This is a genomic window from Pseudomonas pudica (assembly GCF_015680405.1).
In the GTDB taxonomy this organism is placed as follows: Bacteria; Pseudomonadota; Gammaproteobacteria; order Pseudomonadales; family Pseudomonadaceae; genus Aquipseudomonas; species Aquipseudomonas pudica.
Map to the genome: position 1 here is coordinate 57,672 of NZ_JADLJS010000016.1, position 53,008 is coordinate 110,679.

The window sequence follows — 53,008 nt, forward strand, 5'->3', positions numbered from 1 at the left end:
TGCAAGGGGGCAGCATGACGTCCCTGGGCTTGGGCCTTGAAGGCCCGCAGCGCGGCGAGCCATATCGCGTAGGTCTTGCCGGCACCGGTACTGGCATGCAGCAAGCCGGATTCGCCTCGTTCCACGGCAGCCCAGACACGGCGCTGGAAAGCGAAAGGCTTCCAGCCACGCTTGGCGAACCAGGCCTTGGCGAGGTCGGTGGCGGCGGGCATGGGGCATAGGGTCCTTCGGTGGCTGTGTTGCTACAGACAACCAGGCTGGTGCAATGGTTTTACCGGATCAGTTGGCAAGCAGGTAGCCGCTGCGGCACACCTGCTCGCCTGCGACATGGGCGATGACCATGCCTGCGGTAGCCATGCGCCGTACGTTTCGTGCATAAAGCAGGCCGGGCTGGCTGTTGCGGATGGCAGTGACCCGGTCGCTGAGCGGGTCGATTACTTCAGCGATCAGCTGGCCCGCCTCCAGGTGCTGGCCTGGCCGGGCGTGGTACACCAGCAGCCCGCCCAGTGGCGTTATCACCGGTTCGACGGCGGCCAGCGGCGTGGCCGGGCAGCGCAAGGCGGGCAGGGCGGCTGCAGCTCCTTCGATGACCCCCGCATGGGTCAGGAAGTCGAGGATCGCCTGACAGTCCTTGCTGGCCAGGTCGTGGCTTACATCGGCCTGGCCGCGCAGCTCGACGGTGACCGAGCAGCAGCCCAGCGGAATCGGGAACCGTTTGCCAAAGCGTTGCTGCAACTGCCACCAGACCAGGCTGAAGCACTCATCGAACGACTGCCCGCCTGAGTCGGTAGCCAGCAGGCTGGCCTGGGCACCCAGGTAGCGGGCCAGCGGCTCGATCTGCGGCCAGGCGTCTGGCGTGGTGTACAGGTGCTCGACCGCCTCGAAGTCGCAGTGCAGGTCCAGCACCATGTCGGCATCGCAGGCAAGGCGCTGCAGTATCAGGCGTTGGGCTTGCAGCGGTGTGCGCGCCGGGTGTGCGTCCAGCCCGCGGCGCAGGTATTCGCGGATCAGCGCAAGGTTGTGCGCCGGGTCTTCGGTAAGGTGCTCTTCGATCTGGTCGCCGATGCTGTCCGAAAGGTCGACGAAGTTACGGTTGAAGTTCTCACCACTTTGCAGTTCGAAGCGCCCCAGCGGCGCATCCAGCAGCACTTGTTCCAGACCGACCGGGTTGGCCACCGGCACCAGGATGATTTCGCGTTGCAGGCGGCCTTGCTGTTCCAGTTCACCCAGGCGGCGCTTGAGGTGCCAGGCCACCAGCATGCCGGGCAGCTCGTCGGCATGCAGCGAGGCCTGGATATAGACTTTGCCGCCACCGCGAGGTCCGAAGTGGAAGCTGTGCAACTGGCGGGTGATACCCGGAACGGGCGAGAGCAGGTCGTGAGTTGAATGGTGCATGGTGGTCCTGGGTGCGTGGCGAAAACGGTCTGCGACACGGGGCGGCACACAGATAGAAGCACAGTTTTTGGCCTTGCGCCTGCATCGGTGCCCTCCCGGTCACCGCGCTGGCTTCTTTGCGGGTTTAGCCGCGAAGAAGCCAGCACGGTCCAGAAATGTTATCAGGCCAACAGCGCCTGCAATGTGGCCAGGTCATCCGCTTCTTCCACTGGCTTGTCCAGCCGCCAGCGCAGCATCCGCGGAAAACGCACGGCAATGCCGCTCTTGTGCCTCCTGGACAGGGCGATGCCCTCGAACCCAAGCTCGAACACCAGCGTTGGCGTCACGCTGCGTACCGGCCCGAAAGTTTCAACCGTGGTCTTGCGGATGATGGCGTCGACCTTGCGCATTTCTTCGTCACTGAGCCCTGAATAGGCCTTGGCAAAGGGAACCAATGCCCGCCCCGGCGTACCGGCTGGCGCGTCCCACACGGCGAAGGTGTAGTCGCTGTACAAGCTGGCCCGCCGGCCATGACCGCGCTGGGCATAGATCAGCACGGCATCGACGCTGAACGGGTCGATCTTCCACTTCCACCACGTGCCCATGTCCTTGGTGCGCCCCACGCCATACAAGGCCTCGCGCTGCTTAAGCATCAGCCCTTCCACCCCCAGGCTGCGGGATTGTTCGCGCTGGCGGGCAAGGTCGGCCCAGTCCTGGCCTTCGAGCAGAGGCGAGAGCAACACCGGGGCCAATGGATGCTGCTCAAGCACGTGTTCCAGCTGTTGGCGGCGTGCATGCTGCGGCCGGCTGCGCCAGTCCTCGCCTTGCCATTCCAGCAGGTCGTAGGCCTGCAGCACGACCGGTGCGTCGCTCAACAGCTTCTTGCCCAAGGTCTTGCGCCCCAGGCGCTGCTGCAACATGGCAAAGGGTTGTACAGCCAGTTCATCTGCTGAACCACCGGGTTTCCATACCAGGATCTCGCCATCGAGCACGACACCGTCGGGTAGCGTCTGCGCCAGGCTGTGCAATTCGGGGAAGCGTTCGGTGACCAGTTCCTCACCGCGCGACCAGACCCACAGCTGGCCTTCGCGCTTGACCACCTGGGCGCGAATGCCGTCCCATTTCCATTCGATCTGCCATTCGCTCGGCGGCCCGAGCAGTGCATCGAGCTGGTCGGTTGGTACCTGAAGGGGGTGGGCCAGAAAAAACGGGTAGGGCTGGCCGCCACGCTGGCTATGTTCATCGTCTGACTCCGGGGCTATCAGCCGTTGATAGCTGGCTGGCGTCGGGCGGTGGCTGATGTCGGTGTAGCCAACCAGACGCTGGGCCACGCGTTTGGCATCCAGCCCGGCCAGTTGCGCGAGGGCGCGAGTGACCAGCAGCTTCGATACGCCCACTCGAAAGCTGCCAGTGATGAGTTTCAGGCAGAGCATCAGGCTGGGTCGGTCCAGTTGGGCCCAAAGAGGCGGCAGGCGTTCCTGGATCTCCTCTACCGGCAACCCGCGCAATGGCAGTAGATGGGCTTCGACCCAGCGGGCGAGGCCGTCGTCGCCAGGGTGATGGCTTTCCGGTATCAGCAGGGAAATGGTTTCGGCCAGGTCGCCAACGGCCTGGTAGCATTCCTCGAACAGCCAGTCAGGCAGCCCCGCCAACCTGCCGGCCAGCTCCCGCAGCACGCGTGTAGGTACCAGTTGACGAGGGCGGCCGCCTGCCAGGAAGTACACCGCCCAGGCGGCATCCCCAGCCGGGGCGGTGCTGAAGTAGTCGCGCAGCGCCGTGAGCTTGGCAGTGCTGGAGGTGGTCGCATCCAGCCTCAGGTACAGCTCGGCGAATGCTTTCATGCGTCTGGCTCCGCGGCTACCACGTCATCTTCCTCGCCATACTCGGTCACGAAGGCGCGGGCATCGAGGCCTTGTTCGATGAGGTATCGCACCAGCACATTGACCGAGCCGTGGGTGACCATCACGCGTTCTGCGCCAGTCTGGCCGATGGCCCAGAGCAACCCCGGCCAATCGGCATGGTCCGAGAGCACGAAACCTCGGTCTACCCCGCGCCGGCGACGGGTGCCGCGCAACAGCATCCAGCCACTGGCAAAGGCATCGCTGTAGTCGCCGAAACGGCGCATCCAGCTGCTGCCACCCGCCGAAGGCGGTGCCAGGACCAGTGCCTGGCGCAGCAGCGGGTCGTTGCGTGGGATATCGCCGACATAGCGGGTTTGCGGAAGGTAGACGCCAGCGTCCCGGTACACCCGGTTGAGTGGTTCGACAGCGCCATGCACGAGGACAGGACCAATGTCGGCGTCCAGCCCGTGGAGGATTCTCTGGGCCTTGCCGAAGGCGTAGCAGAACAGCACGCTGGCTTTCCCCTGTTCGCTATTGGCGCGCCACCAGGTATTGATGCTGCTGAAGATCTCGCCCTGGCTGGGCCAACGGTAGATGGGCAGGCCAAAGGTCGATTCAGTGATGAACGTGTGGCAGCGCACCGGTTCGAACGGCGTGCAGGTGCCGTCGGGTTCCACCTTGTAGTCGCCGGACGCGACCCAGACCTCACCCTGATATTCCAGGCGCACTTGCGCCGAGCCCAGTACATGCCCGGCTGGGTGCAGGCTCAGGGTTACGCCATGGTGCAGCAGGCGTTCGCCGTAAGGCAGGGTTTGCAGGTCGATGTCCTGGCCCAGGCGGCTGCGCAGGATGCCGGCGCCTGGGGCGGCGGTGAGGTAGTGGCGGTTGCCGACGCGGGCATGGTCGCCGTGGCCGTGGGTGATGACGGCACGTTCCACTGGCCGCCAGGGATCGATGTAAAAATCACCTGGCGGACAGTACAGGCCTTCGGGGCGGGCGATGACGAGGTCCATGGCATGGGTGCTGGCTTGGAGTTACCAGTTAGGAACCATGGTAGGGGCGGGAAGTTCGACTGGGAATGGTTGGGGCACAAGTTGGCCCCAACACAGATGCTACTGCTTACTTCCCGGGTACCAACGTCAAACGCTGGTTGCCATATGCCCGCGCGAAGTTCTGCTGTTGCAGTGGCAGGCTCATGAAGCGCCCTTTGAACCAGGCGTCCAGCCCATCGCTGTAATGCTTGCTGGCCGGGTTGCCGGACTGCCCGCTGCTGGTCAGCACCTGCAATGGCTCGGCCTGGCCGAAGTCGACGATCATCCGCGCCGAGGCCGGCAGGCGGGTGTCGAAATCCCTGCCCCAGGCGTATGGCGTCAAGGCCAGGGTGGTGAAGTCTCCACCGGCAGCCAGCGGCGAGCGGCCGAGGGCGTCGCCCAGGCCATGGTAGGCCGGTGCAGGCCAGCGGTACTGGTGCAGCTTGCCCCACTGCCAGGTGCGGCGGTCGGCGCCCAGTTGCGCGGTGCCAGCATCCACCGCGCCCGCCAGGCTGCGCGCTAGAATGGCCGGCTTGTCTTCTTTCTGCGGGGTGCTGCGGTCATCCCAGAATGGGCTGTCGTCGCGGCCCAGCAGGTGGTCGGCCTGTGCCGAGAACGACAACCGTGCATTGCTGACGAAAGCCTGCCATGCCGGGCCGGATTCCGGGCCCAGGTCGTCGAGGAAGGTTTGCCGGGCGACTTCCTGGAGGAACAGTTCGTACAGCGCGGCATCGGCCGATACAGGGCTCAGACGGCCATCAAAGGCCTTGAGTCGGGCCAGAGCGTCGCTGGCCTTGTCGCGCTGTGCGGCGGGCAGCGCATCGATCGCCTGCTTGAGCGGCTGGGCCATGCCTGGGGCATCAAACATCTGCTTGAGCTTGTCGGCCAGCAGGGTGGTGTGATCGTTCTGCAGGGCCATCAGGCTGCGGCTGTCGTGGCGGCCATTGCCGGCCAGCTGGGCCAGGCGTTCGGCGCGTTCGGGGTAGTACCAGGTGCTGGACAGCTGCATGCCATAGCCACGCGGAAGGCTGCGCTGGTTGGCGTGGCCGATCCAGCCGGCGGGCGGGTCCTGGTCGTAAGGGTGCAGCATCGGGTCGGCATAGCCGTCCCAGTCGTAGCGCCCGTCCCAGCCCGGCGAGGGCAGAAGGCCCTGGCCTTCACGGCGGTTGGGGTAGCGGCCACTGACTTGCCAGCCGATGTGTTCGGGTTCGGCGAAGACGAAGTTGAGCGCGGCGGCGCTCACCTCACGGGTGCTGTCGAAGGCATGTTCCACGTTCTTGGCGCGGGTCAGGTCGAACAAAGCATCCAGGCTGCGGTCGCCCTTGAACTGTGGCAGGTTCAGCGCCAGGCCCAGGCTGGCATTGCCTGGCTGGGCCAGCAGGGTGCCGTGACGGGTGTCGTACATCACCTCGCGCAGCGGGCGCTGGCCGCGGACGAAGAAGGTTTCGCTGCGGGCGCGGGCCGGCAGCCATTTGCCGTCGGCCAGATAGCTCAGCTGGCTGCCCTGGTGGCGCAGTTGCTCCAGGTACAGGTCCTGGTTATCGGCCATGACCGCGCTGCTGCTCCAGGCCAGCTTGCCGTTGTAGCCGGCCAGCACGATCGGCAAACCAGGCAGCGACAGGCCGGCGACCTGGTACTTGCCGGTGTGGATCTGCACCGGGCTAAGGGCCCAGGCGGCTCGGCTGTCGCTGGCCAGCAGGCTCTTGCCGCTGCGGCTGCGCTGCGGCGCCAGGGCCAGGTTGGCCGAGCCCGGGCTGCCCAGAAGGTCGAGGTCGGCCAGCTTCTGGCTGGCAGCCGCCAGGGCCGGCAGCCCCGGCAACTGGTTGGCCAGGTTCAGGCCCTTGAGCTTGTCCACTTCGGCTTCGGCCAACGGCTCGTCCGGTGCACCAGGCAGCAGCCAGGCCAGCTTGTCGCTGCCGGCTTTCTGCGCCAGGGTCAGGGCGCTCAGTTCTTCCTGAAGGTTCACCGACTGGCTGAAGGCATACAGGCTGAAGATCAGCGCCGAGTCTTCGGGCTTCCAGTATTCGGGGCGGTAGCCACTGCTGGCCAGGCCGGCGGGCAGTTTGTCGCGGTAGCGGAACAGGTAGGCGTTGACGCCGCGCGCATACACTTCGAAGAAGCGCTTGAGCCGTGGCGAGGCGTCAGCATACTGCTGGGCGGCGCTCTGCTTGAGGTTGGCCGCACGCATCAGGCGGTCGATGTCCAGCGCGTCGCTGCCGGCCAGTTCTGCCAGGCGGCCCTGGGCCAGCAGGCGCATGGCGACCATCTGCTCGATGCGGTCGCCGGCATGCACATAGCCCAAGCTGAACAGCGCGTCATGGAAGCTGCTGCTTTCGATCAATGGTGCGCCCATTGCGTTGCGCCGAACCGACACGTTCTGCGCCAGACCCTTGAGCGGCTGCACACCGCTGGCCGGTGGCACGCTGTCCTGATAGCCGCCCGTCTGGCAGCCTGCCAGCCCGAGCATGCCGAGCAGCGTGGCAGCGGTTGCGAACCGCGGGCGGAATGGAGGAAAGGCGGAGGCGGCCATGACGAGGGCTCCTGCAAGGCGTGGCGGGTTTCGAAAGGCGCTAAGGTAGTGAGCGCGCAGGCGCCATGCAAGGTCCCTGGGCGGTTTATTTTTTGTGCTTGGCGTGGGGGGTGTGGTGCCTGTGAGATCGAGCGCCACCTCAAAAATCAAGACATGCACTCAAACCTTGAAATGTTCGGCCACGGCGTCGGAAAAGTGCGTGCAATTGATGCGTGCATGGCGTTGAAAGTCGCGGCTGACAGCGAAGGCCGAGCCTGGCATCAATAGCACCTGGTGCAGTTCCAGGCGACGCATGAAAGGCTGCAGGTCGGCCAGTTCGGGGTGGTAGACCCACAGGAACATGCCACCTTGAGGCGTTATGTCGAACTGCCAGCCACGCGCCCGCAACAACTGCTGCGTCTGTGCCTGCTGCCGGATCAGGCGCTGCTGCAGGTCTTGCATGTGCCGGGCATAGGTGCCGTCGGACAAGATGGTGTTGACGAAGCGTTCGCAAAACGCCGGCACCGCCACGCAGGTCAGCAGCTTCAGGCGCGTCAGCGGCTCCATCAGCTCTGCCGAGCAGGCGATGTAGCCCACGCGCAATGAAGCGGACAGGCATTTCGAGAAGCTGCCGATGTAGATGACCCGCTCAAGGTTGTCCAGTTCGGCAAAGGTCTGGCGTACACCCGGGCTGAAGTCGCCGTAGACATCGTCCTCGACCACGAAGAAGTCGTGTTCCACCGCCAGTCGCAGGACGCTGAAGGCATTGTGCGGGCTGATGTTGCCACCGGTCGGGTTGTGGAAGGTGCTGTTGCAGAAGAATGCCTTCACCTTGTGCCTGGCCAGGTGCTCCTTCATGTCTTGCACGTTTGGTCCGTCCTGGGTTCGGCGCACCCCGACCACGTGGCCGCCGGCCAATTGGATCAGCTTGATCAGGTTGCCGTTGCCGGGCTCGTCGACGAACACGTGATCCCCTGGCTTGATCAACAACCGCGCCACCAGGTCCAGCGCTTGTGTGGCGCCCAGCGTAGTCAGCAACTGGCTTGGCCGGGCATCGACACGGGTCAGGCGTTGCAGGTGCACGCACAACTGCTTGCGCATGGGCAGGTAGCCCTGGATATCGCCATATTCCGCGAGCGAACTCTGCTCCAACCGCGCCGTGCGGCGAATCGCCTTGGCCAGCAGCTCGGTGTCACGCCAGGCGGGTGGCAGCCAGCCGCTGCCCAGTTTGATGTTGTGCTGGCCCCCCTGCAGCAGCTTGAACAGCGGGTCGCCGGCCATGCCTGCGGGCGCATCCAATGCGCCGGTTTGCCGTGAGTGGCTGGCGACGAAGTAGCCGCGCCCAGGAATGGCGGTCAACACACCTTCGCTGACCAGCCGGGCATAGCTGGAGACGACATCGTGGTAGCTGCAGCCAACCGCCGCCGTCAGCTTGCGGATGGAGGGCATGCGCTGGCCGGGCAGCCATTCGCCGGCTGCGAGGCGCTGTTTCAACTGGTCATGAAGGCTGTGCGGGCGCATGGCGGGTCCAGCAGCTGTTAGAAAAAACAGCCTAACAGTTAACCGGAAAACGAGTCGACTGTGCGAATTTCAGGGCGCGGCAGATGCGACCATGGACCTGTCGGCATCTTTCCCAATTCCGAAATCGACCCGTCCACCAACCGTGAGCACACGCTATGTCGAGCACACTCCCGCGGCGCACGTACCTGTATTTCACCGCGCAATCGATCAACCTGACGACTGCGGTCATGTCCGTGACCATGGCGGCCATTGTCGGGGCGGCGCTGGCGCCTGCCGCCACGTGGTCCACCGTGCCCTATGGTTTCCAGTTCCTCTGCCTGATGCTGGCCACCTATCCGGTCTCCAGGCTGATGAGCCGTATCGGCCGCAAGCGCGCCTTCATGCTGGGCTCGATCCCTTTGGCGGTGTCTGGCATCAGTGGCTACCTGGCGGTGCAGTACCAGCACTTCCCGACGCTGGTGATCAGCCATTCGGCATTGGGCATCTACATTGCGTTTGCCAACTTCAATCGCTTCGCGGCCACCGACAACCTGGCCCAGAACCTGAAACCCAAGGCGCTTTCCCTGGTAGTGGCCGGTGGGGTAATCGCTGCCGTGGTCGGGCCGGCCTTCACCGAGTGGCTGAGGGATGTTCGCGGGTATCCGCTGTTTTCTCTCTGCTACGCCGCTTTTGTCGTCCTGGCGGTGATGTCGTTGCTGACAGCGGCCTGCCTGCCCGGCGATACCGGCACCGCCAGTAAAGACCGTGCAGCGAAACCGGCTGATACGACCGCCGAGCCACTGAGCCCGGTGGTTGCCGTGGCCATGGCAGTGGCCGCGCTGGGCTACGGGATCATGAATTTGCTGATGATCCAGGCATCCATGTACATGAAACACATGCATGAGGACTTTTCCGACGTTCGCCTGGCGATTCAATGGCATGTGATTGCCATGTTCGCCCCATCGTTCTTCACTGGCGCCATCATCCACAAGCTCGGTATCAGGGCCACCATCTGTCTCGGCCTGGGCCTGCTGATCGGTTGCACGGCCATGAACATGTGGTCGCACAGCTACGCGATGATGACCTTGTCACTGATAGCCCTGGGCCTGGGCTGGAACCTGACCTACATGGGCGGTGGGGCGCTGTTGGCGCAGATGCTGCAACACAGCCCGGCAGCGATGCAGATGCAGGGGAAGAACGATCTGGCCATCGCGGTGTTCGCGACCATTGGCGCATTCAGCCCGTCGCTGTTGCTGGGCACGGTCGGTTGGGATGGTACCAATGCCATTTGCATGGCCCTGTGCATCGTGCTGCTGATGGCCACCTCAGTGGTGCTGCAGCGCAATGTTTCAGGGCCTGCCAGGGTCAGCTAGGCCCCGGCTACCCACTGCGCGGCCCGCGGCTGGGACGCGCAAGTGCTGTTCAGGTCAGGCGCCGTGGCACTTCTTGAACTTTTTCTGGCTACCGCACGGGCACGGGTCGTTACGGCCAACGTCCTTCAGGGCGTTGCGTACCGGCTCCTGGTGGCCGTGGTTGCAGTGCGGGCCGTGTACATGGCCATGATCGTGGTGGTGATCATGATCGTGGTTGCAGTCAGGGCCATGAACGTGGGGTTGCTGGGACATTGCAGGGTTACTCCGGGTTGTAGTCGCCGGGGATTATCTCACCACTGCGCGACAAGTGCAGGTCCCGATGGATGAGCAACCCGGTCGCCAGCTCGCCCTGCAGGCTGTAGTGCAGCGGTTGTTCGCTTTTCAGCAGCTTGGCCAGTGGTTTCAGGTGCTGCCACAGGTTGGTTCGCGCGGTGATCTTGAAAGTACGCTGGGCGTGCCCGCCGACACTGCGCCACACGCTGGTTTCATCCTGCACCAGCAACAGGTCGTTGAGGCGTATGGCATACGACAGGTTGCGGATGAACAGTCGGCTGTCATTGGGGTTGTCGACTCGCAGGTGCAGCACGAACTCCTGCTCCAGCAACCTGGCCTTGACTGTCTCCACCTCGACCAGTTGCACCTCGGGTTCGCGCCACTCGTCACCGCCCCAACTGGCGCAGCCCGCCAGCAGTGCCAGCCATGCCATCAGGGGGGCGAGCAGCAGCGGGCGGGTGCGGGCGACCATGTTCAGCTACCCACGTAACTGGCGCAGCATTTCTTGAACTTCTGCCCGCTGGCGCAGGGGCAGGGGTCGTTACGCCCGGCCTTGAGCCCGACCGTGGGGTCGATGAAGTACCAGCGCCCGGCATGCTGGACGAATGCCGAGCGCTCGCGGTGCTGATGGTCACCCTCCTGGTCGTGCCAGCGTGCAGTGAAGGTGACAAAACCGTGTTCTGGCTGGCCGCCGAGCACCTCCGCACTTTCTACCTCCAGGCCCAACCAGGTGCTCTGGGCGCTCCAGGCAGCCATGGCAGCGCGATCCAGGCCAGCTTGCTGGGCTGGCAGAGTGGTGGCCACCAGATAGTCGACCAGGCCCAGCACGTAGGCACTGTAGCGTGAGCGCATCAGCGCCTGGGCATCCGGTGCCGGGGTGCCAGCATGGTAATGCCCGCAGCAGGCGTCGAGCAGGTTGCCACTGCCACAAGGGCAGACCGAGACACTCATCATCACCACCAGTACTTGCCGAAGTTTTCAGGGTTGGCCCAGAACTTGGCATTCAGCCAGTCCGGTACCTGCTTGTAGTCATGTAGATCATAGGTGAACAGGCTCAATACCTGCTGGTCACGGCGGAATTTCTCGCTGGCCGACAGGGCCAGGGCAAAGAAATCGGTGTCTTGCCAGCCACAGGCGCCCAGGTCGGCAAGCACCGCGACCCGGCTGGCATTGAGGTTGCGAATGCCGCCGAGCAACTCCAGGCCGGTGCGTTTGGGTAGGTGCTCCAGGCAGTCCACCAGTACCGCCAGGTCAAAGCGCTGGGCTGCCAGTTCGGCCGGCAGCGGGCCTGGGGCGGCTGTGGCGATGGTTACCTGTGGGTGCGCCTGGGCGAAGGCGTCCAGCGCCGGGAAACGCGTGCCCACCAGCAGCAGGCGTTGCGGGGTGAAGCGCTCGAGCAGGGCCGCCAGGGCCTGCTGCGGGGTGCGCTGGGAAAAACCGTCGGTCATTGGCAATCCTCGTTGAAGTCGTCCAAGACTAGCGGGCCGCAGCGTGCGGGCAAAGAGGCATGTGGCTGTGTCGTGGCTTATTGGTGGCAGGGATCAGATGCTCGGTCTTTACTCCCTGAAATCGGCCTTATGCCGATTCCCCCTAGGAGAAGCAATGAAATGAGCATAGTACGCACAGCGATACCCCTGGTTCTGCTCACCAGTGTGTTGACTGGTTGTGCAGGTTTGCAAAAGACCGACTGGCCGAAATGTGCCGCCGTCGGGGGTGTAAGCGGCGCTGCCCTGGGCGCCATCGAGAGCTCCAGCTGGGCTGGTTGGGGCGCGTTGCTGGGTGGTGGCCTGGCGGCAGGCTATTGCTGGGCCCATGGCGATGGCGACGAGGATGGCGACGGTGTGCCGGACAGCCGTGACAAGTGCCCAGGTACCCCGCGCGGTGTGCAGGTCGATGCCAACGGCTGCCCACCGGAGCCGGCCGCAGTGGTCGAGGAAGTGGTGGTGCAGAAGGAAGAAGTCATCGTCATCCGCGATGTGCACTTCGAGTTCGACTCTGCGCGCCTGACCGCCAGCGACAAGGAGCGCCTCAACACCATTGCCACGCGCCTGAAACAGGAGGCGCCGTCCGCCCGCCTGAGCGTCAGCGGCCATACCGACAGCGTCGGCTCCGACAGCTACAACCAGAAACTGTCCGAGCGCCGCGCCCACTCGGTGACCGACTACCTGGTCGAGAGCGGAGTACCGCGCAGCAGCTTCGTGTCGGTGGTAGGGGCTGGTGAAACCCAGCCGGTGGCAGACAACGCCACGGCCGAGGGGCGCGCCATGAACCGCCGTACCGAGATCAAGATCCAGCGGTAGAGCGACTTGCGCCCGTGCCTTGAGCAGTGGCACGGGCGTGTCTTCAACGGCAGTCAGCCGTCCGTGGCCAATGACACAGGAGCATTCAGCATGAGTGTGACGTCGAAAGCGGCGCTGCCGCTGTTGGTGGCTGCCAGCCTGCTCGCGGGCTGCGCCACCCAAAGCGATGGTAGCGCGCCGCTCAACCAGAAGACCTGGCCCATCTGCAGCCTGCTCGGCGGCCTGGTCGGTGGTGGCCTGGGCGCCATCGAAAGCTCGAGTTGGGCGGCTGGTGGCGGTGCCCTTGGTGCCATTGCCGGGGGGCTGATCTGTTACGTCCAGGATGGTGACGAAGATGGCGATGGCATTTTCGACCGCCGCGATCGTTGCCCCGATACCCCGGCAAACACTGCGGTCGACCATATGGGGTGCCCGTTGAAGGTGTACCCCGTATCGCCGCCTGCCACTGAACCCGAACCCTCGCCGGAGGTGATCATCTTGGATGACAACGGCGCGGTGATGTTCGCCTTCGATTCCGCCGAGCTGACCCCGGCGGCCCAGCAGCGCCTGCAAGGCCTGGTGGCAAAACTCGATTCACCGACGGTGGCCAAAGTCAGCGTGATCGGACATACGGATAACGTAGGCTCCGACAGCTACAACCAGGCACTTTCCGAACGCCGCGCCAGCAGCGTGGCCGTTTACCTGATCAGCCAGGGGCTGGAGGCGGGCAAGGTCACCAGCCAGGGGCGCGGTGAGAGTGAGCCGCTCAGCGACAACGAAAGCGAGGAGGGCCGCGCCCGCAACCGACGGGTGGAACTGCACCTCAACTGAGTGGTGCTGGCGCCTGTCTTGACATTGCGGTTAATGTTGGCCGCACGGCCCGCTCGAACGGGCCGGCTCGACATAACAACAATCCATGGGGGCGGGATATGAAGTTCATCCTGGGCTTGGGCAAGGTCCTGACTGTCGCTTTCTGGGGTGTGGTGCTGTTCAATCAGTTGATGCCACAACCCTTGCCCTTCAACCTGCTGATCAACGCCGCCGGCATCACCTTGCTCGGCCTGCACCTGCTCGAAGTGTTGTTCTTCAATGGCAGCCTGCGCGGGCGCAGCCACCGCTGGTTCGATCGTCTGCAGATCCTGTTGACGGGTATCTTCCATGTCATGTCCATTCCCCGTGTGCAGGAGGCGCCGCGAAATGCGTAATTTGATGTTGCTGGCCATGATGGCCGCTCCCCTGGCCCAGGCCGAAAGCCTGGAGGTCGCTGCCAATTCCATGCTTCGCCTGCCCGACAAGTCGGCTAGCGTGCACCTGGCACAGTTGCGTGTCGCCGATGCCGCAACCCTGCTGCTGCCTGCCACGCTCGCGGAATTGAAGGTCGACCAGCTGGAACTGGGGCGTGATGCGCGTATCGCCATTGCTCCATCCGATAGCCCGTTGCTGATCGAGGCGCGCAGCGCACGGCTGGGTGAGGGTAGTGAATTCAGTGCGCCGGGGGCGGCGGGCACCTACCAGCGGGGAGCCCGGTCTGGCCGCAGCCTGGACCTGAAACTGGCTGAAGTGGATGCCGAGCGCCTGGCTATCGATGCCCGTGGCGGTGCCGGTGCGCCAGGGTACGTGGGACTCGATGGCGCTAACGGCCAGGCCGGTGGCTGCACCTGGGGCCAGGCCAGCCGCGGTGCCAATGGCGATGACGGCGGCAACGGGCACGATGGTGCGCCGGGTGGGCGCATCCGCTTGAGCGTGCCGCAGGGCTTCCCGCAGGAGCGCATCGTGGTGCGCCTGGACGGCGGCGCACCGGGCAAGGCCGGGGCTGCAGGCAAGGCCGGCAAGGGCGGGGCTAGCAAGGGGTGCCTGGTGTACCGCACAGACGCCGGCGCAAATGGCCGACCGGGGCAGCCGGGCCAGCCTGGGTTGGCCGGCGCTGCAGGTGAGCTGATTCTGCAGCGCCTCTGAAGCCTTGCTGCGCCTCCTGTAGGAGCGGCCTTGTGTCGCGATGGGCTGCTCCTACACGGGCTGCGCAGATCCTGTCAGAGCATCAGCCGCGAACTGGCCACGGCTACCACCGCCAGGCCCAGCAGCAGGTTGATCCCTACCATCCGCCGAATCCGCCCCAGCACTGCCGCACCCGCCGGCCAGTCCTCGGCCTGCACCGCCGCCCTCAGCTCCGGCAGCAGCAACGCCTGGATGCGCATGAACAGGGCAAACATGGCGATGCCCCCACCGATCATCACCTGCACATACTTCGGTGCAGTCTCGAAGCTGCTGAAGCGCATGTGCAACATGCCGATACCACTTATCGCCAAAATCGCCACGGCCAGCCAGACCCAACCGAAGAAGCGTCGGAAAACTTCTACCCACAAGCGCAGCCGGGCAGGCCCCTCAAGGGCTGCAACCGTTGCCGGGCGCAGCACCAGCCAGGCGAAGAACATGCCGCCGACCCACACCAGGGCGGCAATGACATGCAGTGTGTAGGGCAAGGCAAAGGCAAGCATCTGGATCTCCATGCGGCATAAAGGGCAATAGCGGGGTATGATAGCCGCCCCATGCGAAACACTGAAAATATATCCAGCCCTCCGGGCGCCTGCAGACCATGATCAGCAACGAACTCAAAGCCACCATCCAGGGCGCCTATACGCGTTTTCTCGAAGCCAAGAGCCTCAAGCCGCGCTATGGCCAGCGCCTGATGATCGCCGAAGTGGCCAAGGTGCTCGGCGACATCGCCTGCGACGAGGAAGGCCGCCGTGCCGGCGAGCCTGCCGTGGTGGCAGTGGAGGCGGGTACTGGTACCGGCAAGACCGTGGCCTACAGCCTGGCTGCCATTCCGGCCGCCAAGGCCGCCGGCAAGCGCCTGGTGATCGCCACCGCCACCGTGGCGCTGCAGGAGCAGATCGTCTTCAAGGACCTGCCCGACCTCATGCGCAGCAGCGGGCTGAACTTCAGCTTCGCCCTGGCCAAGGGCCGTGGCCGCTACCTGTGCCTGTCCAAGCTCGACATCCTGCTGCAGGAAGGCCACGCCCAATCGGCTACCGCCCAGCTGTTCGAGGAAGAAGGCTTCCACATCGAAGTCGACGAGCGCAGCCAGAAGCTGTTCAACAGCATGATCGAGAAGCTTGCCGGCAACCGCTGGGACGGTGACCGCGACAGCTGGCCAGAAGCCCTGGAAGACCAGGACTGGGCACGCCTGACCACCGACCACAGCCAGTGTACCGGCCGTCATTGCCCGAACTTCCAGCAGTGCGTGTTCTACAAGGCCCGCGAAGGCATGGGCAAGGTCGACGTGATCGTCACCAACCACGATATGGTGCTGGCCGACCTGGCCCTGGGCGGCGGCGCGGTATTGCCCGACCCGCGCGACACCATGTACGTGTTCGACGAAGGCCACCACCTGCCGGACAAGGCCATCGGCCATTTCGCCCACTATTCGCGCCTGCGCTCCACTGCCGACTGGCTGGAACAGACCGCCAAGAACCTGACCAAGCTGCTGGCCCAGCACCCGCTGCCCGGTGACCTTGGCAAGTACATCGAGCAGGTGCCAGAGCTTGCGCGGGAAGTGCGCACCCAGCAGCAGTTCATGTTCACCCTGTGCGAGCAGGTTGCCGACTTCCGCCCCAGCGAGGACAACGAAGGCCGTGAGCGCCCGCGCTACCGCTTCGAAGGTGGTGTGGTGCCGGAGCAGATTCGCGAAGTGGGCATCGAGCTGAAAAAGGGCTTTGCTCGCCTCAACGACCTGTTCACTCGCCTGGCCGACCTGCTCAAGGAAGGCATGGACGGTGAGGTCAACATCGGCATCGCCAGCCACCAGGCCGAGGAGTGGTACCCGCTGTTCGGAAGCCTGGTCACCCGTGCCCAGGGCAACTGGGAGCTGTGGACGGCCTTTACCGCCGAAGACCCGGAAGACAGCCCGCCCATGGCCCGCTGGCTGACCCTGGCCGAGAGCGGTGCGCTGTTCGATATCGAAGTCAACGCCAGCCCCATCCTGGCCGCCGAAATGCTCCGCCGCAGTCTGTGGAGCGTGGCCCATGGCGCGCTGGTGACCTCGGCGACGCTGACCGCGCTCGGCAAGTTCGACCGTTTCCGCATGCGCTCGGGGTTGCCGCGTGACGCGGTCACCTGCGTGGTGCCCAGTCCGTTCGTGCATGGCGATGCCGGCCTGCTGCGGGTCCCCGACCTCAAGGCCGACCCGCGCGATGCAGCGGCGCATACCGCGGCAATCATCCGCGAACTGCCGAGTATCGTGGAAGAGGCCCGTGGCGCGCTGGTGCTGTTCTCCTCGCGCAAGCAGATGCAGGACGTGTTCGATGGCCTGGACCGTGACTGGCGCAAGCTGGTGCTGATCCAGGGCAACCTGTCCAAACAGGAAACCCTGAACAAGCACAAGGCGCGGGTAGATGATGGCCAGCACAGCGTGCTGTTCGGCCTGGCCAGCTTTGCCGAGGGTGTCGACCTACCGGGTGCCTACTGCGAGCACGTGGTGATCGCCAAGATTCCCTTTGCCGTGCCAGACGACCCGGTCGAAGCGGCGCTGGCCGAGTGGATCGAGGCTCGCGGCGGCAACCCGTTCATGGAAATTGCCGTACCCGACGCGTCGCTTCGGCTGATCCAGGCCTGCGGCCGCCTGCTGCGAACCGAGCAGGACCGCGGTGTCATCACCTTGCTTGACCGGCGTCTGGTCACCCAACGCTATGGCAAGGCTATTCTCAATGCGCTGCCGCCGTTCCGGCGGGAGATTTCCTGACCGCCGGAGCACTTGCTCTGGCGCGTTGTCCATACTCAGTCGTGGGCCATGAAGGCCCTGAAGGAGAGCCCCAGCCTTATGGTCCGCCGTACCCTGCCCGCCGTTTTCGCCCTGTTGTTCAGCTCGCCTTTGCTGGCTGGGCAGCAGACGCTGTTCAGCTTCGTGCGCCCGGCCTCGGTGGTCAACGTGGTGACCGAGGATGCCGGTATGCCGCAGTACAACGCGGAGCAGACGGCCGAAGGCGAAGTGTTGCGGCGCGTGGTGTTCAACCCTGCCCAGCGGCCGACTTTGCGCCTGAGCCCGCAAAGCGGTGTGTGGGACTGGTCCGGCGGTCAGTTCCTGACCTTGCGACTGCAAAGCGCGATGGATTGGGCGCTGACCGTGGACGTCATGGTACAGAGCAGTGATGGCCGCACGTTGACCAGCCGCATCGACCTACCGGCCGGGCCTGCACAAACCGTGATGGTACCGCTGACGGCCAGTTCGCCGCTGAGCCAGGGCATGCGCGCCGGCCCGCCCATGCCCTGGAACCATGGCGGCCAGCGCCTGCTGCTGACCAGCAGCGCCGGCGCGCTCGACCTCAAGCAGGTGGTGTCGGTCAGCCTGAGTATCCCCAACCCCAAGGTGGCGCAGAACCTGTTGATCGAGCGGGTCGGCATCCAGGATGACGACCAGGCCTACAAGGCGGCCTACCAGGAGCTGATCGATGCCTATGGCCAGTCCACCCGCGGCCATTGGCCTGAAAAGGTTGCCAATGACGAGCAGCTCAAGGCGGCCGATATGCGCGAGCAGCAACAGCTCAAAGGCTGGTTGGCAGAGCGTGGCAAGCAGCAGTTGGACGCGTACGGTGGCCTGCTGGCCGGGCCGGCGTTCGAGGCCAAAGGCTTTTTCCGCACCGAAAAGCGTGACGGCCGCTGGTACCTGGTAACGCCCGAGGGGCATCCGTTCTACTCCCTGGGGGTGAATGCCGTGGCCGCGGATGGCGGGCGTACCTACATCGCCGGGCGTGAGGGAATGTTCAAGGCGTTGCCGGGCGAGGGGGATGCACTGGCCGCATTCTATGGCGACGGCAACAACGACGACGGCAACCCCTCGTCGCAGGGGCGCAACTTCAAACAGGGGCGCTGGTTCGATTTTTATGCCGCCAACCTGCAGCGCACCTATGGCAAACCCTGTTCGCCCGCGGTAGAAGGGCAGCCGGCCAACTGCCCTCCATTGGCGCTTGATACCGCCCGTTGGCAGGTGCATGCGCTCGATCGCCTGCAGGCCTGGGGTTTCAACACGGTCGGCAACTGGAGCGAACCGGCCCTGGGCCAGGCCAGGCGCATGCCGTACACCTTGCCGCTATCGATCGTCGGGGATTACGCCAGCATCAGCACTGGCATGGACTGGTGGGGCCGAATGCCCGACCCGTTCGACCCGCGTTTTGCCATGGCCACCGAACGCGCCGTGGCCATTGCCGCCCGCGATCACCGTGACGACCCCTGGCTGATCGGCTATTTCGCTGACAACGAACTGGCCTGGGCCGCCCCCGGTAGTGACGCGAAGGCGCGTTACGGCCTGGCCTACGGAACCTTGCGCCTGACCACCGATGTACCAGCCAAGCGCGCTTTCCTCAAGCAGCTGCGTGACAAATACCGCAACCAGGAAGGCTTGTCCAAGGCATGGGGCATCGAGCTGACCGCCTGGGAACTGATGGAAGACCCAGGCTTCGAGGCACCGTTACCCAACCCGGAGCACCCGGAAATCGAGCGTGACTACCAGCACTTTCAGCAAGTGTTCGCCGAAACCTACTTCAAGACCATTGCCGACTCGTTGAAGTGGCATGCGCCCAATCACCTGCTGCTGGGTGGCCGCTATGCCGTCAGCACGCCGGAGGCGGTCAAGGCCTGCGCCGAGTTCTGCGATGTGCTCAGCTTCAACTTCTATACCCTCAAACCGCAGGACGGCTACGACTTTGCCCGCCTGGCCGAGCTGGACAAGCCGGTGCTGGTGTCCGAGTTCCAGTTCGGCTCGCGCGATCGCGGGCCGTTCTGGCCGGGGCCGCTGGAAGTAGCGCGGGAAGAAGACCGCGGCCCGGCCTACGGCAACTTCCTCAAGGCAGCCCTGGCGCAGCCGATGATCGTTGGCGCGCACTGGTTCCAGTACCTTGACCAGCCGGCCAGCGGCCGCCTGCTAGATGGCGAGAACGGCCACCTTGGGTTGGTGGCGATCACCGATGTGCCTTACCCGGGGTTTGTCGATGCCGTGCGCAAGAGCAACTTGCAGGCAATGAGCCAGCTGCGAGCCCAACTGGAAAAACCGGCGCCCTAGCCCAGGTCGACGCGGTCTTTTTGTGGGAGCGGCCTTGCGTCGCGAAAGGACTGCGGAGCAGTCCCCTCATTTCAGCGGCGCTGTATAAATTGCCGGGGCTGCTGCTCAGCCCATCGCGACACAAGGCCGCTCCCACAGTGACCACCCAGCCCAAGCCAGTTTGCAAAACGCCAAACTACTGAAACAATGCACACCATTTTCGGAATTGGTCGTACGGAGAACAGCGGGTGCAGATCCAGGGTCACTATGAGCTGAAGTTCGAAGCAGTGCGCGAAGCCTTTGCCGCGCTGTTCGATGATCCCCAGGAGCGTGGCGCCGCGCTGTGCATCCAGGTCGGTGGCGAAACCGTGGTCGACCTGTGGGCTGGCTGTGCCGACAAGGACGGCCAGCAGGCTTGGCACAGCGATACCATCGCCAACCTGTTCTCCTGCACCAAGACCTTCACCGCTGTCACCGCCCTGCAACTGGTCGGCGAGGGCAAGCTGGCGCTCGATGCGCCGGTGGCCAACTATTGGCCCGAGTTCGCCCAGGCAGGCAAACAGGCGATCACCCTGCGCCAGTTGCTCAGCCACCGTGCCGGTCTGCCGGCCATCCGTGAGCTGCTGCCGGCCGAGGCGCTGTATGACTGGCAGGCCATGGTCGATGCGCTGGCAGCCGAAACGCCCTGGTGGAAACCCGGCACCGAGCACGGCTACGCCGCCATTACTTATGGCTGGCTGATCGGCGAGCTGATCCGCCGTGCCGACGGCCGTGGCCCCGGCGACTCGATCGTGGCCCGTACCGCTCGGCCGTTGGGGCTGGATTTTCATGTCGGCCTGGCGGACGATGAGTTCCATCGCGTAGCGCATATCGCCCGTGGCAAGGGCAACGCCGGGGACGCCGCGGCGCAGCGCCTGCTGCAGGTGACCATGCGCGAGCCCGAGGCCCTGTCGACCCGTGCCTTCACCAACCCGCCGGCGATACTGACCAGTACCAACAAGCCTGAGTGGCGGCGCATGCAGCAGCCAGCGGCCAATGGTCATGGGAATGCGCGTAGCCTGGCGGGTTTCTATGCCGGGTTGCTGGACGGTAGCCTGCTCGAATCCGAACTGCTCGACGAACTGACCCGTGAGCACAGCATCGGGCAGGATCGCACCCTGCTCACCCAGACGCGTTTTGGCCTGGGCTGCATGCTCGACCAGCCCGATGTAGCCAATGCCACCTTCGGCCTCGGGGCCCGCGCCTTCGGCCATCCAGGCGCTGGCGGCTCGGTCGGTTTCGCTGACCCGGAACACGATGTGGCCTTCGGTTTCGTGGTCAATACCCTCGGCCCTTATGTGCTCATGGACCCGCGAGCCCAGAAACTGGTACGTGTCCTTGCCAGTTGCCTTTGATCGGGTAATGCGGGTGTTGCCCCACCCCTTTGACTATCCTCAATGCCAACGCCTGAAGCGTGTAGGCAAAATTTCTTTCTATTTCATGGTGTATCGCTGATGTCTTCACACAAAACCTTAGCACTCGCCCTGTGCCTGACCGCCGTTACAGGCTGCGCCAGTCACCCCCAGGACGGCTCGAAGGACAGCGCCTCGAGCTGGTGGCCCTTTGGTTCGGAAAAGGTTGCCGAGCAGGAAGTGAAGGAAGCCGTCACTGAAAACGTGGCCAAGGCCGACGCCAAGTCCGACAACGCCAGCCGTTGGTGGTGGCCGTTTGGCGGTGAAGAAAAGCAGGCAAAGGGGCCGGTGGTACCGAAGATCGACCAGAAGGCCACCCAGGCCTGGCTGGACGAGTACGAGCCCAAGCTGCGTGAGGCGATCAAGGGCAGCAAGCTGGAGCTGGAGCGCCGTGACAACGTGCTGGCCGTAACCATCCCGGTGGACAGCTCGTACAACCCCGATCGTCCGAACATGCTGCTGCCGATGACCCTGGGCCCGATCACCCGTGTGGCCAAGACCGTCGAAGGCGATGCCAAGACTGCCGTGCTGGTGCTTGGCCATGCCGACAGCAGCGGTGTCGCTGCTGCCAATCAGAAGCTCAGCCTGGAGCGCGCCGCTTCGGTGTCGGCCATTTTCCGCCTCAGCGGCCTGCAGCGTGATCGCCTGAACCTCAAGGGCATGGGCTCGGAAATGCCGCGCGCCGCCAACGACAGCGCCGAGGGCCGTGCCCTGAACCGCCGTGTGGAAATGCTGTTGACCCCGCAGAACACCATGGTCGCCCTGCTGGCCAAGTACCAGCAAGCCGCTCCGGCGCGGGCCCCGATGGTGGCGGTGCAGGACGTCAAGGCGCCTGCTGCCAAGCCTGCCGACAGCAAGCCGGCCACCAAGGCTGCGGCGAAGAAACCTGTCACCAAAGCCAAGGCCAAGGCGCCTGCCAAGACAACGGCCAAGAAAAAAGCCGCGCCGGCCAAGCCCGTCGCCAAGAAAGCTACCGCTGACAAGAAAGTAGCTGCAAACAGCCCTGCGAAGACCAACTGATCGTCAAGGAACGCAGCAATGACCCAATCCCTGGCTGATATGCGCCGCGACTACACCCGCGATGGCCTGGCTGAAGCCCAGGCCCCGGGGGAGCCGTTCGCCCTGTTCCACCAGTGGTTCGCCGACGCGGTGAAAACCGAGCAGGTACCGGTGGAAGCCAACGCCATGACCCTGGCCACTGTCGATGGTGAAGGCCGTCCTCACTGTCGTATCTTGTTGCTGAAGGGGCTCGATGAGCGTGGTTTCACCTTCTTCACGAACTACGATAGCGCCAAGGGCCAGCAACTGCTGTTCAACCCTTTCGCCGCCATGACCTTCTTCTGGCCTGCACTGGAGCGCCAGGTGCGCATCGAAGGGCGTGTGGAAAAGGTCACGCCTGAGGAATCTGACGCCTACTACCAGGTGCGCCCGCTGGGCAGCCGCCTGGGGGCATGGGCTTCGCCGCAGAGCCAGGTAATCGCCAGCCGTGAGGAGCTGGAGCTGCTGGTCAAGGCCACCGAGGCGCGCTTCTGCGACACTCAGCCGCATTGTCCGGAACATTGGGGTGGGTATCGTTTGCTGCCTGAACGCATCGAATTCTGGCAGGGGCGGGCCAGTCGCCTGCATGACCGACTGAACTACCGGCTGGTGGATGGGCAATGGCTGCGGGAGCGGTTGGCGCCCTGAAATTGTGGGGCCGCTTTGCGGCCCTTTCGCGACACAAGGCTATCCCGGAAACCCGGCAGCCTCCCGCTCCAACCACCCCGCCAACTGCTTGCGCCCCACCTTCTCCACGCGCGCCTGCTCCAGCCTTTGCAGCATATACGCGCGCTTTTCTGGGGCCGACCCAGCCAGCGACAATGCCAGGTCACGGTCCATCCAGCGGCGCATGCGCACATACAGCCACCAGTGGAAGTAAAGCCCCGCGACGGTGGTGACCACGACGATGAAGTAATCCATGGCTATCCTTGGTCTCACTTGAAATGGCCTCGACACAGCCATGCAGGCTGTACCCTGGCTGAATGAAAACAATTTTATTACGTTTGTACCGTGACAGCGGTCAACCTGCAGCGTCTAATGGACACCTGACTTATGGAGACTTTACCCATGCGTAAATCCGCTTTGCTGGTGGCGACCTTTACCACCATGTCGTTGTTGCTGGGTGGCTGTGCCTCGAGCCTGACCGGTGACAGCTACTCCCGTGATGAAGCCCGCCGCGTGCAAACCGTGCGCATGGGCACCATCGAGTCCCTGCGTCCGGTCAAGATCGAGGGCACCAAGACCCCGATCGGTGGTGGTGCTGGCGCCATCGTCGGTGGTGTGGCCGGCAGCGCCGTGGGTGGTGGTCGTGGCAGCATCGTTGCCGCCGTGATCGGTGCCGTAGCCGGTGGTCTGGCCGGTTCCGCCGCCGAAGAAGGCCTGACTCGTACCCAGGGTGTCGAAATCACCGTGCGTGAGGACGATGGCAGCATGCGGGCCTATGTGCAGGCCGTACAGCAGAACGAGATCTTCCGCGTTGGCGACCGCGTACGCATCATGACCGTCGACGGCACCAGCCGCGTTACGCACTGACCGTAGCCCAACAAGAAAAACCCCGACATGGCGCTCGCCAGTCGGGGTTTTTTCATGCTGCGACCAGGTCAGCCGACGTTGGGCTTGCGGCTGGCCATGGCGGTTACCGCATAGCCGATCACGGCGGCGAAGAACGAGCCGGTGAGAATACCCATGCGGTCCATACCGGCGTAATCACTGCTGCCAGGTACAAAGGCGAGCGAGCCGACGAACAGGCTCATGGTGAAGCCGATGCCGCAAAGTATCGCCACACCCAGCAATTGCCCCCAACTGGCGCCGACAGGCAGCGCGGCCAGGCGCAGCTTGACCGCGACCCAGGTCAGCCCGAAGACCCCCACGGTCTTGCCCAGCAGCAGCCCGACGGCGATGCCCAGTGGCACCGGGTGGGTGAAACTGTCTACGGTCATGCCTGCCAGCGATACACCGGCATTGGCGAAAGCGAACAGTGGCAGGATGGCGTATGCGACCCACGGGTGCAGGGCATGTTCCAGGGCGAGCAGTGGCGAGCGTTCGGCATGGCGCGTGCGCAGCGGGATGCACAGGGCCAGGGCTACCCCGGCCAGGGTGGCATGCACACCGCTCTTGAGCACGCAGACCCACAGGATCAGGCCAACGATCATGTATGGCCCAAGCTTGACCACGCCAAGCCGGTTCATGGCCACCAGCACTATCAGGCAAGCGGCGGCCAGCAGCAACGACACGCTTGACAGGGTGCCCGAGTAGAACAGGGCAATGACGATGATCGCACCGAGATCGTCGATGATCGCCAGGGTCATCAGGAACAGTTTCAGCGACACCGGCACGCGCTTGCCCAACAGGGCCAGTACGCCGAGGGCGAAGGCGATGTCGGTGGCGGTAGGGATCGCCCAACCGGCCACGGCGGCAGGGTTGTCACGGTTGATGAACCAGTAGATCAGTGCCGGAATCACCATGCCGCCCACGGCGGCGGTGGCAGGCAGGATCACCTGGGAGGGCTTGGACAGGTGGCCGTCGACCACCTCGCGCTTGACCTCCAGGCCGATGAGCAGGAAGAACAGGGCCATCAGGCCGTCGTTGATCCACAGCAGCAACGGTTTGGCGATATGCAGCGCGCCGACCTGGACGGCGACGGGAACGTCGAGCAGACCGCTATACAGATAGGACAGCGGTGAGTTGTTGATGACCAGGGCCAGAATGGCCGCGGCGATCAGCAACAGGCCGCTGGCGGCTTCGAGCTGGAAGAAGCGGGTGAACAGGCTACGCACGGGCTATAGGCTCTCCATGAGCAGTTGACGATGGAACGGGCATACACCCTAGCCTGTGACGATATGCTTTCAAACAAAAACTATATTCGTTTTTGTTATATGGTGTTACTGGCTGGGCTGAGGGAAGACTAGATGCAGATGGGGAAGGAGTGGGGAGGGGAATTCTGATGTTTGCTGTGGATTGTTCTGATGTCGGCAGTGGCCCTTTCGCGGGTGAACCTGCTCCCACAGGTACTTCACAGTTTTCAATACCTGTGCAGTACCTGTGGGAGCGGTTTTACCCGCGAAGAGGCTCTGGCATGTAATAAAGGATCAGAGGCCGAGCATATCCCGCGCCACCGCCTCGGCGATGCGAATGCCATCGACACCCGCCGACAGGATCCCGCCCGCATACCCGGCCCCTTCACCCGCCGGGAACAGCCCCTTCAGGTTCAGGCTCTGGAAGTCCTCACCGCGGGTAATGCGAAGCGGCGACGAGGTGCGGGTCTCGATCCCGGTCAGCACTGCGTCATGCAGGTTGTAGCCCTTGATCTGCCGGTCGAACGCCGGCAGGGCCTCGCGAATGGCCTCGATGGCGAAGTCCGGCAGGCTCGGGGCCAGGTCGCCCAGGGTCACACCTGGTTTGTAGGACGGCTCGACACTGCCCAGCGCTGTCGACGGCCGGCCGGCGACGAAGTCACCCACCAGCTGCGCCGGAGCCTGATAGTTGCTGCCACCCATCACATAGGCGTGGGCTTCCAGGCGCTCCTGCAGCTCGATGCCGGCCAGCGGGCCACCTGGGTAGTCGCGCTCGGGGTCGATGCCGACGACGATGCCGGAGTTGGCGTTGCGCTCGTTACGCGAGTACTGGCTCATGCCGTTGGTAACCACCCGGCCCGGCTCGCTGGTGGCGGCAACCACGGTGCCGCCCGGGCACATGCAGAAGCTGTATACCGAACGGCCATTCTTGGCGTGGTACACCAGCTTGTAGTCGGCGGCACCAAGTTTCGGATGGCCGGCGTATTTGCCCAGGCGTGCCTTGTCGATCAGCGTTTGTGGGTGTTCGATGCGGAAGCCCACCGAGAACGGCTTGGCTTCCATGTACACGCCCTTGGCATGCAGCATGCGGAAGGTGTCGCGGGCACTGTGGCCCAGGGCCAGCACCACATGGCGCGAGTGCAGCTGTTCGCCGCTCTCCAGCACCACGCCGGTCAGTTGCCCATCCTCGATCAGCAGGTCGGTGACCTTCTGCTGGAAGCGCACTTCGGCCCCCAGGGCGATCATGTCCTGGCGCATCTGCTCGACCATGCCGGTGAGGCGGAAGGTACCGATGTGCGGCTTGTTGATGTACAGGATCTCGTCCGGCGCGCCGGCCTTGACGAACTCTTCCAGTACTTTGCGGCCGTGGTGCTGCGGGTCCTTGATCTGGCTGTACAGCTTGCCGTCGGAGAAGGTACCGGCGCCGCCTTCGCCGAACTGCACGTTGGACTCGGGGTTGAGCACGCTCTTTCGCCACAGGCCCCAGGTGTCCTTGGTGCGCTGGCGCACTTCCTTGCCGCGCTCGAGGATGATCGGCTTGAAGCCCATCTGTGCCAGCAACAGGCCGGCGAAGATGCCGCACGGGCCGAAGCCGACCACGATCGGGCGCTCCTGCAGATCGGCAGGGGCCTGGCCGACGAACTTGTAGGTCACGTCTGGCGCCGGGCCGATGTTGCGATCGTCGGCGAACTTGCTGAGCAGCTCGGCTTCGTTGCTGGCTTCCAGATCGATGGTGTAGATGAACAGCAGTTCGCTGTTCTTCTTGCGCGCATCGTAGCTGCGCTTGAACAGGTTGAAGCTGAGCAGTTGCTCGTCACGGATGCCCAGGCGCTGGACGATGGCTTCACGCAGGGCTTCGTCGGGATGGTCCAGGGGCAGCTTCAGTTCGGTGATTCGTAGCATGGCAGGGTCCAGTATCCCGGCCATGGGCGGCCGGCGGCTTTACACAAACCGCCAAGTATAAGCTGTTCGCCGCCCTGACTGGCAGGATAAAAGCGCCCGGCGATCAGTTGTCGCGGGCACCGCCATAGTAACCGCAGCCTTGCAGGGTCTTGCCGTCGATGCGCAATTCGGCGCGCAGGTGGTGGATGGCGCCGGTGGCGCTGTCTACGCAGCGTTGTGGCGCGACCCACAGCTCCACGTGCTGGCCGTTGGCTTCGCTGGTCAGGGTCAGGCCACCGCCGGGCACTTCTTCCTCCAGGAAGGGGAGAGGCAGGGGTTGCTGGCCGACGCGGTTGAGCACCATGCCTTTGCCGCTGGCCTTGATGTCCCATTCCGGTTCGTGGCCGTTGGCGCGCAGGGTCAGCTGCTTGAAGTTGGGGTCTTCACAGGCGCGCGTGGAAGGCTCCAGACGGTACAGGCGGCGTACTTCCAGCTGGCCGTCGTTGTTGGCCTGCCTGCTGCCGGTGAGGCGGCCACGGACGTCGGCGAACAGCTTGTCGTTGGCGTCCTTGGCTAGGTTGGCGGCCTCCTGCAGGATGCCCGTGGCGGCGACGTCGTTGATCACGAAGGTGCGGTTTTCGCTGCACGGCTTGAACAGCAACTGGCCACCGGCGGCACGCAATTCGCCCTGCATGCGCGTGGTGCCGATGTTCGGGTCGCTGGGGGCGTCAGCCATGAGCTGGCAGCCGGCGAACAGGGGCAGCAGGGCGGTGAGCAGCAGGGTGGGGTTGAGGCGCATGGGGCGGGCTCCGGGGGTCTTTGCCGTGAAAGCAGGCCACGTTACTCAGGCTGGCGCTGGATCACAAGTTAATGGTTGCCTGTGCTGGCCCTATCGCCGGCAAGCCAGCTCCCACAGGCCCCACAACTTTCAGGAACTGTGGGTTACCTGTGGGAGCTGGCTTGCCGGCGATAGGGCCAGTACAGGCAATACATTTCTGACAGGTAGAAAAAAGGGCCAGTAGATGGCCCTTTTCCCATCAACCCCCCAGGTACGCGTCGCGCACCTTCGGGTCGGTCAGCAGTGCTTCCCCAGTACCCTGCATCACCACCCGGCCGTTCTCCAGCACATACGCTCGATCAGCGATCTTCAGCGCCTGGTTGGCGTTCTGTTCCACCAGGAACACCGTCACGCCATCACGGCGCAGCTGTTCGATGATGTCGAAGATCTGCTGGATGATGATCGGCGCCAGGCCCAGCGAGGGCTCGTCGAGCAGCAGCAGCTTGGGCTTGCTCATCAGCGCCCGGCCAATGGCGAGCATCTGCTGCTCGCCACCGGACATGGTGCCGCCCCGCTGGATATAACGCTCCTTCAGGCGCGGGAACAGCTGTAGCACCTTGTCCAGCTGCTCCTGGTAATCGCCCTTGTCGGTGAAGAAACCACCCATCGCCAGGTTTTCCTCGACGGTCAGGCGGGAGAACACGCGGCGGCCTTCCGGCACTACCGCGATGCTCTTGCGCATGATGTGCGAGGACGGTTGGCCGACCAGTTCTTCACCCAGGTACTTGATGCTGCCGCTGTGCGCCTGCGGCGAGCCGCACAGGGTCATCAGCAAGGTCGACTTGCCGGCACCGTTGGCGCCGATCAGGGTAACGATCTCGCCCTGGTTGATCTCTACGTTGACGCTGTGCAGCGCCTGGATCTTGCCGTAGAAGGTGGAAACGTTCTCGAACTTCAGCATTTACGCTTCCCCCAGGTAGGCTTTGATCACGTCAGGGTTGTCGCGGATCTCTTCCGGCGTGCCGTGGGCCAGGGGGGTACCCTGGTTGATCACCACGATATGGTCGGAAATGCTCATCACCAGTTTCATGTCGTGCTCGATCAGCAGCACGGTGACGTTGTGCGACTCACGCAGGTAGGCGATCAGCGCCTTGAGGTCTTCGGTCTCCTTCGGGTTCAGGCCCGCTGCCGGTTCGTCGAGCATGATGATGCGCGGCTGGGTCATCATGCAGCGGGCGATTTCCAGGCGGCGCTGCTGGCCGTAGGCGAGGGTGCCGGCGGTACGGTTGGCGAACTCGGTCAGGTTGACCTTCTCCAGCCAGTATTGCGCGCGCTCCATGGCCTCCTTCTCGCTGCGGCGGAAGCTCGGGGTCTTGAACAGGCCGGCGAAGAAGTTGGTGTTCAGGTGGCGGTGCTGGGCGATCAGCAGGTTTTCCAGCGCGGTCATTTCCTTGAACAGGCGCACGTTCTGGAAGGTCCGCACCACGCCCTTGCGGGCAATCTGGTGCCCGGCCAGGCCCTGGATCGGCTGGCCATCGAGCAGGATGGTGCCGCCGCTGGGCTTGTAGAAGCCGGTCAGGCAGTTGAAGACAGTGGTCTTGCCGGCACCGTTCGGGCCGATCAGTGCCACCACCTGTTTTTCCTTGACGGTCAGGCCCACGCCGTTGACCGCCAACAAGCCGCCGAAGCGCATGCTCAGGCCGCTGACTTGCAGAATTTCGCGGCTCATCGACGCAGCTCCATGTGTGGACGTTGCATAGGCAGCAGGCCTTGCGGACGCCAGATCATCATCAACACCATCAGCGCACCGAACATCAACATCCGGTATTCGCTGAACTCACGCATCAGCTCGGGCAGCAGGATCATCACGATGGCCGCGAGGATCACGCCCAGTTGTGAGCCCATGCCGCCGAGCACGACGATGGCGAGGATGATCGCCGACTCGATGAAGGTGAACGACTCCGGCGTCACCAGGCCTTGGCGCGCAGCGAAGAAGCTGCCGGCGAAACCGGCGAAGCAGGCGCCCAGGGTGAAGGCCGACAGCTTGATCACGGTCGGGTTCAGGCCCAGTGCACGGCAGGCGATCTCGTCTTCGCGCAGGGCTTCCCAGGCGCGGCCGATCGGCATGCGCAGCAGACGGTTGATCACGAACAGCGCCAGCAGGGCCAGCAGCAGGGCCACCAGGTAGAGGAAGATGACCTTGTTGATCGAGTTGTATTCCAGCCTGAAGAACTCATGGAAGGTCTGCATGCCTTCGGCGGCACGGCGTTCGAAAGTCAGGCCGAAAAGCTCTGGCTTGGGGATGTTGCTGATGCCGTTGGGGCCGCCGGTCCAGTCGGTGAGGTTACGCAGGAACAGGCGGATGATCTCGCCGAAGCCGAGGGTCACGATCGCCAGGTAGTCACCGCGCAGGCGTAGAACCGGGAAGCCGAGCAGGAAACCGAAGGTAGCGGCCATCAGGCCGGCAATCGGCAGGCATACCCAGAAACTCCAGCCCAGGTAGTGCGAGAGCATGGCGTAGCTGTAGGCGCCAACGGCGTAGAAGCCGACGTAACCGAGGTCGAGCAGGCCCGCCAGGCCGACCACGATGTTCAGGCCCAGGCCCAGCAACACGTAGATCAGGATCAGCGTGGCAATGTCGACCGCACCGCGCGAGCCGAAGAACGGCCACACCAGTGCCGCGACGATCAGGCCCATGATCACGTAGCGCTGGGTCTTCGGCAGGGTCAGGTAGTTGCTGACTGCCGGCGGGATCAGCTTGCGATCCGAACGGCGGCCCATTACCGAGTTCCACTGCTTGTCGAACAGCACGCGCAGGAACATCAGGACCGAGCACAGGGCAATGATGCTGAGGTTGAACGAGCCCTGGCTGTGCACGGACAGGCTGATGCCGTCGATGCTCAGTTTCAGGCCCAATACCGGGAAGGCCACGGCCCATACCAGCAAGGCGCTGAAGAACGCCTGTTTGAGATTTCTGTTCATACTTTTTCAACCTCCGGGCGGCCCAGGATGCCGGTCGGCCGGAATAGCAGGACAAGAACCAACAAGCCGAATGCCACCACGTCCTTGTACTGGTCGCCGAAGATATCGGCACCGAACGCTTCGGCCACGCCCAGCACCAGCCCACCGAGCATGGCGCCCGGGATGCTGCCGATGCCACCCAGCACCGCCGCGGTGAAGGCCTTCAGGCCCACCAGGAAACCGGCGTTGGGGTTGATCACCCCGTACTGCATGCTCAGCAGCACGGCCGCCACCGCCGCCAGGGCGGCACCGATGACGAAGGTGAGGGCGATGATGTTGTTGGTGTTGATGCCCAGCAGGTTGGCCATCTTGATGTCCTCGGCACAGGCGCGGCAGGCGCGGCCCAGGCGGGAACGGGAGATGAACAGGGTGAGGCAGGTCATTGCCACCAGGGTGACCACGAACACCAGGATCTGCATGTAGCTGATCAGTACTTCCTCCGCGCCGCCCGGCCCGAACGAGAAGCTTCCGGGGATCAGGTTGGGGATGGACTTGTCCTTGGAGTCTTGCGACAGCAAGACGGTGTTCTGCAGGAAGATCGACATGCCGATGGCGGAAATCAGCGGGATCAGGCGGTTGCTGTTGCGCAGGGGGCGGTAGGCAACCCGTTCGATGCTGTAGCCATAGGCACTGGTGACGAAGATCGTCGCGACGAAGGCGACGGTCATGAGGATCGGCAGCGAATGGATACCCATCATGGCCAGGCCAGCCAAGGCGATGAAGGCCACGTAGGAACCGATCATGTACACCTCGCCGTGGGCGAAGTTGATCATGCCAATGATGCCGTACACCATCGTGTAGCCGATGGCGATCAAGGCATAGGTGCTGCCGATGGTCAATCCATTAACCAGTTGTTGGAAGAAATGGTAGATCTCAGGCATTACAGCGCTCCTAAAAACCTGATTTGCATTTCGCTGGCGGGGGTAAGGCCAGGAAACCGCGGGTGACGGTTTTAAGATTTTCAGGTGAGCCGCCCCCGGATCGCGGGGATCAGGCCCATGAACCTCATAAAACAAAGCCCACTGCTCGCACAGTGGGCTCGTAGGTCAGCTATTAGTCACGCAGTTACTGAGGGGAGACTTCGGTCTTAGGCTTGCCGAAGTGCCATTCGTAGACCACGAACTTGAAGTCTTTCAGGTCGCCTTTGTCGTCGAACGACAGGTCACCGGTCGGGGTCTTGAAGGTACCTTTGTGGATGGCGGCTGCCACCTTGTCGGCATCTTCGGACTTGGCTTCCTTGATGCCCTGGGCGATCAGCTCGACAGCCGAGTAGGCCGGGAACACGAACGGGCCGCTTGGGTCCTTGCCGTCAGCCTTGATGGCGTCGACGATCTTCTTGTTCGCAGGGTCCGCGTCGAACGACTTCGGCAGGGTCACCAGCAGGCCTTCGGAAGCGTTCTGGGCGATCTGCGAGATGGAGTCGTTACCCACGCCTTCCGGGCCCATGAACTTGGCTTTCAGGCCTTTTTCCTGAGCCTGGCGCAGGATCAGACCCAGCTCTGGGTGGTAGCCGCCGTAGTAGACGAAGTCGACGTTGTTCTGCTTGAGCTTCTGGATGATCGAGGAGAAGTCCTTGTCACCGGCGTTCAGGCCTTCGAACACGGCAACCTTGGTGCCTTTGCCTTCAAGGGTCTGCTTGACTGCGGTAGCGATGCCTTCACCGTACTGCTGCTTGTCGTGCAGGACGGCGACCACCTTCGGCTTGACGTGGTCGGCGATGTAGTTGCCGGCAGCAGGGCCTTGGGCGCTGTCCAGGCCGATGGTGCGGAAGATCAGCTTGTAACCACGGGCGGTGATTTCCGGGGAGGTGGCGGCTGGGGTGATCATGATCACGCCTTCGTCTTCATAGATGTCGGACGCAGGCTGGGTGGAGCTGGAGCACAGGTGGCCGATGACGAACTTGACGCCATCGTTGACCACCTTGTTGGCGACTGCAACGGCCTGTTTAGGGTCGCAGGCGTCGTCGTATTCCTTGGCTTCGAGCATCTTGCCATCCACGCCGCCCGCGGCGTTGATATCCTTGATGGCTTGCTTTGCGCCGATGAACTGCATGTCGCCGTACTGGGTCACAGGGCCGGTCTTGGGGCCCGCAATCCCGATCTTGATGGTATCGGCGGCAAACGAATGGCTGGCTACCCCTGCCAGAACCATTGCGGCGAACAGCTTGGAAATCTTGATCATAGTGCTCCACTCATTCTGTTGTAATTCTTATAGTCCTGGCGGCCAGGGCTACAGACCGGGCGGGATTTGCGGCGTGGCCATGCCAACGCGCAAGCCCACCTTCCCCCGGAACATGTCCCGGAACTGTACCGGTACAGTGTAGAGCGCTGCCCGAGCGCTTGAAAAGCGGTCGAAAAGTGCCTGCTTCCTGGGTTGTCGCTTGGTCGACACAAAGATACAGAAAGGCGCCATCAAACTGCCTGCATCTGCGATCCTGCCCCACAAGATCGGGATCAATCGACCAAATTACATATTTGAAACCGGGTTTTTCTGCAAAAATGCCGGCCTTTTTTATTGGCCGATTTTTGCGGATACCACCCATGACTGATCAAACAAGCACCCTCTATGCCAAATTGCTTGGCGAGACGGCAATCATCGAGTGGAAAGCGCTGGAGCGTTTCTGGGCAAAGGGTGACCTGATTTGGGTCGACCCCAGCGTTGACCTGATCGCCGTTGCCGAGGCGATGGCCGAGAATCGCAGCGAGATCTTCGCCAAGTGGCGTAGTGATGGCACTGTTGGGCCGGTGACCGCCGAGCAGGCCCATGACCTGCAAAGCCGCGACCCAGAGATCTGGGCGGTAGTAGTTTCGCCGTTCATCGTGATCCAGGTGAAGCGCCCGGCAGAAGCGTGATCGCTTTTGGTGCGCAAAAATGCGCAGTAGCCCCGTTTTGGTGCTCGAAGGCGCTCAGGGCGGGTAGAGGGAAGTAACAATTCGGCGTGGCGGTAACAGTTTACGGGATGCGTAATGGGGCCGCACAGCGGCCCCCGGTTGTTCGAATAGTCAGGAGTCATTGATGAGCACTGCACTACCTTCGCTTGGATTCGCTGGCATCGGCCTGATGGGCCTGCCCATGTGCCGGCGCCTGTTGGCAGCGGGCTACCCGCTGACCGTATGGAACCGCAGCCCGGAAAAGTGCGCTGCACTGGTCGCCGCCGGCGCGCGCCTGGCCGGCAGCCCTGCCGAACTGTGCCGCGACAGCGACATGCTGCTGCTGTGCCTGGCCGACACGGCCGTGGTCCGTGAGGTGGTGTTTGGCGAGCAAGGCATAGCCCAGGGCGGGCGCAGCGGCCAGTTGCTGATCGATTTTTCCAGCCTGGAGCCAACCGCCACCCGTGAAATGGCTGCCGAACTGGCAGCGCTGTGCGGCATGGCCTGGCTGGACGCGCCAGTTTCCGGCGGCACGCCCGGGGCCGAAGCCGGCACCCTGGCGATCATGGTCGGTGGCGAGGCGACCGACCTGGAGCGCGCCCGCCCAGTACTGCAGGTGCTCGGCCAGCGCGTGACGCACATGGGGGCGGTGGGCGCAGGCCAGGTGACCAAGGCCTGCAACCAGATGATCGTGGCCTGCAATGCCCTGGTGATCGCCGAAGTGGTGGCCTTGGCTGAACAGTCCGGGGTCGACGCGACGCTGATCGCCGAAGCACTGGCGGGCGGCTTTGCCGATTCCAAACCGCTGCAGATCCTCGCTCCGCAAATGGCCGAAAGCCGCTTCGAGCCGATCAAGTGGCACGTGCGCACGCTGCTCAAGGACCTAGATGGCGCGGTCAAGTTCTCCCGCGAGCAAGGCTCGGCGACGCCGCTCAGTGGCCTTGCCGCACAATTGATGCGCCTGCACGCAAGCCAGGGGTACCTGCAAAAAGATCCGGCGACCCTGGTTGAGCTGTATCGCAGCAAGGTTTGAACACGCCACCCTGGTGCTGCAGCCGTTCCAGCAACGAGCGCAGTTCGGCCAGTGGCTCGGGGCGACCCAGCAGGTAGCCTTGCAGATAGTCGCAGCCGTGGGCTTCGAGAAACGCCAGCTGTTCGGCGGTTTCCACGCCCTCGCTGACTACCTGAAGATGCAGGGTATGCGCCATGACGATGATCGCCTGGACGATCTCGCGGTCCTTCTGGCTGCCCGGCACATCCTGCAGGAAGCTGCGGTCGATCTTCAGCACATCCAGCGGCAGGCGCTTGAGGTAGGCCAGTGACGAGTAGCCGGTGCCGAAGTCATCGATCGACAGCGTCACGCCCAGGGCGCGCACGCGTTTGAGCAGGTTGACTGTGCGCTGGATATCCCCCATCAGGGCGTTCTCGGTCACTTCCAGCTCCAGCTGCCGGGGCGCGAGCCCGGCGTGGAACAGCGCCTTCTCCACTTCGTTGGGCAGTTCGTCGTGGCTGAGAGTGACTGCCGAGCAATTGACCGTGACCTTGAGGTTGCCATGGCCGTGGCGCTGCAGATAGGCCATGTCGGCGCAGGCGTGGCGCAGCACCCACAGGTCGAGGTCGATGATCAGCCCGTTGGCTTCGGCGATGGCGACAAAACGATCGGGCCCGAGCAAGCCGTGTTGCGGGTGGCGCCAGCGCACCAGTGCTTCCAGTTTGGCCACTTGCCTGCTGCGCATGTCGAAGATCGGCTGGTAGTGCACGCACAGCCCATGCTCCTCGAGCAGGGCCACCCTCAGTTCTTCTTCCAGCTGCAGCGCAATCGAGGCCTGGGTCTTAAGGCTGTCGTTGAAGAAGTTCAGGCTGTTGCGCCCATTGCCCTTGGACTGGTACAGGGCGAGGTCTGCATGCTTGAGCAGCTCTTCGGCGGTGGTGCCGTCTTCGGGGAAGATGCTGATGCCGATGCTGGTGGTCATGACCATGCGTCGGCCGCCCAGGTTGATGGGCTCTTTCATCCTCTGCATGATGCGCTGGGCCAGGTGGCGGGCTTCGTCGCGGTTATTGAGGCTGGTAACCACGCAGAACTCGTCGCCGCCAAGGCGCGCGACCAGGTCGTGGTTGCGGGTGGCGGCCTTGATGTGGCTGGCGATCACCTTGAGCAGTTCGTCGCCGGCGTCGTGACCGAGGCTGTCGTTGATGCGCTTGAAATGGTCGATGTCCAGGAACATCACTGCCAGGTGGCTTTCCGTTACCTTGTGTTCGGCCAGGCGTTCAGCGAACACCTGGTTGAAACCGCGACGGTTTACCAGGCTGGTCAGCGCATCGTAGTGCGCAGCCTGCTGCAGCGACGCGCGGGCCTGGTCGAGTTGGCTGAGCAACACGCTGACCCGGCGCAGGTCGTGTTCCTTGCTTTGCAGCTTCTTGTCGGCCAGTGCGCTACTGATGCTGGCAGCACTGATGAGCAGGGTAATGAAGCCGATGCCCAGCGCCAGTTGCAAGCTGTTGTCGCCAGAGGGCAGGCGCAGGGCGGTGTCGGCCGGGATGACCAGGGTCATGGCCGACATCGCGGTGAAATGGGTGGCGACAATACCGCCGGCCATCAGCAGGCTGGCGCCGTACTTCATGGCCTGGTGCAGGTTGCCGCTGCCATGCCGGAAGTAGCGGGCCAGGTACAGCGCGGTCAGGCTGGTGAGCAGGGCAATGGTGGCCGAGGCCAGCAGCAGGCCGGATTGGTAGTACTGGCGGGCGCCGGTTTCCAGGGCGGCCATGCCTACGAAGTGCATCACGATGATACCCAGGCCGATCAGTACCGCACTTTGCAGGTAGTGGTGTGCGCGCATCTGGCTGCGGTCGAGGCTGTGCATGGCCAACCAGGCGACGGCCAGAGCGATGAGCAGCGAAAGGATGGTCAAGGACACGTCGTAGTGCACTTCCACTGGAGCCTGGAAGGCCAGCATGCTGATGAAGTGCATGGCCCAGATGCCGCCTGCGAGGCAGCAGGCACCGAGCATGTTCCATTGTCGGTGGGCGGTGGGATCTTCGCTGTGGGATTGGCGCTCGGCCATGTCCAGGGTGGCGAAGCAGGCCGCACAGGCGACGAAGTAGGCGAGCAGAACCAGGAACGGTTCATGCCGGCAATCAATGACGATGCGCCCGGTTGCCGGCAGGTCGGCGAACAGTTGCAGCCCCAGCCATTCCATGGAATGCCTCATGATCGAGTTTGCACTCGTCTGCGCTACAACCCTGTGCAGACTGTCCAGAGGCAGTATAGGAAGAGGTGTTTAAGCCTTCCTGACTAATGGCACATTGATTTCTACGATTTGGTTATGAACCTGATCGCAGCATGGAATATGTAAATGGGTTCTGAAAATTGGCCCCCCTGTGGGAGCGGCCTTGTGTCGCGAAAGGGCTGCAAAGCAGCCCCGGCAATTTCAACTATTGCGCGTCAATCCTGGGGCCGCGTTGCGGCCCTTTCGCGACACAAGGCCGCTCCCACAAAGGCGGCGGTTTCTGAACTGTATTAGCCCGCCACTAGCACACGAATGGCTTCCAGGCGCAGGGCGGCCTTTTCCAGCATCGCCAGGCCCTCTTCGCGCTGCCTGCGCAGCGCTTCGATCTCGCTGTCGCGCACGCTTGGGTTGACCGCTTGCAGCGCGATCAGACGTGCCAACTCTTCGTCGGCTTCCGCTGTCAGGCGGCGCTGGGCCTCGGCCACGCGCTCGACGTGGGCCGGCATGACCTTGGCCTCGCCACTGCTGATGCGCTGGGCAAGCACGTCGCGCTGGGCCTGGACGAACTTGTTGGCGCTGGCCCGCGGTACGCTTTCGAGCTGGTCGTTGAGGGTTTCGAAGGCCACGCGGGACGCCAGGTCGTTGCCGTTGGCATCGAGCAGGCAGCGCAACGCCGCCGGTGGCAGGTAACGGCCCAGTTGCAGACTACGCGGTGCCACCACCTCGCTGACGAACAGTAGTTCAAGCAGCACGGTGCCGGGTTTGAGCGCCTTGTTCTTGATCAGCGCCACGGCAGTGTTGCCCATCGAGCCGGACAGAACCAGGTCCATGCCGCCTTGCACCATCGGGTGCTCCCAGGTGAGGAACTGCATGTCCTCACGCGACAGGGCCTGGCCACGGTCGTAGGTGATGGTCACGCCTTCGTCGTCGCCCAATGGGAAGCTGGCGTCGAGCATCTTCTCGCTTGGCTTGAGGATCAGGGCGTTTTCGGAATGGTCTTCGCTGTCGATGCCGAAGGCGTCGAACAGGGTTTCCATGTAGATCGGCAGGGCGAACTGGTCGTCCTGTTCGAGAATGGCCTCGACCAACGCCTGGCCTTCGCCGGCACCACCGGAGTTGAGTTCCAGCAGGCGGTCACGGCCAGTATGCAGTTCGGCTTCCAGGCGCTCGCGCTCGCTTCGGGCATCGGCCACCAGGGTTTCCCAGGCCTTGATTTCGCCGCCTTCGAGCAGCGGCAGCAGGCGCGGGCCGAACTGGTGCTGCAGAGCGTTGCCGGTAGGGCAGGTGTTGAGGAAGGCGTTGAGGCCTTCGTGGTACCACTGGAACAGGCGCTCTTGCGGGCTGTCCTGCAGGTACGGGATATGCAGCTGGATGGTGTGCTTCTGGCCGATACGGTCCAGGCGGCCGATGCGCTGTTCGAGCAGGTCGGGGTGCGCTGGCAGGTCGAACATCACCAGATGGTGAGCAAACTGGAAGTTGCGGCCTTCGCTGCCGATCTCGGAGCAGATCAGCACCTGCGCGCCGAACTCTTCGTCGGCGAAGTAGGCAGCGGCGCGGTCCCGTTCGAGGATGCTCATGCCTTCATGGAACACCGAGGCCGGGATGCCGGAGCGCACGCGCAGGGCGTCTTCCAGGTCCATCGCGGTTTCGGCATGGGCGCAGATCACCAGCACCTTGGTGCGCTTGAGCATCTTCAGGGTGTCGATCAGCCAGTCGACGCGTGGGTCGAAACGCCACCAGCGCTCGTCGTCGGCCACCTCGCCCTGGGCCTGGAAGGCGACTTCCGGGTACAGCTCGGCATGTTCGCCGGCTGGCAGGTCGCGGTACTGCTCGGGCGTGGCCAGTGGGTATGGGTGCAACTGGCGCTCAGGGAAGCCCTGGATCGCCGCGCGGGTGTTACGGAACAGCACGCGGCCGGTACCGTGGCGGTCGAGCAGCTCACGGATCAGGCGCGCACTGGCCTGGGAATCGCCGTCGCTGACCGCGGCCAGCAGGGCTTCGCCTTCGGCTCCCAGGAAGCCCTGGATGGTGGCGTGGGCCTTGGGCGACAGGCGGCCTTCGTCGAGCAGTTCCTGTACGGCTTCAGCCACCGGGCGGTAGTGCTCGCTCTCGGCTCGGAAGGCGGCCAGGTCGTGGAAACGGTTGGGGTCGAGCAGGCGCAGGCGGGCGAAGTGGCTGTCCTGGCCGAGCTGCTCGGGGGTGGCCGTGAGCAGCAGCACGCCCGGGATCACCTGGGCCAGCTGTTCGACCAGACCGTATTCGGCGCTGACCTGGTCTTCGTGCCAGACCAGGTGGTGGGCTTCGTCCACCACCATCAGGTCCCAGCCGGCGGCGAACAGCGCGTCCTGGGCCTTTTCGTCTTCGACCAGCCACTCCAGGGCCACCAGCGCCAGCTGGGCATCCTCGAACGGGTTGCTGGCGTCGCTTTCGATGAAGCGCTCGGCATCGAACAGGGCCACCTGCAGATTGAAGCGGCGGCGCATTTCCACCAGCCACTGGTGCTGGAGGTTTTCCGGTACCAGGATCAGAACGCGGCTGGCGCGGCCAGACAGCAGCTGGCGGTGGATCACCAGGCCGGCCTCGATGGTTTTGCCCAGGCCCACTTCGTCGGCCAGCAAGACGCGCGGCGCGCTGCGGTCGGCGACTTCGCGGGCGATGTGCAACTGGTGGGCGATGGGTTGGGCGCGGCAGCCGCCCAGGCCCCACAGCGCCGACTGCATCTGCTTGCTGGTGTGCTGCAGTGTGTTGTAGCGCAGGCTGAACCACGACAGCGGGTCGATCTGCCCGGCGAACAGGCGGTCACTGGCCAGGCGGAACTGGATGAAGTTCGACAACTGGGTTTCCGGCAGCGTGCGCGGTTGATTCTGCCCGTCCAGGCCGTGGTAGACCATCAGCCCGTCGATGTCCTCCACCTCGCGCACGGTCAGCTTCCAGCCTTCGAAGTGGGTGATCTGGTCACCTGGCGAGAAGCGCACGCGGGTCAGCGGCGCATTGCGCAGGGAATACTGGCGGGTGTCGCCAGTGGCCGGGTAGAGCACGGTCAACAGGCGGCCATCCTGCGCCAGGATGGTACCCAGGCCGAGCTCGGCTTCGCTGTCGCTGATCCAGCGTTGCCCCGGTTGATACTGCTGCGCCATACTGCCTGAACTCCCGCGATGAAAAAGCCGATTATGTTAACGGATCGGCCGGTCAGACCAAAGTGCCGAGCGCATCGAAAGGTGCCGAAGTGCGATAGGTAGCAACAGTCTAGCCGCTTCATCGCACCCCACCGTGCTGCCGACGAGGGCCCCCGATCAACATGTCTGCCAAGCACCGCTGGATCAGCACTTCGATGGCCGTGGGCAGCCTGTTGCTACTGGCCGCCTGCGAGCAGAAAAACTTCGAGACCTTGCCCGCCATTCCGATCGAGCAGCTCGAGGTACTGGGCGTGCAGACGCCGATCAAGAGCGTGCACTTTCGTGACCGCGACGGTGAAGGCCTGCTGGTATTGAGCCGCAGCGATGGCCAGGCCAGCGACCCGGAAAGCGAGCAGGAAGTGGACAAGGTGGTACTCAAGGCCACGCTGTACGGGCGCACCGCCGAAAACGACGCGTTCAAGGCGCGCTGGCAGATCGAACAGGAAACCACCTGTCCGGGGCTGGACCTGGATGTGGACTTCTATAACGACGTCAGCGATGTCGGCGACCTGAACAAGGACGGCATCGCCGAGGTGACGGTTGCCAGCCATGCCTTCTGCGGCGGTGGCATCGACCCGCACGACATCGCCATCGAGATGCGCGAAGGGCAGGCCAGCTATAGCATCACCGGCCAGTCGCTGATTACCCCGGCGGGTGAAGAGCCGATCGGCGGTGAGCGTGAGGACAGCGCTTCGCTCAAGGCCGCGCCGCAGGTGCTTCGCGAGCACATGGATGCGGTCTGGCAGCAGGTGTACAAGCGCCCTTGGAGCGAGGCCAGCCCGCCAAGCGACGGCGACCCTGACGACGAAACCGAATAAGTGTTGTGCCAGCCATCAAGGTAAACCCGCGCCTGCCGATACAGGGGGCATAGGAGAACGTCCATGCTGCCACCGATCATTCCGCTCAGTGCCGCGCCGGTGACCTCGCAACAGGACCCGGTCAAGCCGACACCCGACATCAAGCCGGTGGTGCCGACGCAACCTGCATCCGGTGAAAGTGCCATCGACCTCAAGCACCAGCGTGACCCGCAAGAGCAGGCGCTGCTGCTGCGTGAGGAGCAGCGCCGCCAGCAGCAACGCCGGCAGAAGGGCGACGACGAACGCTACAGTGCTATGCCGGGTGACGAGGTCAACGCCGACAATACCGTGCCGGTGGCACCGTTGATGGGCGAGCATGTACGCCAGGGGCTGCTGGTGGACATCGAAGTCTGACATGGGGCTGGTCAGCGCCAGCGCCTGGCTTCATCATGCAAGTCTCAGTTGATCGTCGAGCCCACCCATGAGCCAAGACAACCTCATCGATTTCGATGCCGAACGCGCCAAGCGTATCCACGACCTCAAGGAAAAGCGCCTGAATGAAATGCGCAATGCGTTCGAGCAAGCCCTGCCGTTGAACACTGCCAAGAAAAAGAAGCCCAAGGGCAAGCCGAAGAAGCGCTGAAACTTGACGCAGGTCAACCCTGCACCCGCCTCGCGTGCCCGGCCCCGGGCACCATTGACACCGATCAATTTTCCCCGCCCCCACATTGGTTAACGTGCACCCATCGGACAACGGCAAACGAATGGGGAGGCCAGCATGTTCTTCGACAACGTGGTTATCGCCGGAGTGGTAACGGTCGGGTTGATGGTCGTCTTCTTTGCCGGTCTGGGCATTTTCATCTGGAAGGACTCGAACAAGCGCAAGCCGCGCTGACCTTCCGGGTACACGAGCACGCAAGGCATTTAGGGCGACTTCGGTCGCCCATTTTTTTGCCTGCAATCTTGTGTTGCCTGTCCCTCCATAAGATGATTAGCTAGCTAATTAATCGTTTCCGCTTTATCCTTCCCACCATTGTCTATCTTTCTACAAGACCATCCCCGCAAGGTCCGTCTCGTGCCCATCACCCTCCAGGCCCTGTTCGCCCCTAGCAGCCTCGCCCTCAAGTTCGCCATCAAGACCCTGCTCGGTGGCGGGCTGGCGCTGTGGCTGGCGATGCGCTGGGGGCTGGAGCAACCGTCCTGGGCACTGATGACCGCTTTCATCGTCGCCCAGCCGTTGTCGGGCATGGTGGTGCAGAAGGGCCTGGCGCGGTTGGCCGGTACCTTGGTCGGCACGTTCGCGTCGGTGCTGTTCATCGGCCTGTTTGCCCAGACCCCATGGCTGTTCCTGCTCACCTTGGCCCTGTGGCTGGCCCTGTGCACCGCCGCCTCCACCCAACTGCGCAGCGCCTGGGCCTATGCCTTCGTGTTGGCAGGCTACACCGCAGCGATCATTGCCCTGCCGGCCATCGACCACCCGTTGCAGGTGTTCGACCAGGCCGTGGCGCGCTGCACCGAGATCTGCCTGGGTATCTTCTGTGCCACCGCCAGCAGTGCCTTGCTCTGGCCCATGCGGGTAGAGCAGCAACTGGGCGGGCAGGCCCGCCAGGCCTGGCAGAACGGCCTGCAGGCCGCCAGTGCCATGCTGGGCGGCGAAGACGAGGCGCGCAAAGGCCTGCTGGAAAGCCTGGGGCGTATCGTTGCCATCGACAGCCAACGCGAACACGCCTGGTTCGAAGGCAACCGCGGGCGCCAGCGCGCTCGTGCCATTCGCGGCCTGAGCCAGAAACTGATGGTGCTGCTGCGCATTTCCCGTTCGGTGCGCCGGCAGTGGCGGCAACTTGATGAGCGCCAGGCCGAAAGCCTGGCACCCTGGTTGGAGGAGGTGCGCGCACTGCTGGGCAAGCCCGACCAGCCGAGCCTGTTGTTGCTGCGCCAGCGCATCTGGGATGCCGCCCACGACGAACAGATCAGCCCGGCGGAGCACTTCTGCCTGGCGCGAATGGCGCTGCTGCTGGATTACGCCATGGCTGCCAGCCAGGCGCTGGAGGATGTGGAAGCGGGCAGGGCGCCCAAGGATGTGTCCCAAGGCCTGGCCGCGCACCGCGACTGGTCGCTGGCTTTGCTGTTCGGCTCACGCAGTGCGCTGGCCTTTCTGGTAATGAGCGGCTTCTGGCTGGCTACCGCCTGGCCTTCGGCACCGGGTGGGCTGGTGTTGACCTGCGTGGTCTGCAGCCTGTTCGCCAGCCGCGAGAATGGTGCGCAGATCGGCTTGAGCTTTTTGCGCGGAATCTGCCTTGCCATACCTGCGGCATTTCTGGTCGGGCAGATTCTGCTGCCGCAATGGAGCAGCTTCGCCATGCTGTGCCTGGGCATGGGCGTGCCGCTGTTTCTTGGCGCGCTGGGCATGGCTCACCCGCGGACCGGGGCCACGGCTACCTCCTATTGCCTGCACTTCATCGTGCTGGTGTCGCCGCTGAACGCCATGCAGTTCGGCGTGGCCACCATGCTCAATAGTGCCTTGGCCATGCTGGTGGGGGTGTCGGCGGCGGTGATGGCCTTTCGTTTGTTGGTGTTTCGCCACCCGGCCTGGCTGGGCCGGCGCCTGCGCGCGGCGACCCAGAACGACTTGGTGCGCCTGACCCGGCGCGACCTGCGCGGGGCCGACAGCTGGTTTGGCGGGCGCATGGCCGACCGCCTGATGCAACTTGCGCGGCATGCCAGCGAACTGCCCGAGAACGAGCGCAAGCGCTGGGACGATGGCCTGCACGGCCTGGATATCGGCGACGAACTGGTGCATCTGCGCATGTGCCTGGCGGTCGCCCAGGCCCCGTTGGGGCGCGCCGAGCGCGAATACCTGCAGCAAGTAGAGGCCGTGCTGGCCAAAGGGCCGGCGCCCGGGCGTGGGCAGCGCCTGGATGCCGCCAGCGAACAGTTCATTGGCGCCTTGCGCCGTCTACCCTCCAGCGATCCGCTGCGGTTGGCCGAAGGGGCGGTGCTGCAACTGCAGAAAAGCTGGGGCAAGTGGTGCCGCTGGCAGGAGGAAACCCATGGGGTTGCGTGAGTGGGAAGTGGGCGGCGTGCTGTTCAGTCCCTTTCTGGTTTATGTGTTGCTGGCGCTGGTGCTTACCGGGTTGCTGCGACTGCTGGTGCAGGCCACGCCGTTGGGGCGCTGGATCTGGCATGAAGCGCTGTTCGACGCGGCGTTGTTCGTTTGTGTGTTGTTCCTGGTGGTGCGACTGCTGGGAGCTTTATAAAGGAGTGTTTCGATGCGTGCGGCCGTACGTACCCTGATCACCTTGTGTGTGGTAGCCCTTGCCGTGTTTGCCGGCTATCAGTTATGGCAGTACTACATGCTCACCCCCTGGACCCGCGATGCCCGTGTGCGTGCGGATGTGGTGGTGATCGCCCCTGATGTATCCGGCTGGGTGCGCGAGCTGAAAGTCCGTGACAACCAGCAGGTCAAGGCTGGCGACCTGCTGATGAGCATCGACCGCGAACGCTTCCAGGCTGCCTTCGACCAGGCCAGCGCAGTGACCGAGACACGTACCCAACAACTGCGCCTGCGCGAGCGTGAAGCAGCCCGGCGTACTGCCCTGGGGCCGGAGGCGATCAGTGCCGAATTGCGGGAAAACGCCCAGATCAATGCGGCCATCGCCCGCGGTGAGTTGCACGAGGCCGAGGCACAGTTGCAGGTTGCCAAAATCAACCTGGCGCGCAGTGAGGTGCGTGCACCGCGTAGCGGGCACATCACCAACCTGCGCCTGGCCGAGGGCAACTATGTGAACACCGGGGAGTCGGTGATGGCCCTGGTGGACGATTCAACCTTCTATATCCAGGCCTATTTCGAGGAAACCAAGCTGCCGCGCATTCGCGTGGGGGATGCGGTAAAGGTTTGGCTGATGGGCGCGGGCGAGCCGATGCAAGGGCATGTGGAGAGCATCAGCCGTGGTATCACCGACCGCAACAGCAACCCGGACAGCCAGTTGCTGCCGGAGGTTGAGCCGACCTTCAACTGGGTGCGCCTGGCGCAGCGGATACCGGTGAGGATTCGCCTGGACCAGGTGCCGGAGGGGGTGACCCTGAGTGCGGGAATGACGGCCAGTGTGCAGGTGCATGAGGAGCAGAATCGGCCGTGAGGGCCAAGGGGGCCGCAAAGCGGCCCCGGAAAAACTGACCTCAGAGGAACATCCCGCCTGAAACCTCCAGCCGTTGCCCGTTGATCCAGCCATTGCCATCTTCCAGCAACAGCGCAATCGCTGCCCCGATATCATCCGGCAAGCCCACGCGCCCCAGCGCCGTGTTGCCGGCAATGTATTCATTCACCTGGCGGTTGTCCCGCACCACGCCGCCGCCAAAGTCCGTCTCGATCGCCCCCGGCGCCAGAATGTTCACGCGGATGCCACGCGCCCCCAGTTCCTTGGCCTGGTAGCGGGTCAGCACCTCCATCGCTCCCTTCATCGAGGCATAGGCGGCGTACCCCGGCAGCGCAAAGCGCGCCAGGCCGGTGGAAATGTTGACGATGCGGCCATTGTCGACCAGCAGCGGCAGCAGGCGCTGTGTGAGGAAGAACGGCCCTTTCAGCTGGATATTCAGCAACTGGTCGAACTGCGCCTCGCTGGTTTCGGTGTAGGGCACGTTCAAGCCGATCCCGGCATTGTTCACCAGAAAGTCGAAACGCTCGCGACCGAAGTGTTGCTGCAATGTTGCTCCAAGGCGTTCGGCGAAGGCGGCAAAGCTGGCGCTGTCGCTGACGTCCAGTTGCAGCATGGCGGCCTTGACCCCGGCCTGCTCCAGCCGCGCGGCCACGGCCTGGGCTTCCTCGGCCTTGCTGTGGTAGGTGCCGATGACATCGATACCGCGTGCGGCCAGGTGTTCGGCAGTGTTGCGGCCCAGGCCGCGGCTGGCGCCAGTGATCAGGGCAATCTTGCGAGTCATGGTGAAAACCTCATGGTGGGCTGATGAGTACAGGCTATTGGTCGTGGTTGTGCTGTTAAATCCAGCAAATATGGAAATACTGTTCGGTAAAACCGGATAGACGAGGTTCAAGTGAACAAGCTGGAGTTGTTGCGCACCTTTGTGCGTGTCAGTGAGGTCAGCAGTTTCACCTTGGCTGCCGAGAGCCTGGGGCTGCCCCGTTCGACCGTGTCGGAGCAGGTCAGGGCGCTGGAGCGTTTGCTGGGTACGCAGTTGTTCAACCGCACCACCCGCCGGGTGCAGGCAACCCAGGATGGCGCCTTGCTTTACGAGCGCAGCAAGAACCTGCTGTCGGGGATGGATGAGATCGAGAGCCTGTTTTGCGCCGACGATGCCGAGCTTGCCGGGCGCCTGCGGGTCGACCTGCCGACCATGATGGCCCGCCGGGTCATCATCCCGGCGCTGCCGCAGTTTCTACAGCGTTTCCCGCGTCTGGAGGTGGAGCTCAGTTGCACCGATCGCCAGGTCGACCTGCTGCGTGAAGGCTTCGATTGTGTGATGCGCATTGGTGCCCTGCATGACCTGGACGTGGTGGCGCGCCCGGTCGGGCAACTGAGCATGCGCAACTGTGCCAGCCCAGCCTACCTTGCCCGCCATGGCGTGCCGCGCACCCTGCAGGACCTGGCCGAGCACCATCTGGTGCATTACGTGCGTACCTTGGGGGGGCGCAGTACCGGTTTCGAATACCTGCAGGACGGTGAACTGCACTTCCAGGCCATGGCCGGTGTGGTCACGGTCAACAATGCCGAGGCTTACTCGGCGGCCTGCCTGGCAGGGCTGGGGCTGATCCAGGTGCCAGCTGTGGGCGTGGCCGAACACCTGCAGCGCGGTGAGCTGGTTTCGGTACTGGAAGGCTGGCAGGCCCCGGCCATGCCCGTGTCACTGCTGTATGCCCGGCAACGACACGTGCCACGTAGGGTGCAGGCGTTCATGCAGTGGTTGGGCGAGGTGCTGCATTCGCAGGTTGACGGTGGCCGCTGATCGATGAAAAGCGTGGCGCCTGTGCCACGGCTTGCGTTAGGCTGCCGGTCACGAGTTGCCCGGCAGAGGCAACCTCTCCCCGCCTGGCGTGCGTATCTTCCGATTGAATTGCGAGGTTACGTCATGGCCATCACTTCCCAGGACATCTGCAACGCAGCCGACCAGCTCAAGGGCTTTGTCGGTTTTCATGGCAAGCGCGGTGCGCATATCGTGCGTTTTTCCGAAGATTCGTTCGGCATGGATGTGGCCGATGCCAGCATCACGCCCTGCTGCGAGTTTGTCTGGCGGCCCGAGCAAGGGCAGCGCATGGCCCTGTGCCGCGAACGGCTGGCGCTGTTGCTGGAGCAGCATGTGGATGACCGTTTGAACATCGGTGAACCGCTGCGCACCTACCTGCGCCGGCGCGACCTGCCGGAAATCGTGGCAGAGCGCAGTTTGCAGCGGAAGTCCGCTCTGTAATAGCGGAGTAACTGCCTCGCTCGAATACCGAAAACCTGGACGATCACTGTGGGAGCGGGCTCACCCGCGAACACCGGCGAAGCCGGTGCCATATACCGCGTCGCATTCTTCGCGGGTGAACCCGCTCCCACAGGGGGTGTGCAAGTATCAAACCTGGACAAGACGGTTACCTCCACGCGCTACAGGGAGGGTGTCGAACGCTGAGATGCCTGCTGCAGCAACGCCTCGAGCGCCGCACTGTCCAGCGGCCTGCTCAGGTAATAGCCCTGCACTTCATGACAACGGTCCTTCTGCAGTGCCCTGAGCTGCTGCTCGCTTTCCACCCCTTCGGCCGTCACCGTCAGCCCCATCGCTTCGCCCAGGTTGATGATGGCCTGGACCACGGCGCGGTCGCTGCCGGCGGTGTTGTTCAGCCCGCCGATGAAGCGTTTGTCGATCTTTATGCTGTCGAACGGGTAGGTGCGCAGGTAGCCCAGCGACGAGTAGCCGGTGCCGAAGTCGTCCATGTTAAGGCGTACGCCCAGCTCCTTGAGCGACAGCATGGTGCCCAGCGCGCCTTCGATGTCGTTGAGCATCACGTTCTCGGTAATTTCCAGCTCCAGGCGCTGAGCAGGGAAGGCGGTTTCCAGCAGGATCTCGCGTACATCGGCCACCACATCGCTACGCAGGAACTGCGCCGGTGACAGGTTCACGGAAATCAGTACATCGGCAGGCCAGTCATGGGCAGTGCGGCAGGCTTCGCGCAGCACCCAGCGGCCCAGCGCAACAATGATGTCACTCTGTTCGGCCAACGGAATGAAGGTGTCCGGCCCCAGCAACCCCTCCTGCGGATGCTGCCAGCGCAGCAAAGCCTCGACCGCGACGATGCGCAGGTCGCTGAGGCGGTAGCGCGGCTGGTAGTGCAGCTCGAACTCCTGGTTGCGCAGGGCCCGCCGCATGTCGTTCTCCAGTTGGCGGCGGTACTGGATCTGCTGGTTCATTTCGGCAGCGAAATAACGCCAGGTGTTCTTGCCATCGGCCTTGGCCTGGTACAGGGCGATATCGGCGCAGCGGATCAGCTCACCGGCATCGAAGCCCTGGGTACGGGTCTGGGCGACACCGATGCTGGCGCCGACGTGCAGCGGCTGGTTGTCGAAGATGATCGGTTGCTGCAGCAGGGCGATCAGGCGGGCACAGAAACGGTCGATCTCACTGCGGTTGTCCATGCCGCCGAGCACCAGGAGGAATTCGTCGCCGCCCAGGCGCGCGACCAGGTCGCCATCGCGGGTGCTGTCGCGCAGGCGGGTCGCTACTTCCTGCAGCACGGCGTCGCCGGCGGTATGGCCAAGGGAATCATTGATAGGCTTGAAATTGTCCAGGTCCAGCAGCAGCAAGGTCAGTGGCGGTGAATCACTGCCGCGCAACAGGGCTTGCTCGAGGTGCCGGGCGAGCTTGTTGCGGTTGGCCAGCCCGGTCAGCGGGTCGTGCAGCGAAAGGTGCTGGATGCGCGCATGAGCGTCGACTTCATCGGTGATGTCGCTGGCGGTGCCGCGAAATCCCACAGGCTTGCCGTCGTACCAGATGGCACGGGCCGAAATCCGGCAGTAGCGGCTCTGGCCATTCTGGTCGCGGTAGGTGCAGCGCAAGTTGGCCAGTTGTTGCGGATCGGCCACGGCCAGGGCATCCAGCCACGGCGAGAGCGGCGTGGTATCGCAGGCCAGCAACTGATTGAGCGGGTGGCCGAGCCAGTCGTCCACCGAGTAGCCAGTGACGTTGACAAAGCGTTGCGAAAGGTAGGTCAGGCGTTGTTGTCGATCGGTTTCCCAGATCCAGTCGGAGGCCGACTCGGCCACCGCGCGAAAACGTTGTTCACTGGCCTCCAGGGCCTGGTTGCTCTGCTGCAGATCGGCGAGCGTGAGGTCTATCGCCCGCGAACTGCGCAAGGCATGGCGGAACAGGTACAGCATGACCAGGCCGAGTATCAGCAAGGCACCCGCCAGCGGCGGCAACACTGCCCGCAGCAGCTGATGCCCCGGCAGCGGGCTGCTCCAGGACAAGTGGTAGCCGGTATCGCCGAGGTCGATGCGCAGGTGGCCGTGCTCCCCCGCATCATCGTTTTCCACATGCATGCCGGACAGGCCGGCATTGCTGCTCAACAGCGCCAGTTTTTCCTCGGTGAGCTGGTCGACGAACAGCATCACCGGTGCCTGGCGCACCTCGCTATCGGTCACATCCCGGTCCGGGCGTACCGCCGCGGCACTGAGCACTGCCGGCCAGCCGTTGAACAGGACGAATTGGGTGATCTGTTCACGGGTGATGGCCGCCGCCCGGGCCTGGTCGATGATTGGCTGCAGCGCTGCATCAATATAAGTATCGGCCGCCGCCTGGGTAGGCTTGCCTTTGAACAAGCCGTAGGTGGTACGTGCGTCCTCCACCACGAACACGCCTTCATAGCCGCTGGCGCTGTACAGCGACTCGCCCACGTTCTTTTCTTCATAGGCCCATTTCCAGTCGGCCTGGCCCGCCAGGTGTTCGAAGGCTGCATCCCACACGGCGTAGCTGGACAGGAACTGGCGCGAGGCTAGCAGCCGTTGCTCCAGCGCCTTGTTTGCCTGAGAGGCACTGCGCTGGCGCTCCTGATGGTCAAGAGTACCTGCGATATTGAACAGGGCGCCGAGGATGACCAGGCAGGCCAGGCCGAAAATTGCGCTGAAACCGGCGATCAGTCGACGCACCTGGAAGCGCGGTGCAGGGCTGGCGGGTGGGAGGTTGGCGGTCCTGGCCATGCGCGAGCGGCTCCTTCAGGCAGCCTCCCGCCAGTCAGTCAGGAAGGAGGTTCAATCAGGATAGGCCAGCCTGAGCGCCGCAGCGTCGCTGCGGGCAAAATTGACCTGGTCGCGCCCCGCATGCTTGGCAGTGTAAAGCGCCTTGTCCGCCTGTTCGAGCCAGTGCTCGGGTGACTCCAGGTCGGCCTCGAATGCCGAAAGGCCGATACTCAGGCTGATGCGCAGGTGCGGCAATTGCGGGTTGCGGTAGTTGGCGACCCGCTCGCGCAGGCGCTCCATGGCCTGGCAGGCCTGGGCTTCGCTTGTATCTGGCAGGATCACGCAGAATTCGTCACCGCCGTAGCGACCGGCCTGGTCGCCTTCGCGCAGATTGTGCCGCACCTCGGCGCCGAGCTGGCGCAGCACACAATCGCCGACCACGTGGCCGAAGGTGTCGTTGATGGTCTTGAAGTGGTCGATGTCGATCAGGGCAATCACCGCGTGCTCGTGTTGCTGCTGGCAAGCCTGGAACTTCAGCAGCAGCAGGTCCTTCCAGGCGCCGTGGTTGAGCAGGCCGGTCAGGCTGTCGGTGAGGCTCAGGGCGCTCAGCCGGCGCTTGTGGTCGGCCAGCTTGATCGCCAACTTGTAGCAGACCCAGCCCAGCGCCAGCGGGTATAGGGTCAGCATCGGCAGGCAGGCATAGACCTGCAGTGGCGTCGCGTTCAGTTGCAGCCCGGGGCCCAGCAGCAGGATGGCGACGAGCATGCCCGCCAGCTGGGCCAGCACCCCGCGAACGACCATGCGTTTGCCGCCGGCGGCGACGTTGTTCATGGTCATCATCGACAGCACTGTCACGCTGGGCAATGGATTGAAATGCATGGCGGCGGTCCAGAACCCACCCATCAGGGAGTCCAGTACCAGGTTGCGCTGTTCTGCCTGATAGGGCCCGGCCGAACGGGTGGCCCACAGGTAGGCCACATGCGGCCACAACAAGCCGTTGAACAGTAGCAGCAGCCATGCCCATGTGGGCGGTGACAGCGGCGCAATGGCGGCCATGACGCTGAACAGGCCGATCCCCAGGCCGATGGCACGCGGCAGGTAGATGCGTTTGGCGAATGAAAGTCCTTTGCCGCTGCGTTTATCCATATTGGTCATCGTTCTTCTGCTGAAGCACCGTTTATCGCATAACTCGCATGAATATTGTTGAACAGTGTTTCATCAACGAAAAATGACCTTACAAGCCAATTCACGGTTGATCCGATCACTGTGAGGTAGCATGAACGCTTTCCTGTTGCTAGGAGTGTTGCTGATGGTCCCTTTGGCCAACTCTGCCGGCGAGCCGGCGCCCCAGCGGGAAGGGCGTTTTCACAATCAGGCGTCATTGCCACCGGATGGCGTATTGAAGAAGCTGCGCATCGGGCTCAAGTACCTGTTCCTGCGCAAGCCGCCGGAGACCCGGCCGACCACACCGGTCAGCCTCCAGCCCATGACCCGCCAGCAGGTGCTTGACGCACCTGACCGCAGCCTGTGGCGCCTTGGCCATTCCACGGTATTGCTCAAGCTGCGCGGGCGCTTCTTTATTACCGACCCGGTGTTCGCCGAGCGTGCCTCGCCGGTGCAGTGGGCCGGCCCACTGCGCTTCCATGCGCCGCCCCTGGCGCTGGACCAGTTGCCGCCGTTGGCTGCGGTGGTACTGTCCCATGATCACTTCGATCATCTGGACGAACAGGCGATTCGCCAACTGGCACCGCGCACGAGTGTGTTCTTGGCCCCGCTGGGCGTAGGCAACCTGCTGATGAGCTGGGGCGTAGCTCCGGCAAAGGTGCGGCAGCTGGATTGGTGGCAGGAAAGCGAGGTCGAGGGCGTGCGCTTTGTCGCCACCCCCGCCCAGCACTTTTCCGGGCGTGGGCTGCTGGACAGCAACCGGACCTTGTGGGCGTCTTGGGTGATCGTCGACGAGGATGTGCGGGTATTCTTCAGTGGTGATACCGGCTACTTCGATGGGTTCAAGCAGATTGGCGAGCGATTCGGGCCGTTCGACCTGACCCTGATCGAGACCGGGGCCTACAATGTCGCCTGGCCCGATGTGCACATGCAGCCGGAGCAGAGCCTGCAGGCTCATCTGGATCTACGCGGGCGCTGGCTGTTGCCGATTCACAATGGCACCTTCGACCTGTCCATCCACGGCTGGCAGGAGCCCTTCGAGCGCATCCTGGCGCTGGCCAACCAGGCACAGGTGCGCCTGAGCACACCGCAGATGGGAGAGCGCGTCAGTCTTGATTCTCCGCACGCCGGGCAGAACTGGTGGCAGCCGCGGCCTGTGCGTCCGCGCGGCCAGGCGAACGAGCGCGTGGTAGCGGCACGCTGAAGTTCATTTGTTGCCGTTGTTGCGGCGCGGGGAGGGTGGCTGGTCCTCTTTCAGTAGCCGTGAGGGCGGTTTGCCGCTGTCGCTGCGCACCTGTGCATGGCTGATCAAGCCGAAGATGAAGCTGCCGCCGATGATGTTGCCCGCCAGTGTCGGCAGGGCGAACTCAAGCCAGAAGCTGCTCCAGGTTTCATCGCCGGCCCAGACCAGATAGGACACCTCGACCGAGCCGACCACGATATGGGTGAAGTCTCCCAGGGCCATCAGGTAGGTGATCATCAGGATGATCCAGATCTTGGCGTGTTCCATCGACGGGATCATCCAGACCATGGTGGCGATCATCCACCCCGATACGATGCCTTTGGCGAACATCTGGCTGATATCGTTCTTCATGACCTTGCGGCCTACCTCCAGGAAGGCCACGTCGGTCTTGCTGTCGAAGATCGGCAGTTCCAGCATTACCCAGGCCACCAGCAAGGTGCCGGCGAGGTTGCCAAGCAGTACAACGCTCCAAAGGCGAAGCAGGCGCCCGAAGTTGGCCAGGGTAGGGGCAGTCATTACCGGCAACACGGCGGTCAGGGTGTTTTCGGTGAACAGCTGCTGACGCGCCAGTATCACTGCAAGGAAGCCTGCGCTATAGCCGATGCTGGCGACCACCTGAGCGCTGTCCCCCTCCGGCAGGCGGGCGTAGAACAGGCCCATGGCCATGAGCGACAGCCCCATGGACAAGCCCGCGGCGAGTGCCGACCACCATAGTGCGGCGAGTGTACGTTCCAGCTCCTGATCGCCTTGGTAACGAATGATCTCGTGCAGTACTGCCGCTCGGGGCGGCTGACTGAGGCTGACTTCCTGCTCCTCGTCCGCCGACAGGCCCGGGGTTTTCTCGCTTTGCGCATCGCTCATGGCCGCTACGCTCCATTGGGTGGGGTTTCTCTACAGATTCGCGGCGCTTTCATTAGTTGCCGACGGAAGTAAAACGTCGGCAGAAAGTTTTTTCAGATCAAGGTGTTGACTCTGATCTCAAAGCGCGTATTATTCGCCTCCTCGCAGCGTTGAACGCTTCGAGGCAAGCGGTAAGTTGTTGAGATTTAAGGCTTTCGAAAGAAACCGGTTGTAAAAAACTTCAAAATAAACGCTTGACAGCAAGTGAGGAAAGCGTAGAATGCGCGCCTCGGTTGAGACGAAACACTCTTAACCAAACGCTCTTTAACAAATCGAATCAAGCAATTCGTGTGGGT

49 protein-coding genes (1 of these 49 running past the window's edge) are annotated in these 53,008 nt (G+C 63.6%); 23 read left to right on the plus strand and 26 right to left on the minus strand.

The genetic code is table 11. From position 1 onward, the window contains the following. The 6 genes from IRZ77_RS13615 to IRZ77_RS13640 all read right to left on the minus strand — a co-directional run. Positions 1-212 carry the 5' end (the start) of a ligase-associated DNA damage response DEXH box helicase gene (locus IRZ77_RS13615; RefSeq protein ID WP_153671569.1) on the minus strand. Its footprint begins 2,242 nt before the window's first position, so 212 of the gene's 2,454 nt are visible here — the first part of the coding sequence; it begins with the start codon at positions 210-212; its stop codon lies off the left edge, out of view. 67 nt (positions 213-279) lie between these two features. After that, a complete protein-coding gene (locus IRZ77_RS13620) occupies positions 280-1,395 on the minus strand; it encodes a succinylglutamate desuccinylase/aspartoacylase family protein (RefSeq protein WP_135001630.1) in 1,116 nt (371 codons plus the stop codon). Between the two features lie 161 nt (positions 1,396-1,556). Further along, a complete protein-coding gene (locus IRZ77_RS13625; protein WP_153671568.1) occupies positions 1,557-3,215 on the minus strand; it encodes an ATP-dependent DNA ligase in 1,659 nt (552 codons plus the stop codon). After that, positions 3,212-4,228, minus strand: a complete 1,017-nt coding sequence (locus tag IRZ77_RS13630) for a ligase-associated DNA damage response exonuclease (protein WP_153671567.1) — start codon at positions 4,226-4,228, stop codon at positions 3,212-3,214. Before IRZ77_RS13630 ends, IRZ77_RS13625 begins: the two co-directional genes overlap by 4 nt. A 106-nt stretch (positions 4,229-4,334) precedes the next feature. Beyond that, entirely contained in the window at positions 4,335-6,776 is a 2,442-nt protein-coding gene (locus tag IRZ77_RS13635; protein WP_153671566.1) for a penicillin acylase family protein, read from the minus strand. A 159-nt stretch (positions 6,777-6,935) separates the two neighbouring features. After that, complete coding sequence (locus tag IRZ77_RS13640; RefSeq protein ID WP_196173669.1) at positions 6,936-8,276, minus strand: aminotransferase-like domain-containing protein; 1,341 nt, start codon at positions 8,274-8,276, stop codon at positions 6,936-6,938. 155 nt (positions 8,277-8,431) lie between these two features. Between IRZ77_RS13640 and IRZ77_RS13645 the strand changes: the two genes are divergently transcribed. Further along, positions 8,432-9,628 carry an MFS transporter gene (locus tag IRZ77_RS13645; protein WP_196173671.1) on the plus strand — a complete coding sequence of 399 codons (1,197 nt, stop codon included), beginning with the start codon at positions 8,432-8,434 and terminating at the stop codon, positions 9,626-9,628. A gap of 54 nt (positions 9,629-9,682) precedes the next feature. Here the strand turns inward: IRZ77_RS13645 and IRZ77_RS13650 are convergent, their stop codons facing one another. From IRZ77_RS13650 to IRZ77_RS13665, 4 genes are read right to left on the minus strand one after another with little or no spacing between them, the layout of a single operon-like run. Then, complete coding sequence (locus IRZ77_RS13650; RefSeq protein WP_003258907.1) at positions 9,683-9,880, minus strand: SEC-C metal-binding domain-containing protein; 198 nt, start codon at positions 9,878-9,880, stop codon at positions 9,683-9,685. Positions 9,881-9,887: 7 nt separating this feature from the next. After that, positions 9,888-10,373, minus strand: a complete 486-nt coding sequence (locus IRZ77_RS13655) for an LEA type 2 family protein (protein ID WP_108481815.1) — start codon at positions 10,371-10,373, stop codon at positions 9,888-9,890. Between the two features lie 2 nt (positions 10,374-10,375). Next, entirely contained in the window at positions 10,376-10,852 is a 477-nt protein-coding gene (locus tag IRZ77_RS13660; RefSeq protein ID WP_015271542.1) for a YchJ family protein, read from the minus strand. A gap of 2 nt (positions 10,853-10,854) precedes the next feature. Next, positions 10,855-11,349 (minus strand): DUF6231 family protein, encoded by a 495-nt coding sequence (locus tag IRZ77_RS13665; RefSeq protein WP_046614732.1) that lies wholly within the window; start codon positions 11,347-11,349, stop codon positions 10,855-10,857. A 159-nt stretch (positions 11,350-11,508) separates the two neighbouring features. Here IRZ77_RS13665 and IRZ77_RS13670 point away from each other — a divergent pair, with 159 nt between their 5' ends. From IRZ77_RS13670 to IRZ77_RS13685, 4 genes are all read left to right on the plus strand, one after another. Next, positions 11,509-12,201, plus strand: a complete 693-nt coding sequence (locus IRZ77_RS13670; RefSeq protein ID WP_003258902.1) for an OmpA family protein — start codon at positions 11,509-11,511, stop codon at positions 12,199-12,201. A 90-nt stretch (positions 12,202-12,291) separates the two neighbouring features. Further along, the gene (locus IRZ77_RS13675; RefSeq protein WP_046614731.1) at positions 12,292-13,011 is read left to right on the plus strand and encodes an OmpA family protein; all 720 of its coding nucleotides are present in this window, start codon (positions 12,292-12,294) and stop codon (positions 13,009-13,011) included. Between the two features lie 98 nt (positions 13,012-13,109). Further along, a complete protein-coding gene (locus tag IRZ77_RS13680; protein WP_025340369.1) occupies positions 13,110-13,385 on the plus strand; it encodes a DUF1145 domain-containing protein in 276 nt (91 codons plus the stop codon). Then, positions 13,378-14,136 (plus strand): collagen-like protein, encoded by a 759-nt coding sequence (locus tag IRZ77_RS13685; RefSeq protein ID WP_153671562.1) that lies wholly within the window; start codon positions 13,378-13,380, stop codon positions 14,134-14,136. Before IRZ77_RS13680 ends, IRZ77_RS13685 begins: the two co-directional genes overlap by 8 nt. A gap of 74 nt (positions 14,137-14,210) precedes the next feature. Here the strand turns inward: IRZ77_RS13685 and IRZ77_RS13690 are convergent, their stop codons facing one another. Then, the gene (locus IRZ77_RS13690) at positions 14,211-14,675 is read right to left on the minus strand and encodes a CopD family protein (protein ID WP_108481817.1); all 465 of its coding nucleotides are present in this window, start codon (positions 14,673-14,675) and stop codon (positions 14,211-14,213) included. A gap of 98 nt (positions 14,676-14,773) precedes the next feature. Here IRZ77_RS13690 and dinG point away from each other — a divergent pair, with 98 nt between their 5' ends. The 5 genes from dinG (at position 14,774) to pdxH (ending at position 22,347) form a co-directional block, all read left to right on the plus strand. Then, the gene (gene dinG / locus IRZ77_RS13695; RefSeq protein ID WP_046614728.1) at positions 14,774-16,918 is read left to right on the plus strand and encodes an ATP-dependent DNA helicase DinG; all 2,145 of its coding nucleotides are present in this window, start codon (positions 14,774-14,776) and stop codon (positions 16,916-16,918) included. Between the two features lie 78 nt (positions 16,919-16,996). After that, a complete protein-coding gene (locus tag IRZ77_RS13700) occupies positions 16,997-19,231 on the plus strand; it encodes a beta-galactosidase (protein WP_196173673.1) in 2,235 nt (744 codons plus the stop codon). A gap of 227 nt (positions 19,232-19,458) precedes the next feature. After that, positions 19,459-20,604, plus strand: a complete 1,146-nt coding sequence (locus IRZ77_RS13705) for an EstA family serine hydrolase (protein WP_046614726.1) — start codon at positions 19,459-19,461, stop codon at positions 20,602-20,604. A 99-nt stretch (positions 20,605-20,703) separates the two neighbouring features. Next, positions 20,704-21,681: an OmpA family protein gene (locus tag IRZ77_RS13710; RefSeq protein WP_108481820.1), complete on the plus strand. Its 978-nt coding sequence runs from the start codon at positions 20,704-20,706 to the stop codon at positions 21,679-21,681. An 18-nt stretch (positions 21,682-21,699) separates the two neighbouring features. After that, the gene (pdxH, locus tag IRZ77_RS13715) at positions 21,700-22,347 is read left to right on the plus strand and encodes a pyridoxamine 5'-phosphate oxidase (protein ID WP_046614724.1); all 648 of its coding nucleotides are present in this window, start codon (positions 21,700-21,702) and stop codon (positions 22,345-22,347) included. A 39-nt stretch (positions 22,348-22,386) separates the two neighbouring features. Here the strand turns inward: pdxH and IRZ77_RS13720 are convergent, their stop codons facing one another. Next, positions 22,387-22,620, minus strand: coding sequence for a hypothetical protein (locus tag IRZ77_RS13720; protein ID WP_085601540.1), 234 nt, complete (start codon positions 22,618-22,620; stop codon positions 22,387-22,389). Positions 22,621-22,767: 147 nt separating this feature from the next. Here IRZ77_RS13720 and IRZ77_RS13725 point away from each other — a divergent pair, with 147 nt between their 5' ends. Further along, positions 22,768-23,232: an outer membrane lipoprotein gene (locus tag IRZ77_RS13725; RefSeq protein ID WP_013973925.1), complete on the plus strand. Its 465-nt coding sequence runs from the start codon at positions 22,768-22,770 to the stop codon at positions 23,230-23,232. 68 nt (positions 23,233-23,300) lie between these two features. Here the strand turns inward: IRZ77_RS13725 and nhaA are convergent, their stop codons facing one another. The 8 genes from nhaA to IRZ77_RS13765 all read right to left on the minus strand — a co-directional run bounded on the left by nhaA (position 23,301) and on the right by IRZ77_RS13765 (position 32,355). Next, positions 23,301-24,476, minus strand: coding sequence for a Na+/H+ antiporter NhaA (gene nhaA / locus IRZ77_RS13730; protein ID WP_085601538.1), 1,176 nt, complete (start codon positions 24,474-24,476; stop codon positions 23,301-23,303). 312 nt (positions 24,477-24,788) lie between these two features. Then, entirely contained in the window at positions 24,789-26,396 is a 1,608-nt protein-coding gene (locus IRZ77_RS13735; protein ID WP_046614721.1) for an NAD(P)/FAD-dependent oxidoreductase, read from the minus strand. A gap of 103 nt (positions 26,397-26,499) precedes the next feature. Next, positions 26,500-27,174 carry a COG3650 family protein gene (locus tag IRZ77_RS13740; protein WP_046614720.1) on the minus strand — a complete coding sequence of 225 codons (675 nt, stop codon included), beginning with the start codon at positions 27,172-27,174 and terminating at the stop codon, positions 26,500-26,502. A 238-nt stretch (positions 27,175-27,412) separates the two neighbouring features. Continuing rightward, positions 27,413-28,114, minus strand: a complete 702-nt coding sequence (locus tag IRZ77_RS13745) for an ABC transporter ATP-binding protein (RefSeq protein WP_013973921.1) — start codon at positions 28,112-28,114, stop codon at positions 27,413-27,415. After that, entirely contained in the window at positions 28,115-28,882 is a 768-nt protein-coding gene (livG, locus tag IRZ77_RS13750) for a high-affinity branched-chain amino acid ABC transporter ATP-binding protein LivG (protein ID WP_013973920.1), read from the minus strand. Further along, positions 28,879-30,135, minus strand: coding sequence for a high-affinity branched-chain amino acid ABC transporter permease LivM (locus IRZ77_RS13755; protein ID WP_196173676.1), 1,257 nt, complete (start codon positions 30,133-30,135; stop codon positions 28,879-28,881). The genes livG and IRZ77_RS13755 overlap by 4 nt, the downstream gene beginning before the upstream one ends. Next, positions 30,132-31,055 (minus strand): high-affinity branched-chain amino acid ABC transporter permease LivH, encoded by a 924-nt coding sequence (livH, locus tag IRZ77_RS13760; protein ID WP_025340356.1) that lies wholly within the window; start codon positions 31,053-31,055, stop codon positions 30,132-30,134. Before livH ends, IRZ77_RS13755 begins: the two co-directional genes overlap by 4 nt. Before the next feature lie 184 nt (positions 31,056-31,239). Beyond that, the gene (locus IRZ77_RS13765; protein WP_024087643.1) at positions 31,240-32,355 is read right to left on the minus strand and encodes a branched-chain amino acid ABC transporter substrate-binding protein; all 1,116 of its coding nucleotides are present in this window, start codon (positions 32,353-32,355) and stop codon (positions 31,240-31,242) included. A gap of 359 nt (positions 32,356-32,714) precedes the next feature. Between IRZ77_RS13765 and IRZ77_RS13770 the strand changes: the two genes are divergently transcribed. Both IRZ77_RS13770 and IRZ77_RS13775 read left to right on the plus strand, forming a co-directional pair. Beyond that, positions 32,715-33,026, plus strand: a complete 312-nt coding sequence (locus IRZ77_RS13770; protein ID WP_196173678.1) for a DUF2288 domain-containing protein — start codon at positions 32,715-32,717, stop codon at positions 33,024-33,026. Between the two features lie 163 nt (positions 33,027-33,189). Beyond that, the gene (locus IRZ77_RS13775; RefSeq protein WP_196173680.1) at positions 33,190-34,077 is read left to right on the plus strand and encodes an NAD(P)-dependent oxidoreductase; all 888 of its coding nucleotides are present in this window, start codon (positions 33,190-33,192) and stop codon (positions 34,075-34,077) included. Here the strand turns inward: IRZ77_RS13775 and IRZ77_RS13780 are convergent. Both IRZ77_RS13780 and rapA read right to left on the minus strand, forming a co-directional pair. Then, positions 33,977-36,241, minus strand: a complete 2,265-nt coding sequence (locus tag IRZ77_RS13780; RefSeq protein WP_196173688.1) for a putative bifunctional diguanylate cyclase/phosphodiesterase — start codon at positions 36,239-36,241, stop codon at positions 33,977-33,979. The two genes, IRZ77_RS13775 and IRZ77_RS13780, sit on opposite strands and share 101 nt — an antisense overlap. A 320-nt stretch (positions 36,242-36,561) precedes the next feature. Beyond that, entirely contained in the window at positions 36,562-39,408 is a 2,847-nt protein-coding gene (gene rapA / locus IRZ77_RS13785) for an RNA polymerase-associated protein RapA (protein WP_196173682.1), read from the minus strand. 161 nt (positions 39,409-39,569) lie between these two features. Between rapA and IRZ77_RS13790 the strand changes: the two genes are divergently transcribed. From IRZ77_RS13790 to IRZ77_RS13815, 7 genes are all read left to right on the plus strand, one after another. Beyond that, positions 39,570-40,265, plus strand: a complete 696-nt coding sequence (locus IRZ77_RS13790; RefSeq protein WP_085601532.1) for a M949_RS01915 family surface polysaccharide biosynthesis protein — start codon at positions 39,570-39,572, stop codon at positions 40,263-40,265. A gap of 63 nt (positions 40,266-40,328) precedes the next feature. Next, positions 40,329-40,658: a hypothetical protein gene (locus IRZ77_RS13795; RefSeq protein WP_046614714.1), complete on the plus strand. Its 330-nt coding sequence runs from the start codon at positions 40,329-40,331 to the stop codon at positions 40,656-40,658. 67 nt (positions 40,659-40,725) lie between these two features. Then, entirely contained in the window at positions 40,726-40,887 is a 162-nt protein-coding gene (locus tag IRZ77_RS13800) for a hypothetical protein (protein ID WP_178081805.1), read from the plus strand. Between the two features lie 135 nt (positions 40,888-41,022). Further along, complete coding sequence (gene ccoM / locus IRZ77_RS27165; protein WP_025340347.1) at positions 41,023-41,139, plus strand: cytochrome c oxidase subunit CcoM; 117 nt, start codon at positions 41,023-41,025, stop codon at positions 41,137-41,139. Between the two features lie 180 nt (positions 41,140-41,319). Next, positions 41,320-43,308 (plus strand): FUSC family protein, encoded by a 1,989-nt coding sequence (locus IRZ77_RS13805; protein WP_046614713.1) that lies wholly within the window; start codon positions 41,320-41,322, stop codon positions 43,306-43,308. Further along, positions 43,295-43,501, plus strand: coding sequence for a DUF1656 domain-containing protein (locus IRZ77_RS13810; protein WP_046614712.1), 207 nt, complete (start codon positions 43,295-43,297; stop codon positions 43,499-43,501). Before IRZ77_RS13805 ends, IRZ77_RS13810 begins: the two co-directional genes overlap by 14 nt. A gap of 12 nt (positions 43,502-43,513) precedes the next feature. Then, positions 43,514-44,383 carry an efflux RND transporter periplasmic adaptor subunit gene (locus IRZ77_RS13815; protein WP_085601530.1) on the plus strand — a complete coding sequence of 290 codons (870 nt, stop codon included), beginning with the start codon at positions 43,514-43,516 and terminating at the stop codon, positions 44,381-44,383. 40 nt (positions 44,384-44,423) lie between these two features. Here IRZ77_RS13815 and IRZ77_RS13820 read toward each other — a convergent pair whose 3' ends face one another. Then, positions 44,424-45,182: an SDR family NAD(P)-dependent oxidoreductase gene (locus tag IRZ77_RS13820; protein ID WP_046614710.1), complete on the minus strand. Its 759-nt coding sequence runs from the start codon at positions 45,180-45,182 to the stop codon at positions 44,424-44,426. Positions 45,183-45,293: 111 nt separating this feature from the next. Between IRZ77_RS13820 and IRZ77_RS13825 the strand changes: the two genes are divergently transcribed. Beyond that, a complete protein-coding gene (locus tag IRZ77_RS13825; protein ID WP_196173684.1) occupies positions 45,294-46,202 on the plus strand; it encodes a LysR family transcriptional regulator in 909 nt (302 codons plus the stop codon). Positions 46,203-46,325: 123 nt separating this feature from the next. Then, complete coding sequence (locus IRZ77_RS13830) at positions 46,326-46,661, plus strand: DUF2025 family protein (RefSeq protein WP_085601528.1); 336 nt, start codon at positions 46,326-46,328, stop codon at positions 46,659-46,661. Positions 46,662-46,840: 179 nt separating this feature from the next. Here IRZ77_RS13830 and IRZ77_RS13835 read toward each other — a convergent pair whose 3' ends face one another. Continuing rightward, entirely contained in the window at positions 46,841-49,426 is a 2,586-nt protein-coding gene (locus IRZ77_RS13835; RefSeq protein WP_196173686.1) for a bifunctional diguanylate cyclase/phosphodiesterase, read from the minus strand. A 51-nt stretch (positions 49,427-49,477) separates the two neighbouring features. After that, positions 49,478-50,551: a diguanylate cyclase gene (locus IRZ77_RS13840; RefSeq protein WP_046614838.1), complete on the minus strand. Its 1,074-nt coding sequence runs from the start codon at positions 50,549-50,551 to the stop codon at positions 49,478-49,480. Positions 50,552-50,681: 130 nt separating this feature from the next. On the opposite strand from IRZ77_RS13840, the gene IRZ77_RS13845 reads away from it, so the two are divergent. After that, the gene (locus IRZ77_RS13845) at positions 50,682-51,773 is read left to right on the plus strand and encodes an MBL fold metallo-hydrolase (RefSeq protein ID WP_153671554.1); all 1,092 of its coding nucleotides are present in this window, start codon (positions 50,682-50,684) and stop codon (positions 51,771-51,773) included. A 3-nt stretch (positions 51,774-51,776) separates the two neighbouring features. On the opposite strand, the gene IRZ77_RS13850 is transcribed toward IRZ77_RS13845, so the two are convergent. Beyond that, positions 51,777-52,673 (minus strand): formate/nitrite transporter family protein, encoded by an 897-nt coding sequence (locus tag IRZ77_RS13850; RefSeq protein ID WP_046614705.1) that lies wholly within the window; start codon positions 52,671-52,673, stop codon positions 51,777-51,779. Positions 52,674-53,008 lie beyond the last annotated feature (335 nt).

What these genes read in the sequence shown, in the direction of transcription:
- livG (WP_013973920.1), bottom strand. Translation starts at nt 28,882, where the DNA reads ATGAGCCGCGAAATTCTGCAAGTCAGCGGCCTGAGCATGCGCTTCGGC.
- IRZ77_RS13670 (WP_003258902.1), top strand. Translation starts at nt 11,509, where the DNA reads ATGAGCATAGTACGCACAGCGATACCCCTGGTTCTGCTCACCAGTGTG.
- IRZ77_RS13675 (WP_046614731.1), top strand. Translation starts at nt 12,292, where the DNA reads ATGAGTGTGACGTCGAAAGCGGCGCTGCCGCTGTTGGTGGCTGCCAGC.
- IRZ77_RS13820 (WP_046614710.1), bottom strand. Translation starts at nt 45,182, where the DNA reads ATGACTCGCAAGATTGCCCTGATCACTGGCGCCAGCCGCGGCCTGGGC.
- IRZ77_RS13800 (WP_178081805.1), top strand. Translation starts at nt 40,726, where the DNA reads ATGAGCCAAGACAACCTCATCGATTTCGATGCCGAACGCGCCAAGCGT.
- IRZ77_RS13660 (WP_015271542.1), bottom strand. Translation starts at nt 10,852, where the DNA reads ATGAGTGTCTCGGTCTGCCCTTGTGGCAGTGGCAACCTGCTCGACGCC.
- IRZ77_RS13685 (WP_153671562.1), top strand. Translation starts at nt 13,378, where the DNA reads ATGCGTAATTTGATGTTGCTGGCCATGATGGCCGCTCCCCTGGCCCAG.
- IRZ77_RS13790 (WP_085601532.1), top strand. Translation starts at nt 39,570, where the DNA reads ATGTCTGCCAAGCACCGCTGGATCAGCACTTCGATGGCCGTGGGCAGC.
- IRZ77_RS13640 (WP_196173669.1), bottom strand. Translation starts at nt 8,276, where the DNA reads ATGCGCCCGCACAGCCTTCATGACCAGTTGAAACAGCGCCTCGCAGCC.
- IRZ77_RS13635 (WP_153671566.1), bottom strand. Translation starts at nt 6,776, where the DNA reads ATGGCCGCCTCCGCCTTTCCTCCATTCCGCCCGCGGTTCGCAACCGCT.
- IRZ77_RS13645 (WP_196173671.1), top strand. Translation starts at nt 8,432, where the DNA reads ATGTCGAGCACACTCCCGCGGCGCACGTACCTGTATTTCACCGCGCAA.
- IRZ77_RS13795 (WP_046614714.1), top strand. Translation starts at nt 40,329, where the DNA reads ATGCTGCCACCGATCATTCCGCTCAGTGCCGCGCCGGTGACCTCGCAA.
- IRZ77_RS13690 (WP_108481817.1), bottom strand. Translation starts at nt 14,675, where the DNA reads ATGCTTGCCTTTGCCTTGCCCTACACACTGCATGTCATTGCCGCCCTG.
- IRZ77_RS13655 (WP_108481815.1), bottom strand. Translation starts at nt 10,373, where the DNA reads ATGGTCGCCCGCACCCGCCCGCTGCTGCTCGCCCCCCTGATGGCATGG.
- IRZ77_RS13810 (WP_046614712.1), top strand. Translation starts at nt 43,295, where the DNA reads ATGGGGTTGCGTGAGTGGGAAGTGGGCGGCGTGCTGTTCAGTCCCTTT.
- IRZ77_RS13830 (WP_085601528.1), top strand. Translation starts at nt 46,326, where the DNA reads ATGGCCATCACTTCCCAGGACATCTGCAACGCAGCCGACCAGCTCAAG.
- IRZ77_RS13840 (WP_046614838.1), bottom strand. Translation starts at nt 50,551, where the DNA reads ATGGATAAACGCAGCGGCAAAGGACTTTCATTCGCCAAACGCATCTAC.
- IRZ77_RS13770 (WP_196173678.1), top strand. Translation starts at nt 32,715, where the DNA reads ATGACTGATCAAACAAGCACCCTCTATGCCAAATTGCTTGGCGAGACG.
- IRZ77_RS13710 (WP_108481820.1), top strand. Translation starts at nt 20,704, where the DNA reads ATGTCTTCACACAAAACCTTAGCACTCGCCCTGTGCCTGACCGCCGTT.
- IRZ77_RS13620 (WP_135001630.1), bottom strand. Translation starts at nt 1,395, where the DNA reads ATGCACCATTCAACTCACGACCTGCTCTCGCCCGTTCCGGGTATCACC.
- rapA (WP_196173682.1), bottom strand. Translation starts at nt 39,408, where the DNA reads ATGGCGCAGCAGTATCAACCGGGGCAACGCTGGATCAGCGACAGCGAA.
- IRZ77_RS13775 (WP_196173680.1), top strand. Translation starts at nt 33,190, where the DNA reads ATGAGCACTGCACTACCTTCGCTTGGATTCGCTGGCATCGGCCTGATG.
- IRZ77_RS13735 (WP_046614721.1), bottom strand. Translation starts at nt 26,396, where the DNA reads ATGCTACGAATCACCGAACTGAAGCTGCCCCTGGACCATCCCGACGAA.
- IRZ77_RS13755 (WP_196173676.1), bottom strand. Translation starts at nt 30,135, where the DNA reads ATGAACAGAAATCTCAAACAGGCGTTCTTCAGCGCCTTGCTGGTATGG.
- IRZ77_RS13700 (WP_196173673.1), top strand. Translation starts at nt 16,997, where the DNA reads ATGGTCCGCCGTACCCTGCCCGCCGTTTTCGCCCTGTTGTTCAGCTCG.
- IRZ77_RS13765 (WP_024087643.1), bottom strand. Translation starts at nt 32,355, where the DNA reads ATGATCAAGATTTCCAAGCTGTTCGCCGCAATGGTTCTGGCAGGGGTA.
- IRZ77_RS13630 (WP_153671567.1), bottom strand. Translation starts at nt 4,228, where the DNA reads ATGGACCTCGTCATCGCCCGCCCCGAAGGCCTGTACTGTCCGCCAGGT.
- IRZ77_RS13745 (WP_013973921.1), bottom strand. Translation starts at nt 28,114, where the DNA reads ATGCTGAAGTTCGAGAACGTTTCCACCTTCTACGGCAAGATCCAGGCG.
- IRZ77_RS13815 (WP_085601530.1), top strand. Translation starts at nt 43,514, where the DNA reads ATGCGTGCGGCCGTACGTACCCTGATCACCTTGTGTGTGGTAGCCCTT.
- IRZ77_RS13650 (WP_003258907.1), bottom strand. Translation starts at nt 9,880, where the DNA reads ATGTCCCAGCAACCCCACGTTCATGGCCCTGACTGCAACCACGATCAT.
- pdxH (WP_046614724.1), top strand. Translation starts at nt 21,700, where the DNA reads ATGACCCAATCCCTGGCTGATATGCGCCGCGACTACACCCGCGATGGC.
- dinG (WP_046614728.1), top strand. Translation starts at nt 14,774, where the DNA reads ATGATCAGCAACGAACTCAAAGCCACCATCCAGGGCGCCTATACGCGT.
- IRZ77_RS13740 (WP_046614720.1), bottom strand. Translation starts at nt 27,174, where the DNA reads ATGCGCCTCAACCCCACCCTGCTGCTCACCGCCCTGCTGCCCCTGTTC.
- IRZ77_RS13680 (WP_025340369.1), top strand. Translation starts at nt 13,110, where the DNA reads ATGAAGTTCATCCTGGGCTTGGGCAAGGTCCTGACTGTCGCTTTCTGG.
- IRZ77_RS13625 (WP_153671568.1), bottom strand. Translation starts at nt 3,215, where the DNA reads ATGAAAGCATTCGCCGAGCTGTACCTGAGGCTGGATGCGACCACCTCC.
- IRZ77_RS13725 (WP_013973925.1), top strand. Translation starts at nt 22,768, where the DNA reads ATGCGTAAATCCGCTTTGCTGGTGGCGACCTTTACCACCATGTCGTTG.
- livH (WP_025340356.1), bottom strand. Translation starts at nt 31,055, where the DNA reads ATGCCTGAGATCTACCATTTCTTCCAACAACTGGTTAATGGATTGACC.
- IRZ77_RS13850 (WP_046614705.1), bottom strand. Translation starts at nt 52,673, where the DNA reads ATGAGCGATGCGCAAAGCGAGAAAACCCCGGGCCTGTCGGCGGACGAG.
- IRZ77_RS13665 (WP_046614732.1), bottom strand. Translation starts at nt 11,349, where the DNA reads ATGACCGACGGTTTTTCCCAGCGCACCCCGCAGCAGGCCCTGGCGGCC.
- IRZ77_RS13845 (WP_153671554.1), top strand. Translation starts at nt 50,682, where the DNA reads ATGAACGCTTTCCTGTTGCTAGGAGTGTTGCTGATGGTCCCTTTGGCC.
- IRZ77_RS13835 (WP_196173686.1), bottom strand. Translation starts at nt 49,426, where the DNA reads ATGGCCAGGACCGCCAACCTCCCACCCGCCAGCCCTGCACCGCGCTTC.
- IRZ77_RS13720 (WP_085601540.1), bottom strand. Translation starts at nt 22,620, where the DNA reads ATGGATTACTTCATCGTCGTGGTCACCACCGTCGCGGGGCTTTACTTC.
- IRZ77_RS13780 (WP_196173688.1), bottom strand. Translation starts at nt 36,241, where the DNA reads ATGGAATGGCTGGGGCTGCAACTGTTCGCCGACCTGCCGGCAACCGGG.
- ccoM (WP_025340347.1), top strand. Translation starts at nt 41,023, where the DNA reads ATGTTCTTCGACAACGTGGTTATCGCCGGAGTGGTAACGGTCGGGTTG.